The sequence below is a fragment of the Rhodopseudomonas infernalis genome (genome assembly GCF_022271405.1).
Taxonomy (GTDB): Bacteria; Pseudomonadota; Alphaproteobacteria; order Rhizobiales; family Xanthobacteraceae; genus Rhodopseudomonas; species Rhodopseudomonas infernalis.
In genome coordinates, this window is sequence record NZ_JAJNAL010000040.1 from 1 (window position 1) to 44,248 (window position 44,248).

General features: G+C 64.5%; 52 protein-coding genes. 14 read left to right on the plus strand and 38 right to left on the minus strand.

Going from position 1 to position 44,248, the window contains the following annotated elements; genetic code table 11:
* Window positions 1-128: 128 nt before the first annotated feature.
* The 6 genes from nusB to glyA all read right to left on the minus strand — a co-directional run bounded on the left by nusB (window position 129) and on the right by glyA (window position 5,012).
* Window positions 129-650 carry a transcription antitermination factor NusB gene (gene nusB, locus LPW26_RS20975; RefSeq protein ID WP_238737575.1) on the minus strand — a complete coding sequence of 174 codons (522 nt, stop codon included), beginning with the start codon at window positions 648-650 and terminating at the stop codon, window positions 129-131.
* Between the two features lie 2 nt (window positions 651-652).
* Window positions 653-1,144 (minus strand): 6,7-dimethyl-8-ribityllumazine synthase, encoded by a 492-nt coding sequence (ribH, locus tag LPW26_RS20980; protein ID WP_238737576.1) that lies wholly within the window; start codon window positions 1,142-1,144, stop codon window positions 653-655.
* Between the two features lie 139 nt (window positions 1,145-1,283).
* Window positions 1,284-1,892 (minus strand): riboflavin synthase, encoded by a 609-nt coding sequence (locus tag LPW26_RS20985; protein ID WP_238737577.1) that lies wholly within the window; start codon window positions 1,890-1,892, stop codon window positions 1,284-1,286.
* Window positions 1,893-1,902: 10 nt separating this feature from the next.
* Window positions 1,903-3,084: a bifunctional diaminohydroxyphosphoribosylaminopyrimidine deaminase/5-amino-6-(5-phosphoribosylamino)uracil reductase RibD gene (ribD, locus tag LPW26_RS20990; protein ID WP_238737578.1), complete on the minus strand. Its 1,182-nt coding sequence runs from the start codon at window positions 3,082-3,084 to the stop codon at window positions 1,903-1,905.
* A complete protein-coding gene (gene nrdR, locus LPW26_RS20995) occupies window positions 3,081-3,563 on the minus strand; it encodes a transcriptional regulator NrdR (protein ID WP_238737579.1) in 483 nt (160 codons plus the stop codon). Before nrdR ends, ribD begins: the two co-directional genes overlap by 4 nt.
* A gap of 147 nt (window positions 3,564-3,710) precedes the next feature.
* On the minus strand, window positions 3,711-5,012 hold the full coding sequence (gene glyA, locus LPW26_RS21000) for a serine hydroxymethyltransferase (protein WP_238737580.1): 1,302 nt from the start codon (window positions 5,010-5,012) through the stop codon (window positions 3,711-3,713).
* A 262-nt stretch (window positions 5,013-5,274) separates the two neighbouring features.
* Here glyA and LPW26_RS21005 point away from each other — a divergent pair, with 262 nt between their 5' ends.
* Both LPW26_RS21005 and LPW26_RS21010 read left to right on the plus strand, forming a co-directional pair.
* Window positions 5,275-5,529, plus strand: a complete 255-nt coding sequence (locus LPW26_RS21005) for a type II toxin-antitoxin system VapB family antitoxin (protein WP_238737581.1) — start codon at window positions 5,275-5,277, stop codon at window positions 5,527-5,529.
* Window positions 5,529-5,909 (plus strand): type II toxin-antitoxin system VapC family toxin, encoded by a 381-nt coding sequence (locus LPW26_RS21010; protein ID WP_238737582.1) that lies wholly within the window; start codon window positions 5,529-5,531, stop codon window positions 5,907-5,909. The genes LPW26_RS21005 and LPW26_RS21010 overlap by 1 nt, the downstream gene beginning before the upstream one ends.
* Before the next feature lie 77 nt (window positions 5,910-5,986).
* Here the strand turns inward: LPW26_RS21010 and LPW26_RS21015 are convergent, their stop codons facing one another.
* On the minus strand, window positions 5,987-6,751 hold the full coding sequence (locus LPW26_RS21015) for a DUF4145 domain-containing protein (protein ID WP_238737583.1): 765 nt from the start codon (window positions 6,749-6,751) through the stop codon (window positions 5,987-5,989).
* A gap of 363 nt (window positions 6,752-7,114) precedes the next feature.
* Here LPW26_RS21015 and LPW26_RS21020 point away from each other — a divergent pair, with 363 nt between their 5' ends.
* A complete protein-coding gene (locus tag LPW26_RS21020) occupies window positions 7,115-8,254 on the plus strand; it encodes a YaaC family protein (RefSeq protein WP_238737584.1) in 1,140 nt (379 codons plus the stop codon).
* Window positions 8,255-8,300: 46 nt separating this feature from the next.
* Here the strand turns inward: LPW26_RS21020 and LPW26_RS21025 are convergent, their stop codons facing one another.
* The 8 genes from LPW26_RS21025 to LPW26_RS21060 all read right to left on the minus strand — a co-directional run bounded on the left by LPW26_RS21025 (window position 8,301) and on the right by LPW26_RS21060 (window position 14,189).
* Entirely contained in the window at window positions 8,301-8,927 is a 627-nt protein-coding gene (locus LPW26_RS21025) for a glutathione S-transferase family protein (RefSeq protein WP_238737585.1), read from the minus strand.
* Between the two features lie 121 nt (window positions 8,928-9,048).
* Complete coding sequence (locus LPW26_RS21030; RefSeq protein WP_238737622.1) at window positions 9,049-9,255, minus strand: hypothetical protein; 207 nt, start codon at window positions 9,253-9,255, stop codon at window positions 9,049-9,051.
* 743 nt (window positions 9,256-9,998) lie between these two features.
* Window positions 9,999-10,556, minus strand: coding sequence for a DUF4142 domain-containing protein (locus LPW26_RS21035; protein WP_238737586.1), 558 nt, complete (start codon window positions 10,554-10,556; stop codon window positions 9,999-10,001).
* 12 nt (window positions 10,557-10,568) lie between these two features.
* Window positions 10,569-10,784 (minus strand): hypothetical protein, encoded by a 216-nt coding sequence (locus LPW26_RS21040; protein ID WP_238737587.1) that lies wholly within the window; start codon window positions 10,782-10,784, stop codon window positions 10,569-10,571.
* Window positions 10,785-10,799: 15 nt separating this feature from the next.
* Complete coding sequence (locus LPW26_RS21045) at window positions 10,800-11,000, minus strand: hypothetical protein (protein WP_238737588.1); 201 nt, start codon at window positions 10,998-11,000, stop codon at window positions 10,800-10,802.
* Between the two features lie 225 nt (window positions 11,001-11,225).
* A complete protein-coding gene (gene ldtR / locus LPW26_RS21050; protein ID WP_238737589.1) occupies window positions 11,226-11,744 on the minus strand; it encodes a transcriptional regulator LdtR in 519 nt (172 codons plus the stop codon).
* A 330-nt stretch (window positions 11,745-12,074) separates the two neighbouring features.
* Window positions 12,075-13,640, minus strand: a complete 1,566-nt coding sequence (locus LPW26_RS21055) for an AMP-binding protein (protein ID WP_238737590.1) — start codon at window positions 13,638-13,640, stop codon at window positions 12,075-12,077.
* Between the two features lie 78 nt (window positions 13,641-13,718).
* On the minus strand, window positions 13,719-14,189 hold the full coding sequence (locus LPW26_RS21060; protein WP_238737591.1) for a DUF6163 family protein: 471 nt from the start codon (window positions 14,187-14,189) through the stop codon (window positions 13,719-13,721).
* Between the two features lie 236 nt (window positions 14,190-14,425).
* Here LPW26_RS21060 and hemB point away from each other — a divergent pair, with 236 nt between their 5' ends.
* From hemB to LPW26_RS21075, 3 genes are all read left to right on the plus strand, one after another.
* Entirely contained in the window at window positions 14,426-15,478 is a 1,053-nt protein-coding gene (gene hemB, locus LPW26_RS21065) for a porphobilinogen synthase (protein WP_238737592.1), read from the plus strand.
* A 132-nt stretch (window positions 15,479-15,610) separates the two neighbouring features.
* Complete coding sequence (locus tag LPW26_RS21070) at window positions 15,611-16,162, plus strand: RDD family protein (RefSeq protein WP_238737593.1); 552 nt, start codon at window positions 15,611-15,613, stop codon at window positions 16,160-16,162.
* 74 nt (window positions 16,163-16,236) lie between these two features.
* Window positions 16,237-17,010, plus strand: coding sequence for an arginyltransferase (locus LPW26_RS21075; RefSeq protein WP_238737594.1), 774 nt, complete (start codon window positions 16,237-16,239; stop codon window positions 17,008-17,010).
* A gap of 152 nt (window positions 17,011-17,162) precedes the next feature.
* On the opposite strand, the gene LPW26_RS21080 is transcribed toward LPW26_RS21075, so the two are convergent.
* Window positions 17,163-18,536 carry an Nramp family divalent metal transporter gene (locus LPW26_RS21080; protein WP_238737595.1) on the minus strand — a complete coding sequence of 458 codons (1,374 nt, stop codon included), beginning with the start codon at window positions 18,534-18,536 and terminating at the stop codon, window positions 17,163-17,165.
* A 216-nt stretch (window positions 18,537-18,752) separates the two neighbouring features.
* Here LPW26_RS21080 and LPW26_RS21085 point away from each other — a divergent pair, with 216 nt between their 5' ends.
* Window positions 18,753-18,971 carry a hypothetical protein gene (locus LPW26_RS21085; RefSeq protein ID WP_319942188.1) on the plus strand — a complete coding sequence of 73 codons (219 nt, stop codon included), beginning with the start codon at window positions 18,753-18,755 and terminating at the stop codon, window positions 18,969-18,971.
* Window positions 18,972-18,992: 21 nt separating this feature from the next.
* Here LPW26_RS21085 and parC read toward each other — a convergent pair whose 3' ends face one another.
* Together parC and LPW26_RS21095 are read right to left on the minus strand one after the other, a co-directional pair.
* Window positions 18,993-21,254: a DNA topoisomerase IV subunit A gene (parC, locus tag LPW26_RS21090; RefSeq protein WP_238737596.1), complete on the minus strand. Its 2,262-nt coding sequence runs from the start codon at window positions 21,252-21,254 to the stop codon at window positions 18,993-18,995.
* Between the two features lie 9 nt (window positions 21,255-21,263).
* Window positions 21,264-21,776 (minus strand): winged helix-turn-helix transcriptional regulator, encoded by a 513-nt coding sequence (locus LPW26_RS21095; RefSeq protein WP_238737597.1) that lies wholly within the window; start codon window positions 21,774-21,776, stop codon window positions 21,264-21,266.
* Window positions 21,777-21,857: 81 nt separating this feature from the next.
* Here LPW26_RS21095 and LPW26_RS21100 point away from each other — a divergent pair, with 81 nt between their 5' ends.
* On the plus strand, window positions 21,858-22,727 hold the full coding sequence (locus tag LPW26_RS21100) for an SDR family oxidoreductase (RefSeq protein ID WP_238737598.1): 870 nt from the start codon (window positions 21,858-21,860) through the stop codon (window positions 22,725-22,727).
* Window positions 22,728-22,857: 130 nt separating this feature from the next.
* On the opposite strand, the gene LPW26_RS21105 is transcribed toward LPW26_RS21100, so the two are convergent.
* Complete coding sequence (locus LPW26_RS21105) at window positions 22,858-23,406, minus strand: TetR/AcrR family transcriptional regulator (RefSeq protein ID WP_238737599.1); 549 nt, start codon at window positions 23,404-23,406, stop codon at window positions 22,858-22,860.
* Window positions 23,407-23,569: 163 nt separating this feature from the next.
* Between LPW26_RS21105 and LPW26_RS21110 the strand changes: the two genes are divergently transcribed.
* The gene (locus LPW26_RS21110) at window positions 23,570-24,214 is read left to right on the plus strand and encodes a glutathione S-transferase family protein (protein WP_238737600.1); all 645 of its coding nucleotides are present in this window, start codon (window positions 23,570-23,572) and stop codon (window positions 24,212-24,214) included.
* Window positions 24,215-24,228: 14 nt separating this feature from the next.
* On the opposite strand, the gene recO is transcribed toward LPW26_RS21110, so the two are convergent.
* The 9 genes from recO to rpoZ form a co-directional block, all read right to left on the minus strand.
* Window positions 24,229-24,975: a DNA repair protein RecO gene (gene recO, locus LPW26_RS21115; protein ID WP_238737601.1), complete on the minus strand. Its 747-nt coding sequence runs from the start codon at window positions 24,973-24,975 to the stop codon at window positions 24,229-24,231.
* A gap of 51 nt (window positions 24,976-25,026) precedes the next feature.
* On the minus strand, window positions 25,027-25,422 hold the full coding sequence (locus LPW26_RS21120; protein ID WP_249785303.1) for a hypothetical protein: 396 nt from the start codon (window positions 25,420-25,422) through the stop codon (window positions 25,027-25,029).
* On the minus strand, window positions 25,419-26,342 hold the full coding sequence (era, locus tag LPW26_RS21125; RefSeq protein WP_238737602.1) for a GTPase Era: 924 nt from the start codon (window positions 26,340-26,342) through the stop codon (window positions 25,419-25,421). Before era ends, LPW26_RS21120 begins: the two co-directional genes overlap by 4 nt.
* Window positions 26,335-27,147: a ribonuclease III gene (rnc, locus tag LPW26_RS21130; protein ID WP_238737603.1), complete on the minus strand. Its 813-nt coding sequence runs from the start codon at window positions 27,145-27,147 to the stop codon at window positions 26,335-26,337. Before rnc ends, era begins: the two co-directional genes overlap by 8 nt.
* Complete coding sequence (gene lepB, locus LPW26_RS21135; RefSeq protein WP_238737604.1) at window positions 27,144-27,902, minus strand: signal peptidase I; 759 nt, start codon at window positions 27,900-27,902, stop codon at window positions 27,144-27,146. The genes rnc and lepB overlap by 4 nt, the downstream gene beginning before the upstream one ends.
* A gap of 253 nt (window positions 27,903-28,155) precedes the next feature.
* Window positions 28,156-28,575: a holo-ACP synthase gene (acpS, locus tag LPW26_RS21140; protein ID WP_238737605.1), complete on the minus strand. Its 420-nt coding sequence runs from the start codon at window positions 28,573-28,575 to the stop codon at window positions 28,156-28,158.
* Window positions 28,572-29,336, minus strand: coding sequence for a pyridoxine 5'-phosphate synthase (locus LPW26_RS21145; RefSeq protein WP_238737606.1), 765 nt, complete (start codon window positions 29,334-29,336; stop codon window positions 28,572-28,574). The genes acpS and LPW26_RS21145 overlap by 4 nt, the downstream gene beginning before the upstream one ends.
* A gap of 41 nt (window positions 29,337-29,377) precedes the next feature.
* On the minus strand, window positions 29,378-31,669 hold the full coding sequence (locus tag LPW26_RS21150; protein WP_238737607.1) for a RelA/SpoT family protein: 2,292 nt from the start codon (window positions 31,667-31,669) through the stop codon (window positions 29,378-29,380).
* A 239-nt stretch (window positions 31,670-31,908) separates the two neighbouring features.
* The gene (gene rpoZ, locus LPW26_RS21155; protein WP_238737608.1) at window positions 31,909-32,301 is read right to left on the minus strand and encodes a DNA-directed RNA polymerase subunit omega; all 393 of its coding nucleotides are present in this window, start codon (window positions 32,299-32,301) and stop codon (window positions 31,909-31,911) included.
* A gap of 340 nt (window positions 32,302-32,641) precedes the next feature.
* Here rpoZ and LPW26_RS21160 point away from each other — a divergent pair, with 340 nt between their 5' ends.
* A complete protein-coding gene (locus tag LPW26_RS21160) occupies window positions 32,642-33,271 on the plus strand; it encodes a LabA-like NYN domain-containing protein (RefSeq protein WP_238737609.1) in 630 nt (209 codons plus the stop codon).
* Between the two features lie 4 nt (window positions 33,272-33,275).
* On the plus strand, window positions 33,276-33,950 hold the full coding sequence (locus LPW26_RS21165; RefSeq protein WP_238737610.1) for a uracil-DNA glycosylase: 675 nt from the start codon (window positions 33,276-33,278) through the stop codon (window positions 33,948-33,950).
* 95 nt (window positions 33,951-34,045) lie between these two features.
* On the opposite strand, the gene LPW26_RS21170 is transcribed toward LPW26_RS21165, so the two are convergent.
* The 6 genes from LPW26_RS21170 to LPW26_RS21195 form a co-directional block, all read right to left on the minus strand.
* Entirely contained in the window at window positions 34,046-34,621 is a 576-nt protein-coding gene (locus LPW26_RS21170; RefSeq protein WP_238737611.1) for a peroxiredoxin, read from the minus strand.
* 34 nt (window positions 34,622-34,655) lie between these two features.
* Window positions 34,656-35,129 (minus strand): SsrA-binding protein SmpB, encoded by a 474-nt coding sequence (smpB, locus tag LPW26_RS21175; protein WP_054162974.1) that lies wholly within the window; start codon window positions 35,127-35,129, stop codon window positions 34,656-34,658.
* Window positions 35,130-35,165: 36 nt separating this feature from the next.
* Window positions 35,166-35,597, minus strand: a complete 432-nt coding sequence (gene mscL / locus LPW26_RS21180; protein ID WP_238737612.1) for a large conductance mechanosensitive channel protein MscL — start codon at window positions 35,595-35,597, stop codon at window positions 35,166-35,168.
* 56 nt (window positions 35,598-35,653) lie between these two features.
* Complete coding sequence (gene dapA / locus LPW26_RS21185) at window positions 35,654-36,547, minus strand: 4-hydroxy-tetrahydrodipicolinate synthase (protein WP_238737613.1); 894 nt, start codon at window positions 36,545-36,547, stop codon at window positions 35,654-35,656.
* A gap of 232 nt (window positions 36,548-36,779) precedes the next feature.
* A complete protein-coding gene (locus LPW26_RS21190; protein ID WP_238737614.1) occupies window positions 36,780-37,187 on the minus strand; it encodes a (R)-mandelonitrile lyase in 408 nt (135 codons plus the stop codon).
* A gap of 18 nt (window positions 37,188-37,205) precedes the next feature.
* Window positions 37,206-37,919, minus strand: a complete 714-nt coding sequence (locus LPW26_RS21195) for a ribonuclease activity regulator RraA (protein WP_238737615.1) — start codon at window positions 37,917-37,919, stop codon at window positions 37,206-37,208.
* 233 nt (window positions 37,920-38,152) lie between these two features.
* On the opposite strand from LPW26_RS21195, the gene pxpB reads away from it, so the two are divergent.
* The 3 genes from pxpB to LPW26_RS21210 are packed head-to-tail and all read left to right on the plus strand — an operon-like array spanning window position 38,153 to window position 40,675.
* Window positions 38,153-38,881 carry a 5-oxoprolinase subunit PxpB gene (pxpB, locus tag LPW26_RS21200; RefSeq protein ID WP_238737616.1) on the plus strand — a complete coding sequence of 243 codons (729 nt, stop codon included), beginning with the start codon at window positions 38,153-38,155 and terminating at the stop codon, window positions 38,879-38,881.
* Complete coding sequence (locus LPW26_RS21205; protein WP_238737617.1) at window positions 38,878-39,885, plus strand: 5-oxoprolinase subunit C family protein; 1,008 nt, start codon at window positions 38,878-38,880, stop codon at window positions 39,883-39,885. Before pxpB ends, LPW26_RS21205 begins: the two co-directional genes overlap by 4 nt.
* Before the next feature lie 25 nt (window positions 39,886-39,910).
* Window positions 39,911-40,675 (plus strand): LamB/YcsF family protein, encoded by a 765-nt coding sequence (locus LPW26_RS21210; RefSeq protein ID WP_238737618.1) that lies wholly within the window; start codon window positions 39,911-39,913, stop codon window positions 40,673-40,675.
* A 13-nt stretch (window positions 40,676-40,688) separates the two neighbouring features.
* On the opposite strand, the gene LPW26_RS21215 is transcribed toward LPW26_RS21210, so the two are convergent.
* Genes LPW26_RS21215 through LPW26_RS21230 form a run of 4 tightly spaced genes read right to left on the minus strand, consistent with a single transcriptional unit; the run spans window position 40,689 to window position 44,047 of the window.
* Window positions 40,689-41,495, minus strand: a complete 807-nt coding sequence (locus LPW26_RS21215; protein ID WP_238737625.1) for an alpha/beta hydrolase — start codon at window positions 41,493-41,495, stop codon at window positions 40,689-40,691.
* A gap of 45 nt (window positions 41,496-41,540) precedes the next feature.
* Entirely contained in the window at window positions 41,541-42,359 is an 819-nt protein-coding gene (locus tag LPW26_RS21220) for an ABC transporter ATP-binding protein (protein ID WP_238737619.1), read from the minus strand.
* On the minus strand, window positions 42,352-43,239 hold the full coding sequence (locus LPW26_RS21225; RefSeq protein ID WP_238737620.1) for an ABC transporter permease: 888 nt from the start codon (window positions 43,237-43,239) through the stop codon (window positions 42,352-42,354). The genes LPW26_RS21220 and LPW26_RS21225 overlap by 8 nt, the downstream gene beginning before the upstream one ends.
* A gap of 7 nt (window positions 43,240-43,246) precedes the next feature.
* Entirely contained in the window at window positions 43,247-44,047 is an 801-nt protein-coding gene (locus LPW26_RS21230; RefSeq protein ID WP_238737621.1) for an ABC transporter substrate-binding protein, read from the minus strand.
* Window positions 44,048-44,248 lie beyond the last annotated feature (201 nt).

The following is a 44,248-nucleotide window of genomic DNA, read 5'->3' on the forward strand; positions in this document are numbered from 1 at the left end:
CGCGCAGCCACTCTCGGCCGCGCGGCGGCGCCCCCTCACCCGGATCGCATCTTGCGATGCGATCCGACCTCTCCCCACGCGCGGGAGAGGTTACGCCGAGTCGGTCGCACCGCTGCGGCCCAATAGGCTCAGCGCGTAAACTCGTCCGCCCGAAACTGCCGCGCGATCTGGTCGAGCACGGCGTTGACCATGCCGGTCTCGTCCTTCTCGACGAAGGCGTGGGCGACGTCGACATACTCGGAGACCACGACGCGCGCCGGAATGTCCTTGCGGTGTTCGAGTTCGTAGGCGCCGGCGCGCATCACGGCGCGCAGGATGGCGTCGATCCGCGCCAGCGGCCAACCCTTGGCCAGCGCTTCGTCGATCAGCGGATCGAGCTTCTTCTGGTCGCGCACCACGCCCGACACGACGTCGCGGAAGAACGCGGCTTCCGCCGGCAGATATTGATCGCCCTCGACCTCGTTGCCGATCCAGTGGCTCTCGAATTCGGCGAAGGTGTCGTCGATCCCGGCGCCGCCGACGTCCATCTGGTACAGCGCCTGCACGGCGGCGAGCCGGGCCGCGCCGCGGCGGTTGGCCTTGCGCTCGCCAGGCTTTTTATCGCCCGGCTTGGACTGCGGCTTGAACGGTTTGCGGGGTTGCTCGGCCATCGTCAGGCTTTCGCCAGCCGGCGCTTGATCCGCACCATCGCCAGCGCGGCCCGCGCGGCATCGCCGCCCTTGTTGAGGTCGCCGGGCTTGGCCCGCGCCCACGCCTGCTCGTCGTTGTTGACGGTGATGATGCCGTTGCCGAGCGGAAACTTTCGCGCGACGCTGAGGTCCATCAGCGCCCGCGCCGACTCCATCGACACGATCTCGAAATGGATGGTCTCGCCGCGCACCACGCAGCCGAGCGCAATCGCCGCGTCGTAAGGCTTGCCGGCGGCCTCCGCCGCCTCGATCGCGATCGCGACCGCCGCGGGAATCTCCAGCGCGCCCGGCACGGTCAGCACATCGTGGGTCGCGCCGGCGGCCTTCAGCTCGGCGACCGCGCCCTCGAGCAGGGCGTCCTGGATGTCGTCATAGAACCGCGCCTCGACGATCAGGACGCGCGCGCCCGAAATGTCGGTCTGGTCTTTCAAGGGAGCGCGCCGCGCGTCTGCCATGGGTTGATCCTGGTTTGTCGTCATGGCCGGGCTCGACCCGGCAATCCATCTGCCTCGGTCGGAAGATGGACGCGTTCTTGTTAAGAGGATGGATGCGCGGGTCAAGCCCGCGCATGACGTCGAGATGTGTATCTGCCGCCTATTTCATCTCGCTCAACCGCGCCGCATAGCGGGCCATCAGGTCGACCTCGATATTGACCGCGGCGCCGACCTGCCAGCCGCCCAGAATGGTGGCGCTCAGCGTGTGCGGGATGATCAGCACCGAGAACCGCGTGCCCTCGACCGTGTTGACCGTCAGCGAGGTGCCATCGAGCGTCACCGAGCCCTTCGGGGCGATGAAGCGTGCCAGCTCGCGCGAGGCCTCCAGCGTGAACCGCGCCATGTCCGGCAGCTCCTCGCGCGCCACGATGGTGGCAACGCCGTCGACATGGCCGGTGACGATATGGCCGCCGAGCTCGTCGCCGATCTTCAGCGCGCGCTCGAGGTTGAGCCGTGTGCCGGCGGTCCAGCCGTTGGCTGTGGTCATGGCCAGCGTCTCGGCGCCGGCATCGACCTCGTACCAGGTTGTGCCGCCGTCGACGCCCGAGCCGACCACGGTCATGCAGATGCCGTTGCTGGCGATCGATGCGCCGTCGACGATGGTCGACTGATCATAGGCGCAGCGGATGCGCAGCCGGTGCAATTGCCCCTGCGCAACTGGCCTGACGGTTTCGATCTCGCCGATGTCGGTGACGATGCCGGTGAACATGCGGGGCCTCTCAAGTCCGGTCGTAAATGGTGAGCGTGTCGTCGCCGATACGCTCGCAGCTGCGTTCGCGCCAGTCCGGCGCAGCGGTGATAGCGGTCAGCGGCACGCCGTCCAGCGCTTTGAGACCGCCCTCGCCGATCGGCGCCGGACCGCGCAGCAGCCAGATCTCGTCGGCGAGCTTGCCGGCGACGATCGCGCGCGCCGTCTGCGCACCGCCTTCGATCAGCAAGCGCGTCACGCCCTTGGCCGACAGCGCGCGCAGCACCGCCGGCAGATCCAGCCCGGGCGTGTCGGCGCAATCGGCGACGTGGATTACTTCGGCGCCGGCGGCGCCCAGTCGCATCGCGCTGGCGGCTTCGGCGATTTCGGACGCCATCAGCCACAGCGGCGTCTGCCGCGCCGAATGCACCAGCTTGCTGTCGCCCGAGATGCGCAGGCTGCGGTCCAGCACCACGCGGATCGGCGAGAGCGCCGCCATGCCAGGAAGCCGGCAAGTCAATTCCGGATCGTCGGCCAGCACCGTGCCGATGCCGACCAGAATCGCATCCGACTGCGCGCGCAACAGATGCACCCGCGCCCGCGCCGCTTCGCCTGTGATCGCCACCGGCTTGCGGCCGGCGGCGGCGATCCGGTCGTCGGCCGACACCGCCAGCTTGAGCACGACATGCGGCCGCTGCTCGCGGACCCGCAGCAGATGCCCGGCATGGTCGCGCGCGGCCTCGCCGGCACACAGCCCGACCTCGACCGCGATGCCGGCGTCGCGCAGCCGGGCATGGCCCTGCCCGCCGACCAGCGGATTGGGATCCTCGATCGCCGACACCACCCGCGCAACGCCGGCCGCGACGATCGCGTCGGCGCAAGGCGGCGATCGGCCGTGATGCGAGCATGGCTCCAGTGTCACATACAAAGTCGCACCGCGCGCAGCCTCGCCGGCTCGCCGCAGCGCCTCGACCTCGGCATGCGGGCGGCCGCCGTCCTGGGTCCAGCCACGGCCGACGATGACGCCGTCCTTGACCAGCACCGCGCCTACCGCCGGATTGGTACCGGTGCGGCCAAGGCCGCGGCGGCCCAGCGTCAGCGCCAGCTGCATGTAACGGTGATCAGCGGCGTCGCTCGGCGTCGCCTGCGCTTTCGCGGCCTTCTCGGCGGCCAGCCGGGCGCCGTATTGCTCTTCCAGGATGCGGAAGATCATTTGCGGACCAGCGCCGACCGGATCTCATCTTCATTGGTGAGTTCGCCGAGCACGGCTTCGAAATCCTTGGCCTCGCGAAAATTGCGATACACCGAGGCGAAGCGCACATAGGCGACGTCGTCGAGCTTGCGCAGATGATCCATCACGATCTCGCCGATCGTCTCCGACGAGATGTCCGCCTCGCCGCCGCTTTCCAGCTCGCGGACGATCGCCGACACCATCTGCTCGACCCGCTCCGGCTCGACCGGCCGCTTGCGCAACGAGATCTGCACCGAGCGCACCAGCTTATCGCGGTCGAACGGCACGCGGCGGCCGTTGCGCTTGATGACGGTGAGTTCGCGGAGCTGCACCCGCTCGAAGGTGGTGAAGCGGAAATTGCACGCCACGCATACCCGCCGCCGCCGGATCACCGAGGAGTCCTCGGTCGGCCGGCTATCCTTCACCTGGGTATCGAGGCTGTTGCAGTTCGGGCAGCGCATCGCGACGCGTCCTCAGAGCCTTGCCAAGGGGATCAGCCCCCTCGTTCGTCATGGCCGGGCTCGTCCCGGCCATCCACGCCTTTTTCCCTTCCAACGCTCAAGGCGTGGATGCCCGGGACAAGCCCGGGCATGACGGGCGGTAATTAATTACTGATAGATCGGGAAGCGGTCGGTCAATTCCTTGACGCGCTGCCTCACCGAAGCTTCCACCAGCGGCGCGGCGCCTTCCGGCGATTGCGCAATGGCGTTCAGCACTTCGGCGATCAAGTTACCAACCTGCTGGAACTCGGCGACACCGAATCCGCGGGTCGTCGCCGCCGGGGTGCCAAGGCGCAGGCCCGAGGTGACGAACGGCTTCTCCGGGTCGAACGGGATACCGTTCTTGTTGCAGGTGATGGCCGCGCGGACCAGCGCCTTCTCGGAGACGTTGCCCTTCAGCCCCTTCGGCCGCAGGTCGACCAGCATGAGGTGATTATCGGTGCCGCCGGAGACCAGATCGAAGCCGGCCGCACGCAGCGTTTCCGCAAGCGCCTTCGCGTTTTCGACGACATTCTTCGTGTAGACCTTGAAGTCGGGCTGCAGCGCTTCCTTGAACGCGACCGCCTTGGCGGCGATGACGTGCATCAGCGGCCCGCCCTGCAGGCCGGGGAAGATCGCCGAGTTGAACTTCTTGGCCAGCGCCTCGTCGTTGGTGAGGATCAGGCCGCCGCGCGGGCCACGCAGCGACTTGTGAGTCGTCGTGGTGGTGACGTGGGCGTGCGGCACCGGCGAGGCGTGCACGCCGCCCGCCACCAGGCCGGCGAAATGCGCCATGTCGACCATGAAATACGCCCCGACGCTGTCGGCGATCTCACGGAAGCGCTTGAAGTCCCAGGCGCGCGGATAGGCCGAGCCGCCGGCGATGATCAGCTTCGGTTTGGTTTCCTCGGCCAGCTTGGCGACCGCATCCATGTCGATCATCTGGTCCTCGCGGCGCACCGTGTAGTGCACCGGCTTGAACCACTTGCCGCTCATGTTGACCGGAGCGCCGTGGGTGAGATGGCCGCCGGCGGCGAGATCGAGGCCCATGAAGGTATCGCCGGGCTGCAGCAGCGCCAGAAACACCGCCTGGTTCATCTGGCTTCCGGAATTCGGCTGGACGTTGGCGAAGGCCGCGCCGAACAGCTTCTTGGCACGATCGATCGCCAGGTTCTCGGCGACGTCGACGAATTCGCAGCCGCCGTAATAGCGATGGCCCGGATAGCCCTCGGCGTATTTGTTGGTCATCACCGAGCCCTGCGCTTCCAGCACCGCGCGGCTGACGATGTTCTCGGAGGCGATCAGCTCGACCTCGTGGCGCTGGCGGCCGAGTTCACCCTTGATCGCGGCGGCGATCTCGGGATCGGCCTGCTCGAGCGAGGCGGAGAAGAAACTGTCGGGCGCGGAAGCGTGCTTGGCTGATGTGCTCATGGGCAAAGTCTCCACCGCCGCAGCCGGTTCAGCCGGTGCGAGCGGTTACAGGATAGCGGTTCGGAAGCGGCGGGTGCCGCATAGCACATCCGGACCGCCCGGCCAAGGATCTGAACCAGCTCTCTGCCAATCCTTTGCGGCAAGTTGGGCAGTCCAGGACCAGATGTGGTGGCTGCGAGCCGTTTGCACGGGGCCAGCAAGGACTTCCCTTGCACCAGAGCGAGGTGGAATATACCTGATTAGGAACCAAGGAACCTCGCTCATGGCACTCAGCATCAAGGATCCCGAAACTGAGCGGCTGGCGCGCAATCTCGCGCAAGCCACTGGCGAAACCATCACTCAGGCGACCAAGCGCGCTTTGGAAGAACGGCTTCGCCGGGTTGGCGGAGCGTCCCGCCGATCGGAATTGCTCGAGGACATGGCGGCCATCCGCCTTCGTTGGAGCGCGCTGCCGGTCGCCGACGGCCGGACCGCGGACGACATCGTCGGCTACGATGACGATGGATTGCCGCGCTGATGGTGATCGACACCTCCGCCATCGTCGCGATCGCGCTCAACGAGCCCGATGCGGCGGCTCTCGAAGCCCGGATTGCGGACGATCCAGTTCGGCTGATCTCTGCTGCCACCGTGCTCGAAGCGACCATCGTTTTGGAAACGCGGCTCGGCGAGGCCGGCGGACGCGAGTTCGACCTCTGGCTCCACAGGATCGCCGCCGACATCGTCCCGGTCGATGCCGAGCAGACCGAGACGGCGCGCCGCGCCTGGCGCCGCTACGGCAAAGGCCGGCACCCGGCCGCACTGAACTACGGCGATTGCTTCGCCTACGCCCTGGCGACGACCCGCGGCGAACCGCTGCTGTACAAGAGCGAGGATTTTGCGAAGACGGAGGTCGGTTAGAACGGCTTGTCGCGGCCGCCGCATATCGCTGCGCTCATGAGGCGCTACTATTGTCGGCCCGCCATCAAGCACGGTAGTCATTTGGGTTGTGGAAGAGCGGTTCCGGCAAGTACCTTTTTGAAAGATTCATTTATGCTGATCTTCTCATCTTCCCGCTCTTTAAATTGATTGTAGCGGTCGGATAAATCGTAAACGTATTCTGTGATAGCGTAGACGAATGCTTGTAAGTCTTCGGCATCCTGCCGACTTACCGTTATATCCTCTGGATGTGCAGCGAGATTTCTCACTGCGTTGAGGCTAATACTCCAATCATAAAGACGATCATCGATAATTGTCCTATCACGAAGCTCTTTTATTCCGGCATTCAACATAATACGCTTCGCCCGCGAGCGCACTTCTTCGCGCGGCTCATTTTCGGGTGTTGAATCTGACGCGTCTCTAATTTGTGGCGCTAATAGATCGCGACAGAGAGCCTCAAGAGCCCGACCTAACATGACGCATGCAGCAATGTTTGCTCCAGCTTGGAGCGAACGATCAGCCTCAGTTAGGGATTGTGTCAGCGTGCGAGGAATTCGGCTGCTTACGAAAACTTTCGGAGGATCTGGATAAACCCGGACAACATCTGCATAAAAGTCACTTTCGGCCCCGAGATAGTTTTTGAACGAGATTTGCTCCGATCGCCCCACAAGTATCGTTGTGCACCTTGGACACTTGCCGATCATCACCCGTTCACCGAAAGGCTCTCCAGCGTCATCGTCATACCACGACCGCTCGACGGCCGCAGACTGCTGAGCGCCCACCTTCGCCTTACATTGAGGGCAATCAACTATAAAAATCGCCATCGCTACACTTATATTGTCAAATACAGCTTATACTATCAAGTATGACGTCGGAGTTGCAAGCACATAAAGGCGACGCGGCCGACTACAACCTGCCCCATCCTACACTCCCTTCCCGTGCGGCGCCAAAACGCCGGACGCGGGCCAATACTGCCTAATTGGCGGGGAGACCATCCCGGTTCAGCGTATAGTGATGACGAATTAGCGCTTGGAACGATTGCAGCGACCCGTCGCCGCATCAGTGCAGGCGAGATTCGGGATCAGTCAAATGATCAACCCCAGCGCAATCGATGCGCTCATATTGACTAGTTGCCGATTCAGCGTTTCACCCGCTACAGTATCTAGACACGACACCAAACTCTTCGCTTGATCAAATTGCGATTTGCGACATTGGCTATTTCTTCTCTCAGAAGCATTCCGAAATCGGACGCCTCCCATCAAGTAATGCGAGGACTACGATCGCTCACCGATATTTCTTACGTTACCGAACTTCTGTGCGCACGACATTCGCTTACCCTCGATCAAAAACGGAATGCGCGCGCTCAAGCCGAATCGATACGATCTTGCCTTGAACAAGGGCTTGAGTATCGCGAAGCTGCATTGAAGTCTGATTACGCCCGACCAACTCTTGCGTACTACTCAACGATGTCCTTCGCCATTTGCGAAATTCTTCTTAAGCGAGACGGGAACTACAGGCTGCAAAGACTCCGACAGCAACATGGCCATCACGGCATCGACTTCTCGATTCCCGACGTTAGGCAACACGAGAGTTTGTCAGCCGACCAATTGATCGCGATCCCCCGCCAAAGCGGGACATTTCCAGTTTGGTATGGGACATCCAATCACCGGCCGATTTGGCGGAAGAAGACGTTTCGGAAAAGAGGAACGACCCGCGCCGGGATCACTCTCTTGCTAGCTGCACCACCTGAAACGCCTAAGCCACTGCCCCGCACATCTCTTCTTGACTTAGCAAACGCCTGCCCTGCGCTCATATCTGAGAAGAATGAGCTTGGGTTGGACATAAGATTAGTCAGATCTACAATTGAGTGTATCGTCGATGAAGACAGTGGTTACACAACCTGGTCGCTTATTATACATCCTGCACGCCCAGAGGTAGTTGAAGCGATCCACGAACAATGTCGGCTTGGATTGCGATGCCTTGACCTTGTTCAAGCGCAGCCATTCGACCAGGGTGGCGGATTTTATATTTCTGTCCCGAACGATTGCGACTACCTCGCGTTCGCTATACCCGGGGGGTATAGCGGCGATGGTGAAATTCTATTGCTTGATCTCAGAGAGAACGACCTGAACGAGTTCGGGATGTATTATTTGGCGTCGTACATTTCGGGTATGTTTGCCAGGTACTACCCCGAATTATGGGAAAAATGCTCCGATAGCAGGAACAAGCTCTATCTGCTGATTGACGCCATGATGAACGCAGCTATCGAAAGAGCTCCGTTGCTTCTATTGGAAGAATTTAGAGAAGAAGCCTTTGTATTAGTCTGAGATGTTAGCAAATCGATTTCTAGCGAACGGCTAATAGCTGCCGCCCTCACCCCATCCGATACGCCCCGCCCTTCTCCACGCTCCGCCGGAACGCCGGCCGCGCGTGCATCCGCCCGATCCACGCCGTCAGCGCCGGATACGGCCCCAGCTTCCCGAACGACCCTGCGACCTCGGCGACAAAGCTCATCATGATGTCGGCGCCGGTGAGATTGTCGCTGACGAAGTACTCGCGGCCGTTCAGCGCGCCCTCGATGAAGCCGAGGTGGTTGGCGATCTCGCTGTCGATGCGGGGCTGTAGCGGGGCGGCGGCGTCTTTCAGGCGGGCCGTGTAGAGCTGCAGCATCAGCGGCAGCATCGCCGAGCCTTCGGCGTAGTGCAGCCATTCCTGATAGGCCTCGAAATCGGGCGTGCCCTCGGCGGGGCGCAGACCGCTGCCGGCGCCGTGGCGGCGCAGGATGTAGTCGACGATCGCGCCGGACTCGACCAGCGTCAGGTCGCCGTCGGTGATCACCGGCGATTTGCCGAGCGGGTGCACGGCCGCGAGTTCGGGCGGCGCCAGCCGGGTGGTGGCATCGCGCTGATAGCGCTTCAGCTCGTAGGGCGCGCCGATCTCTTCCAGCAGCCACAGGATACGCTGCGAGCGGCTGTCGTTGAGGTGATGAAGCGTCAGCATGGCGATCTCCGGGAGGCTGGTGGCGCGTCGGTGCGGCCGGCTGGCTGGGATGTGGTCGATCTCGGACGCCGTCCCGGATTTCGCTGCGCTGCATCCGGGCTACGGGTGAGAACCAGACGCGTTACAGCGTCTCCTGCTTGGCGCCGCATTCCTTGCAGGTGTAGGCGACACGGCTGACGCCCTTGGGCGCCTTGACCTTGTTGGGCGCGCCGCATTTGCCGCAGGTCGCCATGATCACGGTGTCGCCCTGCTTCACCGTGACGGTCTTGTTGGCCATCGCCTCGCGCATCAGCCGTTCGGCTTCCTCGCGCATCGCCTTCTTGTCCATGCCTTGCCCTTGTTGCTGCATTTCGAGGCGCCTTGTAACCCACCGCCGCGGCGGCGCCGCATGAATTTCGCCGCCGCGCGCGAAATCCGGTTGACAGCCGGTGTAAATTAGGATTATTTCCCCAATGTCCTGTCCGTGAGGGGCGCTTCTCGAGGGCGCTTGGAAGCGGGACAGATCACGCCGCCGGGCAACCGGCGGGGTCAATGCCCGGCGACGCCAGCTTGCTGGTCTAGCCGGGTGGATGCGGCTCCTGCGGTCGTGGCTCGCAACCACGATCCCGGGCGGCGACGGGCACCGGTCCCGGCCCACTAAGAGGCCGCGCCGTAGTCGGTAGCCTGCACCGAAGGCGAACGGCGGGAAACCGTCGGGATGGCGAGCGCGGCGTCCGGTGGGCGAGCGCTCGGGCCTGGGTGACTGTGGAACCGGTCCGTTGCTGAAAAGTGCCGCGGTGGGCGCGCCGGAGCGGCGTCGCGATGGTTCGCAAAGCCATCGCAACCACTCACCACCCTTTGCGCCGACCGGCGCGCCCCCGCCCCTCGCTGTGACAGCGACAGGCGCAACCCTCGGGCTCGACAGAGCCGCGAGAACGCGAAGTCGTGGCTGTTTGACAATGTGAAGCGGAGGCACGCGGAGGATGGCGGCCTAACCACGGAGGACGGCTTTACGTAGCACGACGGCTTGGACGGAGAATGACGGCTCTTCGAAAGAGCTCTCAACCCGCCCCTCCATCCGTCTCCCCCCCCTCACTGCAGCTTCAACAATTCCTCCTTCGCCCGCTCCAGCAACGGCAGTTGCTGCTTGGCGAAGCGGCGGACGTCGTCATTGTCGGGGTGCAGAAGATAGCGCCGCAGCAGACCGATCGCGCCGTCGACGTCGTCCTTCTGCTTGTCGAGATAGTCGCGGATGAAGTCCTGGCCGACCTCGCCCTGCAGGCCGGCGAGCTCGTTGCGACGGATCAGACTCGGGTCGGGGGCGAAGTCGATGTTGAGGAGGCCGAACATGTTCAGCCGGCCGATCTCGATCTCGCGCTTGCGGGCCAATTCGGCCTGAGCTGCTGCATATTGCCGGATCGGCTCGGTGCCGCGGGTCGCGGCCAGATCGGCCGAACGCAGCTGCACCATGTTGAATTCGTGCAGCAGGCGAAGGACATCGTGCTCGTTGGGCGGCCAGCCGAACAGACGCTTGAAGCCGACATCTTCGAGCAGCGACCGCTTGCGCGGCGTTTCCGATCCGGCGATCGCGCCGGCAAAAACGACGATCGCCGGGAGGATTGCAACCAGCCCGGCGATCAATCGGATCATCGTGAAATTGCCTCAGAGGCCGGTGTAACCCGCCTTGACCGGATCGTTGCTGCCGTCGAGCTCGCGCAGATACACCAGCCCGCAGACAGTGAGGCGATTATCGTCGGTTTCACCGGCTTCGAACAGCGTGCGGATATAGTTTTCCACTTTGACCTTCATCTGATCCGCCGTTTCCTGGCTGGTCAGAAGCCCGTAGGTCTGGATCACGCGGTCGATGGCTCGTTGCATGTAGTGCCTCTCTGCTCAGGCTGCGATCTTTGCGGCCTCGAAGATGGAAATCGCCTTGTTGGCGAGCTTCAGCGGGTTGCGCTCACCGCGGTGAAACATTTGAACGATGAGTTGCAACAGAGCGTCGTGAGTGGCCGACGTATCGGCAATCACCCCGCTACGACGCAGATAATTGGCCGAAATGTCGTAGGCACGGCCGATCACATCGACGTTCATTGGCTCACCGTCCGGTATGCGTGGAGCATCTCAGGACAGAATAAGTTGCAGCGCGGCGAAAAGTTCCGCGCTCTGCAGGAAAGATCCCTGTCGGCTGACAAAAAAGGCCCCCTTCTCAGGGGGCCGATGAAGAACTGCCTGGAGAGCAACGGGAGCGCGCCTGCCTGTCTTCGTCGGACAGTCCGGCTTGCCGCCGGTTGGGCGTCGGCGCGCCCCGGATCGGGATCAGAGCCGGTACAGGATCTGGTCGGTCCAGAACCGCTCGAGCCGGTGCAGCGACTTGTTCAGCGTGGCGAACTCCTCGCTGGAGATGCCACCGACCTGCTCCACCGTCTTGACGTGCTTCTGATACAGCGCGTCGACGATGTGGCGGACTTCCTGGCCCTGCGCGGTCAGGCGGATGCGAACCGAGCGGCGATCGACCCGCGAGCGCTGATGATCGAGGAAGCCGAGTTCGACCAGCTTCTTCAGATTGTACGACACGTTGGACCCCAGGTAGTAACCGCGCGTGCGCAGCTCGCCTGCGGTCAGCTCCTTGTCGCCGATGTTGTACAGCAGCAGCGCCTGCACCGAGTTGATATCAGCACGGCCGCGACGATCGAACTCGTCCTTGATGACGTCGAGCAGCCGGCGGTGCAGCCGCTCCACCAGGGTCAGGGCTTCGAGATAGAGCGGCTGGACCGGCGCTTGACCTGCGGATGCGGGCGCGGCGGTTTCGGTTGCCGTGGCGACGGCTTTGATCATGACACTTCCCCTGTCGTCTTTTTTGATCGACTTATTCGACGAAACTTGTGTCTCGTCTGATAGGTCCAACTTAAGGGGCCGCTTTGAACATCAGCTTAAATAAGACGATAAAGAGATCATGAATTTAAGAGAGTGAATCGCGGATTAAGCCCGCAGATCGGGCACTTCTTGCAACGTTTCGTTGACGGATCATGCTCGATTCCACGTCCGTTCCGCGGTGCCTGTCGCATAAGGAAACAGCTCCGTTACAATTCGAAAGATTCCCGTAACGGAGCTGACCGAACCCTTTAAGGTCACCAGAACCTTACCTGCGACAATTTTCGAAAAATCTTACGCGACACCGCGTGTGCGACCTTCCCAATATGGTGCGCGCAGCACCTTGCGGTCGATCTTGCCGAGACCGGTCACCGGAATGGCGTCGACGAAGTCGATCGTTTTCGGCGACCACGGCGCGCCGCGCTTGTCCTTCACGTGCGCCTGCAGCTCCGCGGCGTCGTTGTTGGCGCCGGGCTTGAGCACGACGAAGGCCTTCACCGCCTCGCCCCATTTGTCGTCGGGCACACCGATCACCGCGGCCGACGCGACCGCATGATGCGCCATCAGCGCATCCTCGACTTCGCGCGGATAGATGTTGAAGCCGCCGGAGATGATCATGTCCTTGGTGCGGTCGACGATGTACAAGTAACCGTCGGCATCCTTCACGGCGACGTCGCCGGTGTGCAGCCAGCCGCCGCGGAACGCTTCTGCCGTCGCCTCGGGCCGCTTCCAGTAGCCGTCCATCACCAGCGTGCCGCGCACGCAGATCTCGCCGGGCTCGCCGATGCCGACCTCGCGCAGCTCGCTGTCGAGCAGCTTGACGTCGACCAGCGGGTTCGGCCGTCCGCAACTGCCGAGCCGGCCGGGCTTGCTGTCGTCGTGATCGATCTTGCGCATCGTGGTAATGCATTGCGGCGCTTCGGTCTGGCCATAGAGCTGCACGAAGATCTTGCCGAAGATCGCCATGCCCTCGCGCAGCCGGTCCGGCGACATCGGCGCGGCGCCGTACACGATCATGTCCAGCGACGACAGATCGTGGCGCACCCTCACCTCCTTCGCATCGATGAGTGCGTAGATCAGCGTCGGCACCAGGAACACCGCTGTGATCTTGTCCTCGGCGACGACGCGGCAATACGACTCGATTTCAAAGCCGGGCACCAGCCGCGTGAAGCCGCCGCGCATCATCACCGGATAGACGGTGACGCCGGCGGCGTGGCTGATCGGCGTTGCGGCGAGATAGCGTATCTCCGCCGGCCAGTCCCAATCCGCGTAGAGCAGCGCCGCCATGGTGGACAGCGCGCGATGCGGGATCATCACGCCCTTCGAGCGGCCCGTGGTGCCGCCGGTGTAGGCCAGCCACGCGATGTCCGAGGTCACGCTCTCGTCGACCAGCGGTGCCGGCTCGACGCTTGCGAAGCCATCCAAGAGATCGCGCGCGCCCTCGACGGGCCCGAACGACAACAGTTGCTTCAGGCCGGGCACACGGGCGCGGATCGCGAGGCCGCGCGCGGCGAACTTGCCGCTCTCGACGATCAGTGCGTCGATCTCTGCGTCCTCGATGATGAAGGCGTGGTCGTCCTCGGCCGCCATCGGATGCAGCGGCGTGTAGCGCAGGCCCATCACAGTCGCGGCGGAAATTGCCGCCCAGGATTCGGCGCGGTTCGACGACAGGATCGACAGCGCGCTGCCCTTGGTCAGGCCGACGGCGCGAAACAGTGTGATGAAGCGGCCGACCGCGTCGCCGAATTCGCGATAGCTCCAGCGCGTGGTGTCGTCGGCGATCGCCGGCCGGTCACCGTAGCGCGCGATGGCGTTGACGATCAGGCTGCCGCCCGTCCCGCCGGAATGAAGCTGGTCCATCTTGTCCCTTCCTTGTGTTTTCTTGATTGATGGCGATGAGCCGCGCGGCCGTTCGGCCTGTCGCGGCGGACGTTGCGGCTATGGCGGCCGTTCCCGCGCTGCCATCCAGGCAAGCCCCAGATAGGCGGCGAGCAGCAGCGCCTCGATCGAGACGATCAGCAGGCTGCCGCCATAGATCGCCGGAAACATCAGCTCGATCACCGCCATCGACACCACGGTGGTGAGCCAGACGACGGCGCCCCACGGCGTCGCCAGCCACAGTCCGATCGCGGCGACCAGTTCGATCACGGCGAAATAGACCGTCGCGGTCTGCCAGGCCATCGACTGCACTTCGAACACATCGTCCTCGCCGCCGACGAAGCCGGTGATCTGCGCCCAGTGATAAAGGCCCTTGCAGATCGAGATCACCGCCATCACGCGCAGGAACAGCACCAGACGCTGGGTCCAGTCGTTCTCGTGCTGCTCGTCGCGCTCGGGCGCGATCGCGGCGACACCGATCGAGGGATCCCGCGGGATGGTTTCGCGCGATGTGGGTTGGATCTCGGTCATGCGGCTCGTGGTTCGGGTGGACGGCAGGCTGGCCTGATGGTGGCAGTCTTGATGGCCGAAGTCTCGATAGGCGGAGTCTTGACAGCGGGAGTCTTGGCCCGCCAGGGCGGCAAAATCAATCGCTTGTGATGGGGCCATTCCGCCCCGATTGCGCCAAGTCAACAGCGCAGTGACGCGGCAGTGTCAAAATGCTATTTTGAGGCACCAAACGGGCGCCTCCAGGGAGAATTGGCAAAATGGCGATCAAATTCGGCCGTCCTATCGAAGTTCGCGACCCCGTCCTCCGGCCGTCCGCTCCGCCGCTCGACCTGACCATACGCCCTCGCCGCAACCGCAAGACCGAATGGGCACGCCGCCTGGTCCGCGAGAATGTCCTGACCACCGACGATCTGATCTGGCCGATGTTCGTAATCGACGGCGACAACAAGCGCGCGCCGATCAATTCGATGCCGGGCGTCGAGCGGCTCAGCATCGATCAGGTGGTCCGGGCCGCCGAGCGCGCCGTCAAGCTGGACATTCCCTGCATCGCGTTGTTCCCCTACACCGAAGCATCTCTGCGCGACGAGGAAGGCACCGAGGCGACCAATGGCGACAATCTGGTGTGCCGCACCGTCCGCGCCATCAAGAAGGAATTCCCCGAACTCGGCGTGCTGTGCGACGTCGCGCTCGACCCGTTCACCAGCCACGGCCATGACGGCCTGATCTCGGATGGGCGCATTCTCAACGACGAGACCGTCGCGGTGCTGGTGAAGCAGTCGCTGGTGCAGGCTGAGGCCGGCTGCGACGTGATCGCGCCGTCCGACATGATGGACGGGCGCATCGGCGCGATCCGCGAGGCGCTCGACGCGGCGGGCTTCCTCGACGTGCAGATCATGGCCTATGCGGCGAAGTACGCCTCGGCGTTCTACGGCCCGTTCCGCGACGCGATCGGCTCGGCCAAGGCGCTGACCGGCGACAAGCGCACCTATCAGATGGACCCCGCCAATACCGACGAGGCGATTCGCGAAGTCGAACTCGATCTCGCCGAGGGCGCCGACATGGTGATGGTGAAGCCCGGCATGCCGTATCTCGACATCGTCCGCCGCGTGAAGGAAACCTTCGCGGTGCCGACCTTCGCCTATCAGGTGTCCGGCGAATACGCGATGATCGCGGCGGCCGCGAACAACGGCTGGCTCGACGGCGAGCGTGCGATGATGGAAAGCCTGCTCGGCTTCAAGCGCGCCGGCGCCGATGGCGTCCTGACCTACTTCGCCCCGCAGGCGGCGGAGAAGCTGAAGAAGCTGGGCTGATACCAGCCCCGCGGCGTCTCCGGCCTGCCCCGAGGGCCGGATGGACCGTTTGTAATGTCGCGGCGGCCTTGCAGGCCGCTGGCGTCATCGCCATGTCGATCGCGACGTTGTTGTCCAAGCGGGGAGCGCCTGATGTCTGACTATGGTTCGAGCGGATCCGGTCCGAACGCCAATGCCGGCTGGCGCAGCGCGGGCTACGACCAGCCCGACGAGTCCGATCCCTGGCGGAGCCCGGAGCTATTCCAGGGCGTGCTGACCAAGCGCGTCTTCGCGTTCCTGATCGATGCCGTGGTGCTGGCAGTACCGGTGATTCTCGCCTGCGTGTTCATCGCTGTGTTCGGCGTGGTGACGCTGGGGCTCGGCTGGACCCTGTTCTGGATCGTGTCGCCCGCCTCGGTGATCTGGGCGCTGGTGTATTATGGCGCGTCGCTCGGCGGACCGCATTCGGCCACGCTCGGGATGCGGGCGATGGGGATCGAGCTGGTGACCTGGAGCGGCGAGCCTGGCTATTTCGTGCTCGGCGCCGTGCACGCCTTCTTGTTCTGGCTGTCGGTGTCGATGCTGACCCCACTTGTGCTGCTGGTCGGCCTGTTCAACGGCCGGCGTCGGCTGCTGCACGACATCGTGCTCGGAACCGTGATCATCAACAGCCCGGCGCTCGCCGCGCAGCCGGCCCGACCGTAACGAAGCGCCAAACCGATTGACCGGAGCCGGCCGGGGCGCGATGCTCGACCGCGTTGGAGATTGAACGGACCGACGTGACTCAGCACTCGCGCGACACCCCGCAGTTTTATCTGACGGCCCCCTCGCCGTGCCCGTATCTGCCGGGCCGGCACGAGCGCAAGGTGTTCACCCATCTGGTCGGCAACAAGGCCGGCGAGTTGAACGATCTGCTCACCCACGGCGGCTTCCGCCGTAGCCAGTCGATCGCCTACCGCCCGGCCTGCGACCAGTGCCGGGCCTGCGTTTCGGTTCGGGTCATCGCCAACGAATTCCGCACTTCGCGCAACCAGCGCAAAATCCTCGCCCGCAACGCCGACATCGTCGGCGAGCAGCGCAACGCGGTGCCGACCTCCGAGCAGTATTCGGTGTTCCGTGCCTATCTCGACCAGCGCCATCGGCACGGCGGCATGGCCGACATGACCGTGCTCGACTACGCGATGATGGTCGAAGACAGCCACGTCCAGACCCGCATCATCGAATATCGCAAGCGCACCGTCGACACCGGCATCACCGGCCGTGGCGGCGACCTGATGGCCGCGGCACTGACCGACGTTCTCAACGACGGGCTGTCGATGGTGTACTCGTTCTACGAACCGGGCGAACACAGCCGCTCGCTCGGCACCTTCATGATCCTCGATCACATCGCCCGCGCCCGCCGGCTCGGCCTGCCCTATGTGTATCTCGGCTACTGGATCGAAGGCTCGAAGAAGATGGACTACAAGGGCCGCTATCTGCCCCAGCAGCGCCTCGCCTCCAGCGGCTGGCTCCGCGTCGACGCCAGCGGCGAATATCCCGAGCCGCAGGACTGATACTCATCGGACTTCAATCGCGTGGGCGTCATCCTGAGGTGCGAGCGAAGCGAGCCTCGAAGGATGGGCCGCAGGCACTTGTGGCCGCATCCTTCGAGGCTCGCCCTGGCGGGCGCGCACCTCACGATGACGATTCAGCATAGATAGTCGCGCTAACCCGTCGCGAAGTCGAACACCAGCTTCATGTTCAGCGCGATAATGATCACCGCGATCACCGCCGCCGAGGCCGTCAGCCAGCGCGGCGCGACGAACACGCCCATCTTGGCGCGGCTGGCCGTGAACATCACCAGAGGCACCACGGCGAACGGAAGCTGCAGGCTGAGCACGACCTGACTGAGAATCAGCAGTTGCCCGGTCGCCTTCTCGCCCGCCCACATCGTGACGCCGACCGCCGGCACGATCGCGACCATCCGGGTGATCATCCGGCGCATCCAGGGCTTCATCTTGAACTGGATGAAGCCCTCCATCACGATCTGCCCGGCGAGCGTCGCGGTGATCGTGGAGTTGAGACCGCAGCACAGCAGCGCGATGCCGAACAGCGTCGGCGCCAGCGTCGAGCCGAGCAGCGGCGCCAGGAAGGCGTGAGCCTCGTCGAGTTCGGCGACATCGGTCTTGCCGGCGTGATGGAAGGTCGCTGCCGCCAGGATCAGGATCGAGGCGTTGATGGTCAGCGCCAGGCAGAGCGCCAGCGTCGAGTCGAAGGTGGCGAGTTTGATCGCTTCGCGCTTCGAGGACACGTCGTCGCGATAGCCGCGGGTCTGCACCAGGCCGGAGTGCAGATACAGATTATGCGGCATCACCGTCGCGCCCAGAATGCCGAGCGCCAGATACAGCATCTCGCTGTTCTTGAAGATCTCGGTGGTCGGCGCAAAACCGCGGATCACTGCGCCCCAGTCGGGATCGGCCATCGCGATCTGGATCGCGAAGCACGCTGCGATGACGCCGAGCAGCGCCACCACGAAGGCTTCGATCCAGCGGAAGCCGAACGCCTGCAGCGCCAGCACGAGAAACACATCCGCGGCGGTGATCAGCACGCCGAGTTCGAGCGGAATGCCGAACAGCAGATTGAGGCCGATCGCGGTGCCGATCACTTCGGCGAGGTCGGTGGCCGTGATGGCGATTTCCGCAGACAGCCACAGCGGCCACGACACCCAGCGCGGATAGGCGTCGCGGCAGGCCTGCGCCAGATCGCGCCCGGCCCCGACCCCGAGCCGCGTGCACAGCGACTGCAGGATGACCGCCATGATATTGGAGATCAGCGCGATGCTGAGCAGCGTGTAGCCGAACTTCGAGCCACCGGCGAGTGAGGTCGCCCAGTTGCCGGGATCCATATAGCCGACGGCAACCAGATAGCCGGGTCCGAGAAACGCGACCATCTTGCGCCAGAACGAGCCGCTTGCCCGCGCCGGCACCGAGCCGAACATGCCGACCAGCGATGGCTCGCCACGGGCTGTGCGCCAACCGCCCGGCCCCCCCTCGGGCTGAAGCGGCAGATCCGGGTGAGGTCCAGGCGTGCGTGCGTCCATGTTTTCAGATTGGATGATTTCGATCCTTCTTGCAACTGATTTGCAAAAGCAAGAACCGGCTACCTTCCTATTTGACCCCAGATTCGCACGGTGCTGGAGGTATTTCGGCTTTCACCGTGCGGATTCAATGAGCATGCTGGTTCATTGGGCACAAGCCGGGCGCGCGCTCGCTTACGCAGGGCGGCCGGCGTCCCCGATTTCGGCTTTTCCTCAGACATGATTTCGCGCACAACGCCGCCCATGGAGAACCAGTCCAACCAGTCCCGATCGTTCGGCAGCCTGCTGCGGTGGGCCATCACGCCCCCGCAGGCTTATGTCGTCTATCTGTTGTGCGTCGTGCTGGTGGGCGGTGCGTCGTTCTACGTCGGCACGCTCAAGCCGAACCGGCATCCCAACCTGCCGCCGGCACCGGCGAACGCCCCGATGCCCAAATAGTGGATCGCCGCGGCGCGGCGATCACTCGATGCCGCGGCCGAACTTGTTCGACTTCGGGAAGCCCTTCGGCGGCAGCCGGCCGGCATCGGCGCGGTTGCCGCGCCATTCCGCCAGCTCCTTGAGCGTGGCGCTGAACTCGCGACCGGCGGAGTCCCGCCAGCCCAGACCCGCCTTGGCCGAGAAGGTGACGATGTCGGACAGGCCGCCGTCCTTGTACTTCTGCAGCCGCACGCCGCGACCGCGCGCCATTTCCGGCACCTGGTCGAGCGGGAAGATCAGCAGCTTGCGATTGTCGCCGATCACCGCGACCTGATCGGCGCCCTCGCCCACCACGGTCAGCGATCGCGCCTCGTTCGGCATATCGACGTTGAGGACCTGCTTGCCCTTGCGGGTCGAGCCGACGCACTCGTCCTCGTTCACCACGAAGCCCTGGCCGTCATGGCTGGCGATCAGGAATTTGCGGCCGCCCTTGTGGACGAATACGGTGACGATCGCCGCGTCCTGCTCCATGTCGATGAACATGCGGATCGGCTCGCCATGGCCGCGCCCGCCGGGCAGCTTGGCGACATCGAGCGCGTAGAACCGCCCGTTCGTGGCCAGCAGCAGCAGCTTCGAGGTGGTCTCGGCGAAGAACGATTGCCCGAGCTTGTCGTCCTGCTTGAAGTTCAGCCCGGACAGATCCTCGACATGGCCCTTCAGCGTCCGCACCCAGCCCTTGTCGGAGATCACCACGGTGACCGGCTCGCGCTCGACGAAGGCTTCTTCGATCGCCGCGAGATCGTGCTCCGGCGCGTCCGCGAACATCGTGCGGCGCTTGCCGAGCGGCGTCTTCGGCCCGAACATCTCGCGCACCTTGCGCACCTGTTCGCCGACCTTGGCCCACTGCTCGCTCTCTGATTTCAGGACCGCGTTGATGCCCTTAAGCTCCGCGCGAAGATTCTTGTCCTCGGTGCGGATCTCGAATTCCTCGAGCTTGCGCAAGCTGCGCAGTCGCATGTTGAGGATGGCTTCGGCCTGGATCTCGGTGAGATTGAAGGCCTTCATCAGCACCGGCTTGGGCTCGTCCTCGGTGCGAATGATCCTGATCACCTCATCGATGTTCAGATAGGCGATCAGATAGCCGCCGAGCACCTCGAGCCGATGCTCGATCTGCGTCTTGCGATAGTTCGAACGGCGCAGCAGCACGTCGCGCAAATGGTCGAGCCATTCGCGCAGGCATTCAGCGAGGCCGAGCACCTTCGGAATCCGGCCGCCGACCAGCACGTTGAGGTTGAGCGGAATCCTGCTCTCCAGCTCGGTCAGCCGGAACAGCGATTCCATCATCAGCGCCGGATCGACCGCGCGCGACTTCGGCTCGATCACGACACGCACGTCCTCGGCCGACTCGTCGCGGATGTCGCCGACCAGCGGCAGCTTCTTCTCGTTCAGCAGCTCGGCGATCTTCTCGATCAGCCGCGACTTCTGCACCAGCCACGGGATCTGCGTGACCACCACGACCCAGGTGCCGCGCGCGCCCTCTTCCTGCTCCCATTTGGCACGGGTGCGGAACGCGCCGCGGCCGGTGGTGTAGGCCTCGGCGATGCTCTCTTTGGAGTCGATGATGATGCCGCCGGTCGGGAAATCCGGGCCCTTGACGAAGCGCAGCAGCGCTTTCGACTTGGCATCCGGCTTCTCGATCAGATGCAGCGCGGCGTCGCAGAGCTCGGCGGCGTTGTGCGGCGGGATCGCCGTCGCCATGCCGACCGCGATGCCCTGCGCGCCGTTGGCGAGCAGGTTCGGGAAGCCGCCGGGCAGCACGACCGGCTCTTTCGACTGGCCGTCGTAGTTCGGCCGAAACGCGACGCCGTCTTCGTCGATGCCGTCGAGCAGCAGCCGCGCGACGTCGGTCATGCGGGCTTCGGTGTAACGATAGGCGGCCGGATTATCGCCGTCGATATTGCCGAAATTGCCTTGGCCGTCGACCAGCGGGTAGCGCGAGGAGAAGTCCTGCGCGAGGCGCACCAGCGCGTCGTAGATCGACTGGTCGCCGTGCGGATGGAACGAACCCATCACGTCGCCGACGATCTTGGCGGACTTCTTGAACGGCGTGCCGGGGTCGAGCCGCAACAGCCGCATGCCGTAAAGGATGCGCCGATGCACCGGCTTCAGCCCGTCGCGGGCATCAGGCAGGGCGCGATGCATGATGGTCGAGAGCGCGTAAGCGAGGTAACGCTCTTCCAGCGCCTCGCGAAGCTGCACCTCGTGAATCTCTGCCGGCTCTGGCGGAATCAGTCTTTTTCCCATGGCGAGGGGTTATCCCCTGACCGGCACAGGAGCAAGCGCAACCGGGGTTTCACGTGCGGCCGCCCCGTCGGGAACAGCCGCGGCACCGGCGTCGAACCGGGCCCTCGCCCGCTCGATGTCCGGGAAATGCTGCTCGGCCCAGCCGACCAGCGCGGTGAGCGGCCCGAGCACGGACTCGCCGGACGGCGACAGACGATACTCCACGCTCGGCGGCTTGGTCGGAAACACCTGCCGGGTGATCAGGCCGTCACGCTCGAGGTCGCGCAGCGTCTGGGTCAGCATCCGCCTCGAAATGTCTGGAACATCCCGCAGCAGAGCATTGAAGCGCATCGGCTTTTCGGCGAGCGCGATCAGCAGGAGCGTGCTCCATTTGCTACCTAAATGATCGAGCACGTTGCGGACTGGACAGCGGGCGGCATCGAACCCTTGCGCCCGCCACGCGGCGTAGCGGTCCTTGAGCGTCGCGCGATGCGCCGCCGCCTCGAGGTTCGCTCCCAGGTTCTCTCCAGGTGACCTTGTCACGAAAAACTGCCTCCTTACGGCGCGGGCGAAAGGTCTCTATTATAGACCTGCACTCAAATCAAAACCACTCAGGAGTTTTCGATGTCTGACTCCCGTTTTCTCGTCACCGGCGCCAGCGGCCAGCTCGGCCGCCTTGTCCTCGACGGCCTGCTGAAGAACGTACCCGCCGCCCAGATCGGGGTGCTGGTCCGCAATGATCAGGCTGCGGCCGAGCTCGCCGGCCGCGGGCTGCACGTCCATAAGGGCGACTACAGCCGCCCAGAGACACTCAGCGCCGCTTTTGCCGGCGTCGACCGCGCGCTGTTGATCTCGTCCAGCGAAGTCGGTCAGCGCACCGCCCAGCACCGCAACGTGATCGAAGCTGCGCGGCAGGCGGGTGTGTCGCTGCTCGCCTACACCAGCCTGCTGCATGCCGACAGCTCGCCGCTGGGATTGGCCGAGGAGCATCGGCAGACCGAAGCGGCCCTCGATGCTTCCGGCGTGCCGCATGTCCTGCTGCGCAACGGCTGGTACAACGAGAACTACACGGCCTCGATTCCGACGGCGCTGGCGCACGGCGCGCTGCTCGGCAGTGCCGGCGATGGCCGGATCGCCTCCGCGGCCCGCGCCGACTACGCCGAGGCTTCCGTCAAGGTCCTGACCTCGGACGCCCCGCAGGCCGGCCGCGTCTACGAGCTGGCCGGCGACGCCGCCTACACGCTGGCGGAGTTTGCCGCCGAACTGAGCCTGCAGAGCGGCAAGACCGTCGTCTATCGGAACTTGCCGGAAGCGGACTACAAGGCGGCGCTGATCGGCGCCGGCCTGCCCGAGCCATTTGCCGCGTTGCTGGCGGACTCCGATGCGGGCGCCGCCAAAGGGGCGCTGTTCAACGCCGGTGGCGATCTCGGCCGCCTGATCGGCCGTCCGACAACCCCAGTCGCAGCCAGCATCGCAGCGTCGCTGGCGGCTTAAGAGACGGCACCCCGTCATTGCGAGGAGCACCCGGATCGGCGCTTCGCGCCGTCCGAGCACAGGCTCCGCGACGAAGCAATCCAGCTCCGATTGCGTGGCCATCGATTGCTTCGCTTCGCTCGCATTGACGTCAGCGCTTCGCGGTCAGCCCTCCAACCAGTTCGGACAAGGCGGCGCGCGCTTCCGTCTTGAACTTCCGGCGCGGGGTCGCGAGCTGCTCCAGCACCATGCCGACCACCGCCGAGACGAAGATCTCGGCATGCAGCCGAGGCGAGCGTGAGCCCGCCGCGGTCAGGGCCAGCTCGGCGCTGCGTCGCCAGGTCTGCTGCCATTCGGCGACGATCGAACGGTAGCGGTCATCGCGCGCCGCGGCGAGGAAGGCTTCGTAACAGGCGACGTGGATCTCCGCCTCGGCGTCGAGTTCTTTCGCGTACCACCCGACCAGTGCGTCGATCCATGCCTCGAAATCGAGCGCATCGATCTGTAGCCGGAGCGCCAGGGCTTGCAGTCGCTTGACCTCTCGGACCAACGCGAAATTCAGCGCGGCCTCGACCAGCAGGTCGCGGGTGCCGAAACGGTGCGTGACGGCACCCAGCGACATTCCGATTTCGGCCGCAACCGCGCGATGGGTGACGGCTTTGAGTCCGCCGCGTCCGATCAGCCGCAGCGTCGCCTCCATCACCTCGCGATCGCGCTCGTTGGCTTCCAGCTCACTCATATCCATCGGTTGACAGCCGCCTCATTCTCACCAATCATTTCACAGAACATCTGTTCTGTGAAATAGAACCTATGTTCTATATTTTGGACTAAGGGCCCATCCATAATCGCGACGGGGAGGATGAATGCCGACCTACCGCCTGCACTACTTTCCCGAATCCGGAAACAGCTACAAGCTGGCGCTGATGCTGACGCTGTGCGGGCAGAGCTTCGAGCCGGTGTGGACTGACTTCGGCGGCGGCATCACCAGAACGCCCGAATGGCGCGAGAGCGTCAATGCCATGGGCGAAATTCCGGTGCTCGAGCAGGATGGCGCACGGCTGACGCAGACCGCCCCGATCCTGCTGCAGCTCGCCGAGCGTTACGGCCGGTTCGGCGGCGTCACCGCGGACGACAAGTTCGAGGTCCTGCGTTGGCTGTTCTGGGACAATCACAAGCTCAGCAGCTATTGCGCGACCTACCGTTTCGCGCGCACCTTCATGCCCTCGGCGAACAAAGACGTGCAGGTCTATTTCCGCCGGCGGATCGACGACGCGCTGACCATCCTCGGCAAGCATCTACGCGACCGCGCGTTCGCCATCGGCGACGCTCCGACGATCGCGGACTTTTCGATGATGGCGTATCTGTCGTTTCCCGACGACGAGACCGGGTTCGACCTCCCTGTCCGCCACCCGGCGGTGCATGCCTGGCTGGGCCGGATCGCGGCGCTGCCGGGCTGGCGCTCGCCCTACGACCTGCTGCCGGGGCAGCGGCTGCCGCGTTACGCCTGAGCGGCACGGCGCGGTCAAGGGATGGCGATCCGCGCCATCGTCCTCGCCACCGCGTTGATAAACCCGTCGCGCGCGTCCGAATGCCCCTGCCCGCGCGGCTCCAGCACGTTGCGCAGCAGGAAGCGTCCGGTCAGATCGAAGCCGTCGCGCAGATCCTGATACGACCAGCCGGTCGGGCTGTCCTCTTCGCGCAGAAAGGCGGGCAGCCGCAGCAGCTTGTCGCGCCATGGCTCACCCGCTGTGCGTGACACGGCGCTGCCGGACTTCGGCGACACGTAGATCAGCTCGTTCGTTGCCCCCGTCGCCGCGCAACTCGACAGATCGAGACCGAAGCCAAGTTCGGCCAGCATCGCCAGTTCGAACCGGATCAGATAGGCAGCAGCGCCTCCGACATCGTCGAAATCGTCCAGCGTGTGCTCCAGCATCTCGTAGATGTCTTCATGCGGGTCGCGCTCCGGCAGCAGCCGCGCAAGCGAGGCCAGATGGGTGACGCCATAAACCGCGTGCGACGACGCCAGCATCGTTGCGGCGCGCAGCCGGGTGCCTTCGAGCTGGTAGTAGCCGAGATGCTCGTCGAGACGCGCCCGCCAAACTGCCAGCACGCTGTTGCCCGGCTGCAGCAGCGGCCGCATCCGCGATGACGCACCGCCGCGCACCATGCCGAGATGCCGGCCGTGTTCGCGCGTCAGAAGCTCGACGATCGCGGCGGACTCGCCGTGCCGCCGAACCCCGAGAATAATGCCCTCGTCGCTCCATTCCATGAGCGGATCGTACAGGATTTGGCAGCGCCGCGCAGCAGCGGCAGCGGGCGATCAGGCCGTGAACCAACCGCGGGCGTCGCCCGTGTAGGACAGATAGATGCCCGCGCCGGTCAGGCCACAGGATACGATATCGATCCAGCTGCCGGGCTCGATGCCGTTGACGCCGATGATCTGCATCAGGGACACGATCGAGAACGCCAGCGAGGCGGTCAGCACCGCACGCGCCCATTTCTTGCGGCCGTGAGCCGCCAGCCAAACCAGATAGGTCAGCAGGATGATCAGGCTGGCCGCTATGGTGTTGGCGGCGGCGATCACGCCGGCCGACATCTCGGAGTCCATGGTGCGGTCCTGGAACGCAACGGAAATGCAGTCGAGCGTCAGCGACGCCAGCAGCAGCACTTCGAACCAATAGACGTTGCGCGGGACGCTGATCGTGGCGTCGGTCATTCCTTGGGAAACTCCAGGCCCATTTCGCGGTAGCGGTCCGGGTCGTTCTCCCAGTTCTCCCGCACCTTCACGAACAGGAACAAGTGCACCTTCTGCTCGACGATGTCGCTGATCTCGCGGCGGGCGTCGGCGCCGATCGCCTTGATGGTCGCGCCGCCCTTGCCGAGCACGATCTTACGCTGGCTCTCGCGCTCGACGAAGATCGTCTGCTCGATCCGCACCGAGCCGTCCTTGCGATCGGTCCAGCTGTCGGTCTCGACCGTCGACTGATACGGCAGTTCCTGATGCAGCTTGCGGAAGATCTTTTCGCGGGTGATCTCGGCCGCGAGGTGCCGCAGCGGCGCATCCGACATCTGGTCTTCGGGGTAATGGAACGGTCCCGGCGGCACCTTGTCGGCGAGCACGCGACGCAAATCGTCGACGCCGTCGCCGGACAGCGCCGCGATCATGAAGGTGCGCTCGAACGCCAGCTTCTCATTCACCCGCTGCGCCAACCCGAGCAACTTCTCGCGCGGCACCAGGTCGATCTTGTTCAGCACCAGCAGCTTGGGGCGCGCGAAGTTCTGCAGATTGTCGAAGATCGCCTCGGCTTGCTCGTCCATCCCGGCACGGGCGTCGAGCAGCACACAGACGAGATCCGCATCGTGCGCGCCGCTCCAAGCGGTCCTGACCATGGCGCGGTCGAGCCGGCGCTTCGGCGCGAAGATGCCGGGGGTGTCGACCAGGATGATCTGCGAGGCGCCTTCGACCACGATGCCGCGGATCAGCGCGCGGGTGGTCTGCACCTTGCGCGACACGATGGTGACCTTGGAGCCGACCAGCGCATTCACCAGCGTCGACTTGCCGACGTTCGGCGCGCCGATCAGTGCGACGAAGCCGCAGCGCCTGTTCGTGTCGAGCGTCTCGATCGGGTCAGACATCGTTGTTGCCGCCGCTGACGCCTTCACGGGCGAGCATCACTGACGCCGCCACCTTTTCGGCCGCACGCTTGCTGCCTCCGACGCCCTCGGCATCCGCGAGACCCGGCAAGCTGACGGCGACGCGGAACTGCGGATCGTGATGGGGACCCGTGCGTTCGACTTCGCGATACACCGGTGTCGGCAAGCCTTTGCCCTGCGCCCATTCCTGCAGCACAGTCTTCGGATCGCGCAGCGAGCGCGCCGGTTTGCGCATCCGTTCGGTCCAGTTGCGCTGCACGAAGTCGGAAGCCGCGGGATAGCCGCCGTCGAGATAGACCGCGCCGATCACCGCTTCGCAGATGTCGCCCAGCACGGATTTTCGCAGTCGTGCGCCAGCACCGGCGCCGACCGTGCCGAGCTTGATGCCTTCGTCGAGATCGAGACTGCGTGCGACGTCCGCGCAGGTTTCCTTCCGCACCAGATCGGCGAGCCGCTTCGACAACTCGCCCTCGTCGGCGTTTGGAAAGGCGCGGTACAGCATATCGGACACCACGAGACCCAGCACATGATCGCCCAGAAATTCGAGCCGCTGATAGCTGTCGGCGCGGTTACGTGCCGATTTCAGCGCAGAGACGTGCGTGAGCGCGGTGTTGAGCAGCGACGGATCGGCAAAGCTGTGACCGATCCGCTGCTCGATCGCGACCGCCGTCGCCTTCGACTTGCTGCGGCGCTTGCGGCCAGCCGGCTGCTCGCCCGTCGGCGTCGTCGGCGCAGTCGGTTCGGTCGCGGTCTGCGAGTTGTCGATACTGGTCACGTGCTGTGTCATCGCACGATCGAAAAAATGCGGCTCCAACGCACCGCGGTCGGCCAGCGCCAGATCTGCCAGGCATGTTCGCCTTCGGCGATCGAGAAGAAGATCATCTGAGCGCGGCCGATGATGTTCTCGAACGGCACGTAGCCGACTGCCGACAGCACCCGGCTGTCGGTCGAATTGTCGCGATTGTCGCCCATCATGAAGAAGTTGCCAGGAGGCACGGTGTAGACGTTGGTGTTGTCGTAGAAGCCGTTGTCGACGCAGTCGAGCGTGTCGTAGCTGACGCCGTTCGGCAGAGTCTCCTTCCAGCGCTTGACGCGCGCGGTGGCTTCCGACCCGCACGGATCCTCACCGACAAAGTCGGCCAGGCGTTCGCGCTGCACGGGCTTGTCGTTGATGTAGAGCAGTCCCTCGCGCATCTGGATGCGGTCGCCGGGCAGACCGATCACGCGCTTGATGTAGTCGGTGGAGTCGTCCTTCGGCAGCCGGAACACCACCACGTCGCCGCGGTTCGGCTCCGAGCCGAAGATCCGGCCGGAGAAGATCGGCGGCGACAGCGGGATCGAGTAGTGGCTGTAGCCGTAAGAGTACTTCGACACGAACAGATAGTCGCCGACCAGCAGCGTCGCCTTCATCGAGCCGGATGGAATGTTGAACGGCTGAAACAGGAAGGTCCGGATGACCAGGGCGATGATGAGCGCATGAATGACGACGCGGATCGTTTCGCCAATGCCGCTCTCAGATTTCGTACCGGATGTCACGCTCATCGCTTTCCCGATTTTCCGTCGCGGTCGCCGCACGGTGGACGATTATTCTCAGGTGAAGCGGGCCGCTCCGCGATGAGAAACTGGCTGGCGGCGACGGCCGGAATCCGGGCGTAGTGACCGGAGACTCGACCCGCCGGGGGTTCCGCGCGGTTGTAGACCGTTGTCGCCGGGCGTGCAATCAACAGTCCGGTCAAAACTCGCTAATCCTATGACGCATCAGTGGCTTTTGGCTTGGTGCCAGCCCGTGGAAGGATCAGCGAGGCGGCGCCGGAACGGCGGAGATCACCACGAATGCCTGCGCCAGCGGCCATTCATCGGTAATCGACAGGTCGATCTGGGCAATCATGCCGGGCGGCGTCAGCGCGTCGAGCCGGGCCTTGGCGCCGCCTGTCAGCTGCATCGTCGGCCGCCCCCCACGCTGGTTGACCACGCCCATGTCGCGCCACCACACGCCGAGGCGGATGCCGGTGCCGAGCGCCTTGGAACAGGCCTCCTTGGCGGCAAACCGTTTGGCATAGGTCGCGGCGACCAGCTTCGGCTGCTGGTCGCGCCGGCCCGCTTTCGCCTGCTCGACGTCAGTGAAGATGCGGTTGATGAAGCGCTCGCCGTGGCGATCGAGCACCTTGGCGATCCGGGTGATGTCGATCAGGTCGGAACCGATGCCGATGATCATGCGGCGGCGACCTTGGCGCGGCCGCGATCCATCGCCGCCCGCATCGCCCTCACCGTTTCGCCGAGCCCGACGAACAGCGCCTCGCCGATCATGTAAAAACCGATGTTGAGCTCGACGATCTGCGGCAGCGCCGCGATGGTTTCGGCGGTCGCGTAATCGAGACCGTGGCCGGCGTGAACTTCCAGTCCGGCCGAGCGCGCGAGCGCCGCGCCCGAGACGATCCGGCGCCATTCCTCGGCCGCCTTGGCGGGCTCATCGTCGGTGATGGCATCGCACCACGCGCCGGTGTGCAGCTCGATGGCCGGTGCCTTCAGCTGGGCAGCCATCTCGATCTGCGCCGGGTCCGCGGCGATGAACAGCGACACACGAATGCCGGCATCGTTGAAACGCGCGATCGACGGTGCCAGCGACTCTCTTTGGCCGACCACGTCGAGGCCACCTTCTGTGGTGAGCTCTTCGCGCCGTTCAGGAACCAGACAAACAGCATTCGGCTTCACGCCGAGCGCGATCCGCACCATGTCGGGCGTCGCCGCCATCTCGAAATTCAGCGGCTTGGAGATTTCCGCCTTGAGCCGCTCCATGTCGTTATCGCGGATGTGGCGACGATCCTCGCGCAGATGCGCGGTGATGCCGTCAGCGCCGGCCTCGATCGCGGTCAACGCCGCGCGTAGCGGATCTGGATGACGGCCGCCGCGGGCGTTTCGCACCGTGGCGACGTGATCGATATTGACTCCGAGACGCAGCGGAGAAGCATTCGGCATATTGGACCTGCGGGACTAACAACGACAAAGATGGCCGCGCGTCATCCGTTGACGCGCTCGACATGGGCCACCACCGCCTTGGCGCGAAGCTGGGCAATGATGGCGCTGAGATGTTTGAGGTCGTAGACCTCGAGATCGATGGTGAGTTCGGTGAAGTCCGGCGAGCGCCGGCTCATGTTGATGTTGTCGATATTGCCGTCGTGCTCGGCGATCACACTGGCGATCTGCGCGAGACTGCCGGGCTCGTTGACGTTCTGCACGAACAGCCGCGCCGGGAAGCGCTGAGGCGTCGACTCGTCGATGTCCCATTTGACGTCGAGCCAGCGCTCGGGCTCTTCCTCGAAATCCTTCAAGGCCGGCGAATGGATCGGGTAGATCGTAATCCCCTCGCCCGGCGTGACGATGCCGACGATGCGATCTCCCGGCACTGCGCCGCCGTTCGGCGCGAATTTCACCGGCAGACCCGAATGAATGCCGCCGATCGGCACGGCCGGTCCGACCTTGCCGGCTTCCGGCGGAGACTTGGCGCCGGGCTTCTCAGGTTTCTTGCCGCCGAACCGTGCGATCCGCTCTTCCTTGTAGTCCGGATACATCGCACGGGCGACGTCCGACGCTTTCATCTCGCCGCGCCCGACCGACGCCATCACGTCTTCGATCGAGGCGCGCGCCAGCCGCGGCAGCGCGCCCTTCAGCTTGTCGTCGGCGTATTCGATCTTGGCGCGCGCGAACAGGCGCTCGACGATGCGCCGGCCAAGCCCGGCATATTGATCGCGCATCGCCGTGCGCGTCGCGCGGCGGATCGCCGCCCGCGCCTTGCCGGTGCGCGCCAGCGACTCCCACGCCGCCGGCGGCGCCGACTGCACGCTCGAGGTCAGCACCTCGACTTCGTCGCCATTCTGCAATTCGGACGACAGCGGCGCGAACTTGCCGTTGATCTTGCAGCCGACCGCGCTGTTGCCGACGTCGGTATGCACCGCATATGCGAAATCGATGACGTTGGCGGCACGTGGCAGAGCGATCAGCTTGCCCTTCGGCGTGAAGCAGAACACCTGGTCGTGGAATAGTTCGAGCTTGGTGTGCTCGAGAAATTCCTCAGGGTTCTGACTCTCCGACAGCATCTCGATGGTGTGACGCAGCCACGCGAAGGCATTTGACTCGCGGTTGAGCAGTTCGGTCGGCGAGCCCGCGCCGTCCTTGTAAAACGCGTGCGCCGCGATGCCGTACTCGGCGATCCGGTTCATGTCGTGGGTGCGGAATTGCAGCTCGACGCGTTGCTGACCCGGACCGATCACCGTGGTGTGCAGCGAACGATAGTCGTTTTGTTTCGGAGTCGAGATGTAGTCCTTGAACCGCCCCGGCACCATCGGCCAGGTGGTGTGCACCACGCCGAGCGCCCGGTAGCAGGATGGAACGTCGTCGAGCACGACGCGGAAACCGTAGATATCCGACAATTGCTCGAAGCCGACCGACTTGCGCTCCATCTTGGTCCAGATCGAAAATGGCCGCTTGCGCCGCCCGGTCACTTCGGCGGCCAGGCCGTTCTTGGCGAGGTTGGCGGAGAGCTGCGTTTCGATCTCGCCGATCAGATTGCGGTTACGTTCGGCAAGCGCGTCGAGCCGCTGCATCACCACGGCGAAGGCTTCGGGGTCGAGCGTCCGGAACGACAGATCCTCGAGCTCCTCGCGCATCTCCTGCATGCCCATACGGCCTGCGAGCGGCGCGTAGATGTCGAGCGTTTCCTCCGCGATGCGCTGGCGCGACGCCGGGGGCACGAAATCCAGCGTGCGCATGTTGTGCAGCCGGTCGGCCAGCTTGATCAGCAGCACGCGGACGTCGTCGGCGATCGCCAACAAGAGCTTGCGGAGATTCTCCGCCTGCTTGGCCTCGCGCGACACCAGCTCGAGCCGCTTCAGCTTGGTCAGACCTTCGACCAGCGCGCCGATCTCGTGACCGAACAGCTTGTCGATCTCGGTGCGGGTCGCCTCGGTGTCCTCGATCGTGTCGTGCAGCAGCGCCGCCACGATGGTGGCATCGTCGAGCTTGAGGTTGGTGAGGATCGCCGCAACTTCGAGCGGATGGGAAAAATACGGATCGCCGGACGCCCGGGTCTGCTCGCCATGCGCCTTCATGGCGTAGACGTAGGCCCGGTTGAGCATGTCCTCGTCAGTATCCGGGTTGTACGAGCGCACCCGTTCGACCAGGTCGTACTGCCGCATCATCCGCGCCCGCGGCGCGCGCGGCTTAGCGGGTGCCGGCGGCGGATCTTTCACAACCGGCGGCGCCGAGTCGGCCATCGCTTCCATCTGCCTCGAAATGCGGCGTCCTGACGCCATAGCTACAACCTCAACAGCGGCGGCGCGCGCCGCATGCCACCTGCTGGTGTCAGATCTTAAGGAAATCCGATGGATCAACAGTAAAGCGTTTTGACCTCATGGGAAGATAGACGATCCGAAAACCTGCCATTCTGCCAGAGGTTTGATCTACGACATGGTTGATGCACGCAGAAACGCGAACGGCCCGGAGCGATCCGGGCCGTGTGCAAAATGAGACGTTCGAGCAGCGGCGTTGTGCCCTACTCGTCTTCCTCCGGCTGCTCTTCCGGCGGAGCCAGCCCTTCGAGGCCCTTCAGCAGCTCTTCCTCGGTCATACGCTCCAGCGCGACCTCGGTATCGTCGGCATCGACGCTTGCGCCCGCCGAACCGATCAGAGGAACGGTGTCCTGCTCCGGCTCGTCGACCTCGACGAACTTCTGCAGCGAGTGCACCAGTTCCTCTTTGAGGTCTTCCGGAGAGATCGTCTCCTCGGCGATTTCTCGAAGCGAAACAACGGGATTCTTGTCGTTGTCACGGTCGATTGTGAGCTGCGAGCCGGACGAGATCATCCGCGCGCGGTGAGCCGCCAGCAGCACCAGGTCGAACCGGTTGTCGACCTTATCAATACAATCTTCCACGGTGACGCGCGCCATCGCCAGTCGCTCCGTTCAAATGGACCAAAATGCGGGTTATTGCGCGTAGGTATAGGTCAGTGAAGGGATGCGCAAGAACCAATTTGTCATTTGGCCGTGAGCCACCTGTCTGATAATGCAATTTTTGTCCGGCGATGGGCGCACCTTCACTGGGACGAACACGGGTCCGACAAGAAAAGGCTTCTTTTCAGAAAGAAAAGTATAGAATACCGGCTGATGCTTCGTGCGGTTGAAGATTGTGCCGGCACTCGATGCCAACGGTTATTCGTGAAAATTTGCCTTTAACGCGCAGTTTTTAGCTGCGCCACCAAGCCCTAACGACAGAACACGAGAGATCTGGATGTCTACTTCTGCGAGCAATAGAATCGCGCTGTTTATCGATGGCGCCAACCTTTATGCGACGGCAAAGACGCTTGGCTTTGATATCGATTACAAACGCTTGCTCAAGGAATTTCAGGGCCGCGGCACGCTGATCCGTGCATTCTACTATACGGCGATCATCGAAGATCAGGAATACTCGTCGATTCGTCCGCTGATCGATTGGCTGGACTACAACGGCTACACCGTCGTCACCAAGGCGACCAAGGAGTTCATCGACGCCAGCGGCCGGCGAAAGGTCAAGGGCAACATGGACATCGAGCTCGCGGTCGATGCCATGGAGCTGGCCGAGCACATCGACCAGATGGTGCTGTTCTCGGGCGACGGTGACTTCCGCTCGTTGGTCGAGGCGGTGCAGCGCCGCGGCGTTCGCGTCACGGTGATCTCGACGATCTCCAGCCAGCCGCCGATGATCGCCGACGAGCTGCGTCGCCAGGCCGACATCTTCACGGATCTGGTCGAGCTGCAGTCGAAGATCGGCCGCGACCCGGCCGACCGCCCGCCTCCGCGCGAGCCGCGCCACACGCCGCAGTTCCTGCAGCGTTCGGCGACGATGGCTCCCCGCGGCGGAGACGACGACTTCGAAGACTGACGCCATGCCGACGCACGGCCCCGAGGCCGGCGTTATTCGTCCGATCACCGAACCCGATCGCGACTGCCCGATGTGCCCGAGGCTTGTGGAGTTCCGCCACGAGCATCGGGCGCGCGAACCCGGCTGGCACAACGCGCCGGTCCCCACTTTTGGGGCGGCCAACGCCCGCCTGCTGATCGTCGGCCTCGCGCCCGGCCTGCAGGGCGCCAACCGCACTGGCCGCCCGTTCACCGGCGATTATGCCGGCGACCTGCTTTACGCCACGTTGATCGAATACGGCTTCGCCAAGGGGCACTACCAGGCTCGCCCCGATGACGGCCTGCGGCTGGTCGGCAGCCGGATCGTCAACGCAGTGCGCTGCGTGCCGCCGCAGAACAAACCGCTGCCGATCGAGATCAACACCTGCCGGCGCTTTCTCTCGGGCACGATCGACACAATGCCGAAGCTGGGCGCGGTGGTGCTGCTCGGGCGGATTGCGCACGATTCGACGCTGAAGGCGCTCGGCCTGCGCGCCTCCCAGGCGCCGTTCCGCCACGGCGCGGTGCACGAAGCCGGCCGCTTCCGGCTCTACGACAGCTATCATTGCTCGCGCTACAACACGAACACCGGCGTCCTGACGCCAAAGATGTTCCGCGACGTGTTCGCGCGGGTGCGGTTGGATTTGGACGCTGGCAACTAACTCTTCATTGCGAGCGAAGCGAAGCAATCCAGCATAGTGCACGAGACTGGATTGCTTCCGTCGCGGCGCTCAACGCAATGACAAAAAACACCCGACTAGCGCGGATTGGCCTTCAGCCAATCCAGAACATCCCCCGCATTCCGGTCCGGCGGGAACACCGGATAGAATACGTGGGTGATGCGGCCGTCGTCGATGATCAGCGCCAACCGCTTCAGCAGCGTCATGTCGGCCACCTGCATCGTCGGAAGCTTCAATGCGGTGGTGAGCGCGAGCTTGTCGTCCGACAGCACCGGAAACGGCAGATGCAGCCGCACCGCCATCTCGGACTGATAGTCGTTGCCCTGCGTCGACAGCCCGAACACCTGCGCGGCGCCGGCGGCCTTCAGCTCGGCGAACAGGTCCCGAAACGAGCAGGTCTGCGGCGTGCAGCCCCGCGCGCCTGGGATCATGTCCCAATCAGCGACCGGCGCGATCTTGCCGGGCTCGCCGGTGCGCGGATAGCCAAACACCACGGTGCGCCCGGTAAGCACCGATAGATCAATCTGTTTGCCATCCGTCGCCGGCAGCGAGACCGACGGCAGACTCTTGCCGAGGAGATGCGCAGCGGCGCCGTCGTCCTCGGGCGCCGGGATCGAGGACCAGTCGACATCGTTGAGATTGGGCTGATTCATCCTGCCTTCTCCAGATCCCTGCCGCGGTCGGCGTTCAGCCGCGAGCTCGGAGCAGCCGACCCTTTTCGCGGCTCCAGTCGCGCTTCTTCTCGGTCTCGCGCTTGTCGTGCAACTGCTTGCCCTTGGCCAATGCCAGCAGCAGCTTGGCGCGGCCCTTCTCGTTGAAATACAGCTTCAGGGGGATCAGCGTCATGCCCTGCCGCTCGACAGCGCCCATCAGCTTGTTGATCTGCTTGCGATGCAGCAACAGTTTGCGCGGCCGCTTCGGCTCGTGGTTGAAGCGGTTGGCCTGCAGATATTCGGGGATGGTGGCATTGATCAACCAGATCTCGCCGCCGCGGGAATCGGCGTAGGATTCGGCGATCGTCGACTTGCCGCTGCGCACCGACTTCACCTCGGTCCCGGTCAGCGAGATGCCGGCCTCGATGGTGTCTTCGATCGCATAGTTGAACCGCGCCTTGCGGTTCTCGGCCACGACCTTGATCGGGCGTTCGTTCTTGTCGGCCATTGCGGCTGAACCTCGTATTCGCCGCCCCGCCGCAGGTCAGACCTGCGGGCGGTTGCCGCTTTTCAGGATATCGCGAATTTCGGTGAGCAGTTCCTGCTCCCGGGTCGGCTTCGGCGGCGCAGCGGGCGCCGCTTCGTCCTTGCGCTTCAGCCGGTTCATCGCCCGCACCACCATGAACAGCACGAAGGCGACGATCAGAAAGTTCAGCGACAGCGTGAGGAAGCTGCCCCAGGCCAGCACCGCGCCCTGCTTCTTGGCTTCGACAAGCGTGTTGGCCGTCACCGCCTTCGACAGCGGCGTGAAGTAGTTTGAAAAATCTAGGCCACCAGTGACGGCTCCAATGATCGGCATGATCACGTCGCCGACCAACGAACTGACAATGGCGCCGAACGCCGCGCCGATAATGACACCGACAGCGAGGTCGACGACATTGCCTTTCATTGCAAATTCACGAAATTCTTTGAGCATCTCGCTTCCCTTGGGGCTTCTTGCCGGTACGGCCTGCTCGATCCAGGCCGTTCAGATCAGTTCAGCAGGCCGGCGTGCATCATCGCCGAGCGGATCACCTTGCCGGTCGGTTCGGTCACCGGCAAAAGCGGCAGCCGCACCTCTTCCTGGATGCGGCCGAGCAGCGCCAGGCCGTGCTTGGCACCGGCGACGCCCGGCTCCTTGAACACCGCGTCATGCAGCGGCACCAGCCGGTCCTGGATCTTGAGTGCGCCCGCATAATCGCCGGCGATCACCGCGCTCATCAGATCCGAGCACAGCTTCGGGGCCACGTTCGACACCACCGAAATGCAGCCATGGCCGCCGGCGGCCATATAGGCGAGCGCCGTCATGTCCTCGCCGGAGAGCTGCAGGAAGTCGGCGCCCATCGCATGGCGCTGCTGCGACACACGGCCGAGATTGGCGGTGGCGTCCTTGACCCCGGCGATGTTCTTCAGCTCGTACAGCCGGGTCATGGTCTCTACCGACATGTCGACCACCGACCGCGGCGGGATGTTGTAGATGATGATCGGGATGCCGATCGCGTCATTCACCGCCTTGAAGTGGTGATACATGCCCTCCTGGGTAGGCTTGTTATAATACGGCGTCACCACCAGCACGGCGTCAGCGCCGGCCTTCTCGGCGTGCTTGGCGAGTTCGACCGCTTCACGCGTCGAGTTCGAGCCCGCCCCGGCGATCACCGGCACCCGGCCCTTGGCCTCCTCGACGCACCATTCCACGACCTTATTGTGCTCTTCGTGGCTCAGCGTCGGGCTCTCGCCGGTGGTGCCGACCGGCACCAGGCCATGGCTGCCCTCGTCGATCTGCCAGTTCACCAAGCTGCGAAAGGCCTGCTCGTCAAGCGAGCCGTCTTTCTTGAACGGCGTGACCATGGCGGTGAACGACCCTCGAAAATTCGCCTTGGCTGCCATTATATTCTCCTGAGGCCCCTCGCCCACAAAACGGACTGTCTTCATAACGAGTTCACGACGGGCGCGAAAGCCCTGAGATCGCGACAGAAACTCCAGACAACAGCCGCCCGGAGAGCGACCGCACGCGCCCAGTCCCTTGCGTCAGAACGCGTTATCTAGCGATATTCAAGTTCCATGGGAACTCTGCGACCCTCGCACCTCGCTTGTTGATCTTGAATTCCAAGATCGATCGTCAAGCCGATGGAGCGACAGCATAATCCGCGTCGCTCACCTGTTCCATCCAGGTCGCAAAGCTACCGTCGAGCGCTTCCTGCATGGCGATGTGGGTCATGCCATTGTTCGGCGACGCGCCATGCCAATGCTTCTCACCCGGCGGAATCCACACCACGTCTCCGGCGCGAATCTCACGGACCGGGCCGCCGAGCGTCTGGACCCGGCCGACGCCGGCGACGACGTACAGCGTCTGCCCGAGCGGATGAGTGTGCCACGCCGTCCGGGCTCCGGGTTCGAACGACACCCGGGTCGCAGCCAGCCGCGCCGGCGCCGGCGCGGAAACGATCGGGTCCTGCCACACCGTTCCGGTAAAGTAGTCTTTGGAGGCGCGTTGGGTCGGACGCGAGCCGACTGCGAAAATATCCATGTCTCGTCTCCCCGGCGCTTACGCCTTGCCTGCCTTCTCCTTGAATGCCGCGTAGCGTGCCTTTGTTTCGGCGTTCATCGGATAGAGGCCGGGCAGCACCGCGCCGTTGTTGACCTCTTCGACGATCCAGCCCTCCATCCGCTCCTGCTCCGGGCCCTCGGTCAGCACATGGCCGAGCAGCGCCTGCGGGATCAGCACTGCGCCGTCCTGATCGGCGACGATGATGTCGTTCGGGAATACCGCGACGCCGCCGCAGCCGATCGGTTCGCCCCAGCCGACAAAGGTGAGCCCTGCCACCGAGGGGGGCGCCGACGCGCCGTTGCACCACACCGGCAGTCCCGTGCCGAGCACGCCCTCGAGGTCGCGGACCACGCCGTCGGTGATCAGGGCGGTAATGCCGCGTTTCACCATGCGGGCGCACAAAATATCGCCGAACACACCGGCGTCGCTGACACCCATCGCGTCGATCACCGCGATGCAGCCTTCCGGCATCGCCTCGATCGCGGCGCGGGTCGAGATCGGCGAGGCCCACGACTCCGGCGTGGCCAGGTCCTCACGCGCCGGAACGAAGCGCAGCGTGAACGCCTCGCCCACCAGCCGCGGCTGCCCCGGGCGCAGCGGCCGAGCGCCGCGCAGCCAGACATTGCGCAGTCCCTTCTTCAGCAACACCGTGGTGATGGTCGCGGTCGAGACGCGCGCAAGTGTGGCGATGGCTTCCGGGGGCAGTGACATGTGCACGCAGGCTCCTCAAGGGTTTGGTGGCGCATCTTGCGGGCGCGCCACTCGCCGTCAAGCCGCAAGTCACGCTCGTCTGATCTTCGGCAAACGCCTGATCATCAGAGCTTATCGCTCGTGCCATCAACGAGTTATCGCCATAGACTGTCTCACGAAGTGATTTTCACGCGTACCAAAAACACGCTATGGCTGGTGCGCTGCTGATGAGATCAGAGGGACACAGCGCTCACATGGCGCTCACGACTCCACGCATGTTGCCGAGCGGCGATGCCGCCATCACGGTCGATTTCGGTCGCGAGATCAGCGACGAGTCCAACCGCCGCGTACTGGCTCTCGATCGACTGTTGAGGAGTGGTTCGATCACCGGCTTGCGCGAGACGGTGCCGACTTATCGGTCCCTGCTGGTGCACTACGATCCGGAGCAGATCGGCTTCGACGCGCTCGCCGAACAGCTGACGCGACTGGCGCAGACGCCGATCGAGACCGCAGCGACGGTGGAGCGCCACTGGCGAATTCCCGTATGTTACGGCGGCGAGCACGGCATCGATCTGGAAGACGCGGCCGCCGCGCTGAGCACCACTGCCGACGATCTGATCGCCCGTCACGCCGGCGGTGATTACCGGGTCGCGATGATCGGCTTTACGCCCGGCTGGTCGTATCTGTCTGGGCTCGATCCATCGCTGGCAATGCCGCGGCGTCAGGCGCCGCGGCTGTTGACGCCAGCCGGGACGATCTCGATCGGTGGCGTGCAGACCGGCATTCAATGCCTTCCGGGCCCGAGCGGCTGGCATCTCCTTGGCCGTACCCCGGTGCGAACCTATCAGTTGCATCGCGATCCGATCTTCCTGCTCGAGCCCGGCGACGCGATCAGCTTCACCCCGATCGACGCCAAGCAGTTCGCAGAGCAAGATCGTGCCGCGGAGGCTGGTGAGTTCGTTGCCGAGCTGGTGAGCGCATGAGCAGTCTGATCGTTGGTAGCGTGGGCCCGGCAAGCTCGGTGCAAGACGGCGGCCGCCACGGCGCGCAGCGCTACGGCCTGACGCCGAGCGGCGCGATGGATCGGCTGTCGCTGGCGGCGGCCAACGTGCTGGTCGGCAACGCGCCGTTCGCCGCCGCGATTGAGCTCGGCCCGCTGGGAGCAAGCCTCACCGCCCGCGACGGTGCCCTGCGCCTTGCACTCAGTGGCGCGGAGCGGCCCGCTGCGATCGAAGGCACAGCTGTCGCGCTGAACCATTCCTTTCTGCTGGATGCAGGCCGGACGCTGACGCTCGGCGTCGCGCGGAGTCAGGTGTTCAGCTACTTGGCGATCGCCGGCGGTGTCACTGGCGAGCCGATGTTCGGCAGCCTGGCGGTGAACGCCCGCGCCGGCCTTGGCAGTCCCTATCCGCGGCCGCTGCAACCCGGCGACGTGATCCCGGCCCAAACCGCGGTCGCCGGCGATGAACGTCGCCTCGATCTGCCGAAGCGCGCCGACGATCCGATCCGCGTCGTGCTCGGCCCGCAGGACGACGAATTCGGCGACGCCGTCGCCACCTTTCTCGGCAGCGAATGGAAGGTCTCCGCGATCAGCGACCGGATGGGCTACCGGCTCGAAGGCCCACCGGTGCGGCATCTGCACGGCCACAACATCGTCTCGGACGGCACCGTCGACGGCAGCATCCAGGTGCCCGGCAACGGCCAGCCGATCGTGCTGATGTCCGATCGCGGCACCAGCGGCGGCTATCCGAAGATCGCCACGGTGATCACCGCGGATCTCGGCCGCATGGCGCAACGCCAGCCCGGCCAGCTGTTCCGCTTCGCTGCGGTGAGCATGGACGAAGCGCAGTCCGCGTATCGGGCGATGGCGCAACAGATCCGCGCCCTGCCCGACCGCCTGCAGGACGCCCGATACGCGACACTTGATCTCGACGCGCTGGCGACAGCGAATGTCGCCGGCGCCGCCGTCGACGCGCTCGATGGCTGAATGAAGACCGGAAGGACAATCTGAGATGAAGATCGACCTGAACTGCGACCTCGGTGAAGGGTTTGGCGCCTGGAGCATGGGCGACGACGCAGCGATGATGAGCATCGCAACCAGCGTCAACGTTGCCTGCGGCTTTCATGCCGGTGATCCAGATATCATGCACAAGACCGTCGCGATGGCCAAACAGCATGGCGTCTCGATCGGCGCGCATCCCGGCTTCCGCGACCTGCACGGCTTCGGTCGTCGCCCGGTGCCAGGCATCACGGCCGCCGAAATTGAGAACCTCGTCGCCTACCAGATCGGCGCGCTGCAGGCGGTCGCATCGCTGGCCGGCCACAAGGTGACGCACGTCAAGGCCCACGGTGCGTTGTCAAACGTCGCCTGTGAGGACGACATGACCGCGCGCGCGATCGCCGCGGCGATCAAGGCGGTCGATCCATCGCTGATCTTCGTGGTGCTCGCCAACTCGAAGCTGGTCGACGCCGGCGAGGCTGCGGGCTTGCCGCTGGTCCATGAGGTGTTCGCGGATCGCGCCTATGAGGACGACGGCAATCTCGTCTCTCGCCGCAAGCCCGGCGCTGTCCTGCACAACCCTGAGGAGATTGCCCAGCGCGTGCTACGAATGGCTCAGGACGGCGCGGTTGTGTCGGTCACGGGCAAAGTCATCAAGATGCGCACCGACACGGTCTGCATCCACGGCGATACCCGCGGTGCGGTCGAGATCGCCCGCGGGGTGCGCAGCCTGCTCGAGTCGAGCGGCATCACCGTCGCGCCGTTTACCTGCGGGTAGCATCAGCGCGCGTTCAACGCTCGATCAACGCTAGCAATTCGGCCGTGAGCGCGCCCTCTGCGCTCAGTTCGTCCAAAATCGAAAAATGATGGTGGCCCTGCAGCGTGAGTTGCCGGATCCGCAGGCCCGCGCGGCGCGACACGTCCGCGTACAGCGCTGATTGCCGTCGCAGTTCTGGCAGCTCACCACCGCCGACGACCAACGACTGGGGCGCTGCAGCGAGATGCGTGCGACGGATCGGGCTGAGCAGTTCGATCTCTCTCTCGTCGAGCCGCAGCGCCTCGTCGAGATAAGACAGCGCGATCGGCTCCAGATCGAAGATGCCGCTGATGCACAGCGCACCGCTCACCGGCGATCGCGTGGCCGCCATCGCCGCCAGGTGTCCGCCGGCGGACCAGCCGCCGACCACCAAGCGGGTCGGATCGAAACCGAACTGAACCGCGTTGACGGCCAAAAATTCGATCGCCTTATCGACCTCGTCGACGATCTCGAACAGCCGCGCCGCCGGCGCAAGTGTGTAGCCGACGACCGCGACGTCGATGCCGCGCGCGTTCGGGCCCTGCGCGACGAAGGAGAACATCTCCTTGGCGTTGCGCTGCCAGTAACCGCCGTGCAGAAACACGAACAGCGGTGCTCCCGGCACGCCCGCGGAGAAATAGTCCAGCGACGTCCGCTCGCGAAGCCCATAGGCGACGTCGAGGCAGGCGCCGGCACCGCCGCGGCGGGCCGCGCTGCGTTCCCGCCAGCATTCGAGCCATTGAGGGCTGTCTACGACCGCGGCACTGTTGTTGTAGGCCTCATCGAGTGCGACGCGATCCATCCCGCGATAGATCGCATCGGCTCTGCTTTGCGCTGGAACGTTCAATTAAGCATCCGCCGTTGCAGCAACCGGTCGACCGCCGCCGACATGGCTGGTGAGCTGCCGCGTGATACTGCGGCGAAGCGCGTTGAATTCCGCCGATGCCACGTCGCGAGGACGCTGCAGATCGATCTCGGCCTGACAATCGATCCGCCCGGGCGACGAACTCATCACCACGACGCGGTCTGCGAGAAGGACCGCCTCCTCGACCGAATGAGTCACGAAGATCACGGTCAACTTTGTGGTCCGCCAGATCTCGATCAACTCCTCCTGCAGCGCGCTCCGAGTGAGTGCGTCGAGGGCTCCGAACGGCTCGTCCATCAACAGGATGTCCGCGTCGTTGGCGAGCACGCGCGCGATCGCGACGCGCTGCTTCATGCCGCCGGAGAGCTGATGCGGATAGCGATCGGCGAAGGCCGTCAGCCCCACCATCGCCATGAACTTGTCTGTCAGCTTGGTCACTTCGCTCGGCGCGACGCGGCGGTGGCTCGGGCCGAAGCCGATGTTGTCGCGCACCGTCAGCCATGGAAACAGCGCGTAGTCCTGAAAGACCATGCCGCGATCGGGGCCCGGGCCTTTCACCTCGCAGCCATAGACTGCAACGTCTCCCTGCGTCGCCTCTTCGAAGCCGGCGACGATGCGCAGCAAGGTCGACTTGCCGCAGCCGGAGGCTCCGAGCAGACAGATGAACTCGCCCTTCCGTACGGTGAGGTCGACGCTGCGCAAGGCTTCGACCGGACCGTTCGAGGCCTCGTAGATCTTATTGAGACCGGCAACTTCGAGGATCACCGGAGCCGGGTCGCGACGAATAGTGGCGTCAAGCATGATGCTGTGGACTCCAGCGCAAGAAATGGTTGCTGAGCATCACCAGAAGTCGATCCGAAACGAATCCGGTGATCCCGATGATTATCATCCCGGTGATGACCAAATCGGTGCGCGACAGCGTGCGACCGTCCATGATGACCGCGCCAAGACCTTCCGGAACGCCGGTCATCTCGCCGACGACGATCAGGATCCAGGCGAACGACGCGCCGAGCCGCAGGCCGTTGAAGATGCTGGGCAGCGCTGCCGGCAGCACCACGGCACGAAACAATTGCGGACCACTGCAGCCGAGCATGCCGGCGGCCTCGAAAAGCCGAGCGTCGACCGACTTCACCCCGAACACGGTGTTCAGCAGGATCGGATAGAACGCGCCCAGAAATACGAGGAACACCGCCGATTTCGGGCCCAGGCCGAAGAAGATCATCGACAGCGGCAGCCAAGCCGTCACCGGGATCGGCCGCAGCAGCGACAGCGTCGGATCCATCATCGCCCGCAGCACGGGAATCCGCCCGAGCATCAGGCCGAGCGGGATGCCGGCGAGCGCGGCCAGGAAAAACCCGCCATAGACGCGCTGCACCGACTTCCAGAAGTGAATGGGTAGGCTGCCGCTATAGGCGTCATCGTAAATCCCGCCGAAGGCGAAGTCCCACATCATCACGGCGACGCCCGAGGGCGGCGGGATTAGCCGCGTTCCGGTCCAACGCACCATCACGTCCCACAGCAGCAGGAGGCCGACCGGCACGATAGCGGCGAGCGCGATCGTGCGAAGTCGCGTCGTCAGTTTTCGCGCGCGATTGCGCTTGCCGGCGCGCCCCACAGCTGTCGCAAGCTTGACCGCGGGGCTGCTGATAGTCGGACTGGACACTGTGCTTTCCAGGCTCATCGCCGGCTCACGACGCCGAAATCGCTCGGACGAAGCTCGGATCGATGAAGGTCTTGTAGTCGGGCAATTGCCGGATCTGCTTCTTGTCGAGCATCTGCGCGCCATAATACTGCGCCTGCTTCATGAACTGATCGTCGATATTCCAGGTGAGCTCGACATTCGGCGCCGCCGCCTCGATCGACGGCTTCTGCTGACCGAGTTTCTGCATCGCCATCTCGACGAAGGCGTCGCGATTGGCCATGGCGAACTCGCTGGCCTTGCGATGAACCTTGAGCAGCGTCCGGACCCTTTCCGGATCCTTCTCGATCAGTTCGCGACGTGTGGTGAGCACCATGTTGAGCGAGCCCGTCGGCGTCGAATACGGATACTCGACGATCTTGCCGACCCCGCTGGCGAGGCTGATGCCTGCCGCGGGCTCTGCGCCGACATAGGCGTCGATGTCGCCGCGCGCGAGCGCCGGCGCCATGTCGCTGAACGAGACGCGGACCGCCTGAACGTCCTTGACCGTCATCCCCTCGGCTGCGAGGCGGTCGAGGATGACCACTTCCTGGGTCGAGCCGGGCCAGATCGCGACCCGCTTGCCCCTGAGATCCTTGATGCTGGAAATGCCGGAGTCCTTGCCGGCAACCACCGCCATGCCGCGATTGCAGGCTGCAGCAACCACGACCACCGGTTCGCCATTGGCGCCACCGAGGGTCGCCGCAGCCAGGCCGAAAATGCCGAAATCGATCGACCCTGTGGCCACGGCATTCTTGCCATCGGTCGGACTTTCGAACGGGATCACCACCACTTTCGTGCCGGCCGGCATGAACTTCTCGTAGAAATAAGGCGTGATGCCGTGGATCAGTTTTAACGTTCCAACCTTGACGACGCGCTCTTCCGCGAGGGCTGGGAGGTGCGTGGCGGGGCCCCCCGGGGGGGGGGGGGGGGGGGGGGGGGGGGATGGGGGGGTGGGGGGGGGGGGGGGGCCCCCCCCCCCCCCACCCCCCCCCCCCCCCCCCCCCCCAAC

Bases quoted from the DNA above. Each gene is read 5' to 3' on its own strand.
- nusB (WP_238737575.1), bottom strand. From the start codon at position 650: ATGGCCGAGCAACCCCGCAAACCGTTCAAGCCGCAGTCCAAGCCGGGC.
- ribH (WP_238737576.1), bottom strand. From the start codon at position 1,144: ATGGCAGACGCGCGGCGCGCTCCCTTGAAAGACCAGACCGACATTTCG.
- LPW26_RS20985 (WP_238737577.1), bottom strand. From the start codon at position 1,892: ATGTTCACCGGCATCGTCACCGACATCGGCGAGATCGAAACCGTCAGG.
- ribD (WP_238737578.1), bottom strand. From the start codon at position 3,084: ATGATCTTCCGCATCCTGGAAGAGCAATACGGCGCCCGGCTGGCCGCC.
- nrdR (WP_238737579.1), bottom strand. From the start codon at position 3,563: ATGCGCTGCCCGAACTGCAACAGCCTCGATACCCAGGTGAAGGATAGC.
- glyA (WP_238737580.1), bottom strand. From the start codon at position 5,012: ATGAGCACATCAGCCAAGCACGCTTCCGCGCCCGACAGTTTCTTCTCC.
- LPW26_RS21005 (WP_238737581.1), top strand. From the start codon at position 5,275: ATGGCACTCAGCATCAAGGATCCCGAAACTGAGCGGCTGGCGCGCAAT.
- LPW26_RS21010 (WP_238737582.1), top strand. From the start codon at position 5,529: ATGGTGATCGACACCTCCGCCATCGTCGCGATCGCGCTCAACGAGCCC.
- LPW26_RS21015 (WP_238737583.1), bottom strand. From the start codon at position 6,751: ATGGCGATTTTTATAGTTGATTGCCCTCAATGTAAGGCGAAGGTGGGC.
- LPW26_RS21025 (WP_238737585.1), bottom strand. From the start codon at position 8,927: ATGCTGACGCTTCATCACCTCAACGACAGCCGCTCGCAGCGTATCCTG.
- LPW26_RS21030 (WP_238737622.1), bottom strand. From the start codon at position 9,255: ATGGACAAGAAGGCGATGCGCGAGGAAGCCGAACGGCTGATGCGCGAG.
- LPW26_RS21035 (WP_238737586.1), bottom strand. From the start codon at position 10,556: ATGATCCGATTGATCGCCGGGCTGGTTGCAATCCTCCCGGCGATCGTC.
- LPW26_RS21040 (WP_238737587.1), bottom strand. From the start codon at position 10,784: ATGCAACGAGCCATCGACCGCGTGATCCAGACCTACGGGCTTCTGACC.
- LPW26_RS21045 (WP_238737588.1), bottom strand. From the start codon at position 11,000: ATGAACGTCGATGTGATCGGCCGTGCCTACGACATTTCGGCCAATTAT.
- ldtR (WP_238737589.1), bottom strand. From the start codon at position 11,744: ATGATCAAAGCCGTCGCCACGGCAACCGAAACCGCCGCGCCCGCATCC.
- LPW26_RS21055 (WP_238737590.1), bottom strand. From the start codon at position 13,640: ATGGACCAGCTTCATTCCGGCGGGACGGGCGGCAGCCTGATCGTCAAC.
- LPW26_RS21060 (WP_238737591.1), bottom strand. From the start codon at position 14,189: ATGACCGAGATCCAACCCACATCGCGCGAAACCATCCCGCGGGATCCC.
- hemB (WP_238737592.1), top strand. From the start codon at position 14,426: ATGGCGATCAAATTCGGCCGTCCTATCGAAGTTCGCGACCCCGTCCTC.
- LPW26_RS21070 (WP_238737593.1), top strand. From the start codon at position 15,611: ATGTCTGACTATGGTTCGAGCGGATCCGGTCCGAACGCCAATGCCGGC.
- LPW26_RS21080 (WP_238737595.1), bottom strand. From the start codon at position 18,536: ATGGACGCACGCACGCCTGGACCTCACCCGGATCTGCCGCTTCAGCCC.
- LPW26_RS21085 (WP_319942188.1), top strand. From the start codon at position 18,753: ATGATTTCGCGCACAACGCCGCCCATGGAGAACCAGTCCAACCAGTCC.
- parC (WP_238737596.1), bottom strand. From the start codon at position 21,254: ATGGGAAAAAGACTGATTCCGCCAGAGCCGGCAGAGATTCACGAGGTG.
- LPW26_RS21100 (WP_238737598.1), top strand. From the start codon at position 21,858: ATGTCTGACTCCCGTTTTCTCGTCACCGGCGCCAGCGGCCAGCTCGGC.
- LPW26_RS21105 (WP_238737599.1), bottom strand. From the start codon at position 23,406: ATGGAGGCGACGCTGCGGCTGATCGGACGCGGCGGACTCAAAGCCGTC.
- LPW26_RS21110 (WP_238737600.1), top strand. From the start codon at position 23,570: ATGCCGACCTACCGCCTGCACTACTTTCCCGAATCCGGAAACAGCTAC.
- recO (WP_238737601.1), bottom strand. From the start codon at position 24,975: ATGGAATGGAGCGACGAGGGCATTATTCTCGGGGTTCGGCGGCACGGC.
- LPW26_RS21120 (WP_249785303.1), bottom strand. From the start codon at position 25,422: ATGACCGACGCCACGATCAGCGTCCCGCGCAACGTCTATTGGTTCGAA.
- era (WP_238737602.1), bottom strand. From the start codon at position 26,342: ATGTCTGACCCGATCGAGACGCTCGACACGAACAGGCGCTGCGGCTTC.
- rnc (WP_238737603.1), bottom strand. From the start codon at position 27,147: ATGACACAGCACGTGACCAGTATCGACAACTCGCAGACCGCGACCGAA.
- lepB (WP_238737604.1), bottom strand. From the start codon at position 27,902: ATGAGCGTGACATCCGGTACGAAATCTGAGAGCGGCATTGGCGAAACG.
- acpS (WP_238737605.1), bottom strand. From the start codon at position 28,575: ATGATCATCGGCATCGGTTCCGACCTGATCGACATCACCCGGATCGCC.
- LPW26_RS21145 (WP_238737606.1), bottom strand. From the start codon at position 29,336: ATGCCGAATGCTTCTCCGCTGCGTCTCGGAGTCAATATCGATCACGTC.
- LPW26_RS21150 (WP_238737607.1), bottom strand. From the start codon at position 31,669: ATGGCGTCAGGACGCCGCATTTCGAGGCAGATGGAAGCGATGGCCGAC.
- rpoZ (WP_238737608.1), bottom strand. From the start codon at position 32,301: ATGGCGCGCGTCACCGTGGAAGATTGTATTGATAAGGTCGACAACCGG.
- LPW26_RS21160 (WP_238737609.1), top strand. From the start codon at position 32,642: ATGTCTACTTCTGCGAGCAATAGAATCGCGCTGTTTATCGATGGCGCC.
- LPW26_RS21165 (WP_238737610.1), top strand. From the start codon at position 33,276: ATGCCGACGCACGGCCCCGAGGCCGGCGTTATTCGTCCGATCACCGAA.
- LPW26_RS21170 (WP_238737611.1), bottom strand. From the start codon at position 34,621: ATGAATCAGCCCAATCTCAACGATGTCGACTGGTCCTCGATCCCGGCG.
- smpB (WP_054162974.1), bottom strand. From the start codon at position 35,129: ATGGCCGACAAGAACGAACGCCCGATCAAGGTCGTGGCCGAGAACCGC.
- mscL (WP_238737612.1), bottom strand. From the start codon at position 35,597: ATGCTCAAAGAATTTCGTGAATTTGCAATGAAAGGCAATGTCGTCGAC.
- dapA (WP_238737613.1), bottom strand. From the start codon at position 36,547: ATGGCAGCCAAGGCGAATTTTCGAGGGTCGTTCACCGCCATGGTCACG.
- LPW26_RS21190 (WP_238737614.1), bottom strand. From the start codon at position 37,187: ATGGATATTTTCGCAGTCGGCTCGCGTCCGACCCAACGCGCCTCCAAA.
- LPW26_RS21195 (WP_238737615.1), bottom strand. From the start codon at position 37,919: ATGTCACTGCCCCCGGAAGCCATCGCCACACTTGCGCGCGTCTCGACC.
- pxpB (WP_238737616.1), top strand. From the start codon at position 38,153: ATGGCGCTCACGACTCCACGCATGTTGCCGAGCGGCGATGCCGCCATC.
- LPW26_RS21205 (WP_238737617.1), top strand. From the start codon at position 38,878: ATGAGCAGTCTGATCGTTGGTAGCGTGGGCCCGGCAAGCTCGGTGCAA.
- LPW26_RS21210 (WP_238737618.1), top strand. From the start codon at position 39,911: ATGAAGATCGACCTGAACTGCGACCTCGGTGAAGGGTTTGGCGCCTGG.
- LPW26_RS21215 (WP_238737625.1), bottom strand. From the start codon at position 41,495: ATGGATCGCGTCGCACTCGATGAGGCCTACAACAACAGTGCCGCGGTC.
- LPW26_RS21220 (WP_238737619.1), bottom strand. From the start codon at position 42,359: ATGCTTGACGCCACTATTCGTCGCGACCCGGCTCCGGTGATCCTCGAA.
- LPW26_RS21225 (WP_238737620.1), bottom strand. From the start codon at position 43,239: ATGAGCCTGGAAAGCACAGTGTCCAGTCCGACTATCAGCAGCCCCGCG.
- LPW26_RS21230 (WP_238737621.1), bottom strand. From the start codon at position 44,047: ATGCCGGCCGGCACGAAAGTGGTGGTGATCCCGTTCGAAAGTCCGACC.